The following is a 57,401-nucleotide window of genomic DNA, read 5'->3' on the forward strand; positions in this document are numbered from 1 at the left end:
GTTTTTGTTAGCCGCTCGTTTTGGCGACTTCATTAGGTTACCATGTCGCAACCCTCGTTGTCAACAGCTTTTTTCAAAAACTTTTAATCGTTTATGTGAAGCTCATCAACATGTCAGTATTCCTTGCGACGAAGAATAATATACCATCATTTTCGCTCTTGTACAATAGTTTTACCGAAAAAAAGATAACTTTTATTTAGCTGTTTTTCAAGGGTTTACAGCATGTACAAGATACAGCGCTCAAATCACTTTTTAATACAAGATATAGTAAGATGATAACCCTTGAATCACACCCTAATTATGATACTCGTTTTCCGAATTCCTATTCCTACTTCCTCATAAAACCAAAAAGCCAGCACAGTGCTGGCTTTTTGATCTTAACTATTTCTCAGAATGACGCATTTGCGGGAATAATAGTACGTCACGAATAGATGGTGAGTTTGTTAACAGCATCACTAGACGATCGATTCCGATTCCTAGTCCACCTGTAGGAGGCATACCGTATTCAAGTGCTTCTACAAAGTCTTCATCCATCATATGCGCTTCATCATTACCTTCAGCGCGTTCTTTTAATTGTTCTTCGAAACGCTCACGCTGATCAATCGGGTCGTTTAGCTCAGAGAATGCATTCGCATGCTCACGGCCAACGATAAATAGTTCAAATCGATCAGTAAAGCGAGGATCTTCAGGATTCTTCTTCGCTAAAGGTGAGATTGCAACTGGGTGACCGTACACGAATGTAGGTTGAATCAGTTTTTCTTCTACAAAGTGCTCAAAGAATTCATTTACAACATGACCGTAAGACATGTTCTCTTTTACAGGTACATTATGTTCTTTAGCTAGAGCGCGCGCTTCTTCATCAGTCATTTCTGGCCAGAAGTCTACGCCAGCTGCTTCTTTTATCGCATCGACCATGTGTACTCTTTTCCAACGCGGCTTAAGATCTACTTCATAATCTCCATAAGTTACAGTTGTTGTGCCTAAGACATCTTCTGCGATGTGTGCGACTAAATTCTCCGTTAATTCCATGATATCAAGGTAATCTGCATATGCTTCATACAGCTCGATCATCGTAAATTCAGGATTATGACGAGTTGATACTCCTTCATTACGGAATACACGGCCGATTTCATACACTTTCTCTAGTCCACCCACGATAAGGCGCTTAAGGTGAAGCTCGATTGCGATTCGCATGTAAAGCTCCATATCAAGTGCATTATGATGCGTGATGAATGGTCGAGCTGAAGCTCCTCCAGGGATTGAATGCATAGTTGGTGTTTCTACTTCTAGATAACCATTGTCGTCTAAATAACGGCGCATAGAACGAATGATTTTAGAACGAGAAATAAACGTATCTTTTACTTCCGGGTTCATGATCAGATCTACATAACGTTGACGGTAGCGCTGTTCAACATCTTTTAGTCCATGAAACTTATCAGGCAGTGGACGCAGGGATTTTGTTAGTAACTGAAAGTCCTTCGCTTTAATAGAAAGTTCTCCTACTTTCGTTTTAAAGACAAGTCCTGTTACGCCTACCCAGTCACCGATATCAATCGTATTGAATAGTTCGTATTGCTCATCACCAACAGCATCCAATCTTACATAGATCTGAATCTTTCCAGACAAGTCTTGAATGTGAGCAAATCCAGCTTTCCCTTTTCCGCGTTTTGTCATGATACGACCCGCTAGAGTTACTGAGATCTCTTCATTATCAAGTTCTTCTTTTTCTTTTTCTCCGTATTCAGAAACAAGATCCGCTGCAGTATGTGTACGGTCGAACTTTGTACCGAAAGGATCTACTCCTTTTTCAGTTAATGCAGCTAATTTTTCTCTTCTAACACGAAGCAAGTCATTTAATTCTACTTCTTGGCTCATGGGAACACTCCTAGCTTTTAGCAGTTTTGAATATCAAGTATGGTATAAGATAAATCTTCGCCGAAAGGAACAGTAACAGTAAATGTCGCGTGTACAGTTTTTCCAATCGCAGCTTTCGCAATGAGAGACTGAACAGAAATCATATTTTCGCGGGGATCAGCTTCAAAAGGATGTACGATCGTATAGGTGTACCGTTCTTTGTAAACTGTATCTTCTATAGTAATGGTTGAGCCGGGTTCTACATTGTAACCCGGTTCCCTAACCATTGGCCATGTGACAGATTGAGCTAAAATATCTATTATCTCAGACACCCGCTTATGAATGAATTCTTTTTCTGACGTGTTTCGGCATTCCTTTTTACGTTTTGATAGGTATTGTAGTTCTTTTTCTAGATTCCTAGTGCCTTCTTGGGTGAGTTTGAGCATAGCCATAAGCTATTCCTCCTCCATTATAATAAAAAACACCGGATGCTGAATCTGTTGTATTTAAGCAAACAACAGCCAGTCATCTGATGATCTGGCTGTATGTTGCTAGTGTTAGCTGATTTTTTGTATTTCTTCTAATTGATCTACATAACCAAACAATAGTTTACTCATTTCTTCACGAGTAGTCATCTGGTTGATCTCATTTCGAACAGAACCCGTTTGAGGCAGGCCTTTAAGATACCAAGCTGCATGCTTTCTCATCTCTCTCGCAGCAACATCTTCACCTTTAAGGTCGATTAAACGATCCATATGAAGCATGCAGATGTTCATCTTTTCACGAGCAGTAGGTTCAGGTGCGATGATTCCGTTCTCTAAATATTGAACGGTGCGATAAAGCATCCACGGGTTACCAAGTGCAGCTCTTCCGATCATAACTCCGTCTACTCCATATTGATCCATGCGGTCTTTCGCTTCTTGAGGGGAAGAGATATCACCATTACCGATAACCGGAATAGATACATTCTTCTTCACTTCACCGATGATGTCCCAATCCGCTACTCCTTCATACATCTGAACACGCGTACGGCCATGTACAGCAACAGCGGCTCCTCCGGCACGTTCAACTGCTTGAGCATTTTTAACAGCATAGATATGATCTTCATCCCAACCGATACGCATTTTAACAGTTACCGGTTTTTGAACAGCATCAACCGTAGCCGCTACCATCTCATAAATCTTGTCTGGGTCCAGCAACCACTTTGCTCCCGCATCACATTTTGTGATTTTCGGAACCGGGCATCCCATATTGATATCTATAATGTCTGCGTTCGTATTTTTATCTACGTATTTAGCCGCAGCAACTAAAGATTCACGTTCTCCTCCAAAGATCTGCAGGCTAAGTGGTTTTTCACGTTCATCTACATAAAGCATCTTTAAAGATCTTTCGTTCTCATGGAGAATCCCTTTGTCACTTACCATTTCTGCGCAAACGAGCCCGGCACCGAACTCTTTTGCGATCAAACGGAAAGCAGGATTACACACACCAGCCATCGGTGCTAGAACTACTGGATTCTTCAAAGTAATATCTCCGATTTTCAAGTTAACGATCACCTCGTTCCTTTTACTGTCTTTATATATCGATTACTTATTGTAATTCTTCTACGTTAATGCTGAATTGATCTGCTATTCTTTTAAGCAAATCTCCTTTAGGCTTTCGGCTGCCCCTTTCCACCTCACCAAGAACCGAAACTGAGATTCCGATGTCTTTAGCAAGCTGTTCTTGGGTATAACCTTTTAACTTTCTGAACGCACGGATGCGTCTTCCCAGTCGGTCTTCTTCCATATGCGTACACCTTCTTTATCTCTTTGTTCGCAAAGGACTTGATGTAACGAAATTGAATTCTCCGGGTAAATATCATCTGGAGCAATTTCACTTAGAGGTATGAGAACAAACGCCCTTTCAAGCATACGTGGATGCGGAATGGTTAACTCTTCCGTCTGTATACTTACACTATTATACAATAAAATGTCAAGGTCTATTGTTCGCGGTCCCCATTTTTGAACCCTTTTCCGGTTTAGTTTCGTCTCTACGTCTTGCAGTTTACTCAAAAGTGCCTGTGGAGAAAGGGAGGTTTTGAGTTTTAATGCTAAATTTAAGAATAATGGCTGATCAGTCACACCTACTGGATCTGTCTCGTAGATCGAAGAAACAGATTCAATACTTATGCCGGCAAACTCTTCTAATAGAGAAATGGCTTGTTTCAGCAACCCTTCTCTATCTCCCATATTGGAACCGACAGATAGATAAGCAATGTTGTTACCGACCATCTATACACGTCCCCTTGTGATCTCAACGGCTACCGATTCATAATGCCCAGGAATCGGAGGATCTGGTTTGATCACTCTGACCATCACTTCGTCAACCATAGTAAACTTTCCAAGTATAGAAGCAGAGATCGCTTCCGCCAATGTTTCTAAAAGCTTGACCGACTCACCTTCTACGATTTCTTTAACAGCTCCGTACACTTCTCCATAGTTGACTGTATTGTCTAGTTCATCGGACAGTCCCGCTTGAGAAAGGTCCATTGATAATACTACGTCCACATTAAAACGCTGTCCAAGCTTTTGCTCTTCGTTAAACACACCGTGATAGCCATAAAACTTCATACCGTTCACATACATTTTATCCATGAGACACCGCTCCTTTTTTGAGCATGATGTCCATCATCTTTGTCATTCTGCTCATTTCTTTTACATCATGAACACGAACGATCGAACAACCACGTTCAATACCGAGACAAACTGTCGCACCTGTTCCTTCCACGCGCTCTTCCACTGGCAGATCGAGGGCCTTGCCGATCATCGATTTACGTGAAGTTCCTAATAAAACAGGATAGCCCATCTGAACAATTTCATTCAGTCTTCTAATCGTTTCAAGGTTTTGTTCGAACGTTTTCACAAAACCAACACCTGGATCTAGGATGATATTGTCAGGATTAACGCCTGCCTTCACCGTAATCGCAATACTATGCTCTAAATCTGCAATTACATCCGGCATGAATTCTTGGTAGTTCGTATCAAAACGATTATGCATGAGGACGACTGGAACATTCGTCTCGGCCATCACACCTGGCATATCCGGATCAAATTTGGCTCCCCACACATCGTTGATGATATGAGCACCTGCTTTTATCGCTTGATAGGCAGTTTCTGCTTTATACGTATCAATCGACAACGGAACGTTCACTTCTTTTCTTAATGCTTCTATCACAGGAATCACACGTTCCAACTCTTGTTCGAGCGGAACTTTATCTGCACCCGGCCGAGTAGATTCTCCACCGATATCAATCATATCAGCGCCGTCTTTCACCATCTGCTTCGCGTGATGGATTGCCTGTTCGATTCGGTTGTGATGCCCGCCATCCGAAAATGAATCCGGAGTTACATTAAGAATACCCATCACATATGTTTTTTTTGAAAAATCAAGTACGTACTCACCGCAGTTCATTTTTTGCTGCTTTAGCATCATTTCGTGCATGGAGGATCTATCCTTTCAAAAAACATCAAATACTTCTATATTGTTTCTTCGTATGTTTCATGTAGAGTTCCCTAAACTTCTGATACATTTCACCTTCAGCTCCAGAGAACGTTGTATCTTGAAAATGACTGACTGGAACGAGCTCTTGTATCGAGTTTGTCAGGAATACTTCATCGGCTTCCGTTAAGGTCTCTATATTATAATTCCCCGTTTCTAGAGGAATGTTCAACAGTTTAGAAGCGTGCATGACCCATTTTCTTGTAATCCCCTCTAAAATCCCAGTGGACGTGTGAGGGGTAAAGAGCATGTTATCTTTGTACCAAAAAAGGTTCGATACTGTCCCTTCACTGATATAGCCTTCTCGAGTCAGGAAAATGCCTTCTTGATTCATGTTAGAAAGCTCTCTTTTGCCCAAGATACTGTTTAAATAATGATGAGACTTCAGCCGCTTTTCACCTTCTGGCGTATTCCGTTTCGTCTTGAGTTGAACCAACTCTTTTTCGGCTACTGCATTAGTTTTCATGAGAGGCTTTGTATACAGAATAACAACAGGTTTCATATATGGCTCCGTCTGCAATCCGATATCACCCACGCCAGCTGATACGTTCAGTCTAAAATAAGCGTCATCCATCTTATTTTTAGCTAGAAGCGTACTCACCATCTCAATAACAGTGTCTGAATCTATAACAAGATCAATATTTAATTCGTTCAACGCTTCACGCAACCGGTTCAAGTGTTCGTCGATTAAAAAAGGAAAACCATCATAGGTTCTGAATGTTTCAAACGCCCCTAAGCCATACATGAAGCCATGATCATACGGTGAGATCATAGCATCATCTTTGGAAACCAATTTTCCGTTTAAATAGATGTACATGAAACTTCCTTGCCTTTATAGTAATCAATAAAATTTCTAAGCAATTTCTTTCCGTCTTCCGTTAGTATGGACTCCGGATGATATTGAACGCCTTCGATCGGCAGCTCTTTATGGCGAATCCCCATGATTTCTCCTTCACTTGTCCAAGAAGAAATCTCAAAGCAATCAGGCAGTGTTTCTCTTTTTACGATCAATGAATGATAGCGTGTTGCCGGGAACTCTTGCGGAAGCCCGTTATATACCGTTTTTCCATCATGAAGGACAGGGGACACCTTACCGTGCATCAATCGCTCTGCACGCACCACATCTCCGCCGAATACTTGCGCGATCGACTGATGACCTAAGCAAACTCCGAAAATGGGAATCTTCCCTGCAAATTGGGAGATCGCTTCTAGGGAGATACCTGCTTCATTCGGAGAACATGGTCCCGGAGAAATCATTAAGAAATCCGGATTCAATTGCTCGATCTCCTGAATCGTTATCTCATCGTTTCGTTTTACGACAAGCTCCTCACCCATCTCACCTAAATACTGAACGAGGTTGTACGTAAAAGAATCGTAGTTATCAATCATTAAAATCATCTCGTCTCTTCTCCTCTCATGTGCTGTCTTATACCAATATTGACCCGAGCTCACTCTGCTCTTTGGCACGCCACAGCGCCTCTGCTTTTTTTAAACTCTCCTTGTACTCACTTTCAGGTATGGAGTCAATAACGATACCCGCACCCGCTTGAACGTGTGCAGTTTCATTTTGACATACCATCGTCCGAATTGCGATATTCATTTCCGTATCGCCGTTAAAACCAATCCATCCAATACTTCCAGTGTATACACCTCTTCGAACGGGTTCTAATTCTTCAATGATCTCCATCGTTCTCACTTTTGGAGCACCCGTGATCGTACCACCTGGGAATGTCGCTTTGATGCAATCAAACGCATCAAATTCTGGCCGTAATGTGCCCACTACATTCGAGACAATATGCATCACGTGTGAATACCTTTCGATCACCATGAACTCATCGACATTTACGCTGCCATAAACCGAAACTTTTCCAAGATCGTTTCGTTCAAGATCGACGAGCATCACATGTTCAGCTCGTTCTTTTTCATTTTGGATCAGCGTATTTGCAAGCTCGATATCCTCTTCCTCTGTTCTGCCACGCGGCCGTGTTCCCGCTATCGGACGCGTGCTGATCAGGTCACCCTTTTTCTTTACTAAAAGTTCAGGTGAAGCACTAACTAGCTGGAAGTCTGGTGTTTCTAAGTAACTCATATATGGAGATGGGTTGATTCTTCTCAATTCTTCATAAATGTTTAAAGGAGTTGTTCGTAGAGCCTTTGACTGACGAACAGAAAGATTCACTTGGAACACATCGCCATCAGAAATATATCGTTTAATCTTTTTAACCGCGTCTACAAAAACATCTTCTGTCATTGAAACGTGTTTAAAATCTTCAATTGAATAGTTCTGAATTTCTTCATCACTGTCTGAAGCTGAAGATAACGGGGTTTCCCACATTTCTCTATATGCACGAAGCTTGTCTATGCTGTAAGAATCATCCTTGTTCTCAGTTAAGGTTACAATCCATAACATACTCGATTCATGTTCATAAACGAACACATCTCTAAACAGCAAGAAGTATAAATCCGGAAGACCTAGATCATCTTCTGATGTAACGGGCAGTTTTTCAAACTCGCGCGTCAGATCATAACTTAAGTAACCGATTGCTCCTCCAGTAAAGTCAGGCAACCCTTCAACTCGCTCCACATCAAAACCTTTGAACCAGTTCTGAAACTGCTCATATATAGGCCCTTTTAAAACAGTCGAGCCTTCATCTGTTTTTATTGTTAATACATCTTGTTTTCCAGTGACTTCGGCAAACGGAGAAAGTCCGATAATGCTATACTTTCCTGTTCTCCCGCTCTCCAGCAAAACGTGGCGAGGTTCAGTTGCCGCTAATGATTTATATTTGTAAAACCACTCTTCTTTAGATAGAGGTATACATGAATGCATGACATGCCATTTTTTGTTCATCCCCATATGGTCACTCTCCCAAAAATCTTCTGCTTACATTGTACATGAGGTGTTTCACTTTGGCACACCTTTCTCCCAATTTCCTGCATTTACATGGGTATTATCTCCACTTCGAAAGTCTTTAGGAATGATGACCTTGTGCAGTAAGGAAAAAATGAGAATTGTTTTAGAAAAAGCTCTGTAAGAGAGTAAACCAACTAATGGAGCAATGTTGAGGACTTAAACACCAAATTTCTTAGCCCTATACCCCAAACATAATAAAAAAGCCCCCCAAAAAGGGAGGCTCATTTAAGGAATTAGTCTTCAAATTGGTATAGCGGCGTACTTAAGTAACGTTCCCCGTTACTTGGGATGATGGCTAATACCTTTTTGCCTTTTCCAAGCTTTTTAGCGACTTTTAACGCTGCTGATATGGCTGCACCCGAAGAGATACCGCCTAAAAGCCCTTCTTCACGCGCTGCTTTTCTCGCCCATTCGAAAGCTTCATCGTTTGAGATGGTTAGCACTTCATCATAGATGTCTGTTTTTAGAATATCCGGCACAAAACCTGCACCGATTCCTTGAATCTTGTGCGGTCCTGGTTTACCGCCAGATAATACAGGAGAATCAGTTGGTTCTACCGCATAGATCTTGATGTCTGGGTATTTCTCTTTTAAAACCTGACCTGCACCTGTAATTGTTCCACCCGTGCCGATTCCAGAAACGAACGCATCGAGTCCGTCTGGGAATTGTGAGACGATCTCTTGACCAGTCGTGTTTCGATGAATAGCAGGGTTCGCTTCATTCTTAAACTGTTGTGGCATGAAGTAGCCTTTTTCTTTCGCTAGTTCTTCTGCTTTTCTAATCGCTCCGCCCATTCCCTCTGGTCCAGGAGTCAGTACAAGATCCGCTCCATAAGCTCTCAAAAGGTTTCTTCTTTCTAAACTCATCGTTTCAGGCATGACAAGAACTGTTTTGTATCCTTTTGCTGCAGCAACCATCGCTAAACCAATTCCTGTGTTGCCACTAGTAGGTTCAACAATCGTATCTTCTGGTTTCAATTTTCCGCTTTTCTCTGCATCTTCAATCATCGCTAATGCGATACGGTCTTTCACACTGCTTCCCGGGTTCATGAACTCTAACTTTAGGTAAACATCTGCCATATCCTCTGATGTGATGCGATTCAATTTCACTACAGGTGTTTGACCGATCAGATCTGTTATCGATTGTGCCACTCTTGCCATTTGCCATCACTCCTAAAACCGAGTATTTTTATTGGATTAATTGTAGCAACCCTGGAAATACTCTGTCAATTTTATTGCATACGTAGATCGTCTATTACCATGGTACGCAGATATTTTTATTTCATGTATAAAACAAAACCCGGAGAAAAGTCCGGGTTTACGCTTTTGCTTGATCAAGCAAGGTTTGAAGTTCTTCTTTTGTAAAGATATAAGTGGCGTTACAGAATTGACAGTTCGTTTCTGCTTGGCCATCTTCTTCTATAATATCTGAGATTTCTTGTTCACCCAGACTTACGATCGCCTGTCCAAAGCGCTCATGTGAGCACGTGCACTGAAAACGTACCGGGGATTTCTCAAGGATTTGGACTTGATCTTCTCCTAAAAGCTCAAATAAGATTTCTTCTGGTGTCATTCCTTTTTCGATCAATCGAGAAATCGGAGGAATCGCGTTGATTCTTTCTTCAAGTAAATCAACGATTGCATCCGAAGCATTCGGCATCACTTGTACGATAAAACCGCCTGACGCCTTGATCGAATTATCCGGATTCACGAGAACACCAACACCTACTGCAGAAGGTACTTGTTCTGAAGAAGCAAAGTAATACGTGAAGTCCTCTCCTAGTTCACCTGAAACCATCGGCACTTGTCCTGTGAATTTTTCGCGCATTCCGATATCTTTTAGAACTGATAAGTATCCTTCTTTTCCTACCGCTCTTGCTACATCCAGCTTTCCTTTGCTGTTCAGTTCAAAGTGAGTATGCGGATTCGTTACATAACCACGTGTCTCACCTTTTGTATTGCTGTCTACGATGATTACTCCGATTGGTCCGCCGCCTTCAACCTTCACCGTTATGCTGTTGTTCTCACCCTTTAACATCATACCCATCATGGTCGATGCAGTCATCGCTCTTCCTAAAGCAGCCGAAGCTGTCGGCCATGTGTCATGTCTTCTCTGTCCTTCACTTACCATCTCAGTAGAAGAGATTGCATAAGCGCGGATCTGCCCGTCATACGCAAGGGCCTTTATTAAATAATCATTCATTAAAACTCACCCTTTAACCATTCTTATTTTTATCGTATATCATTAATAAACCTTTTAATGTTAAAAATGGATCAACATGATCGATCACGTTGCTTTCCGCTGCAATTAAGTTTGCAAGTCCTCCGGTCGCAATTACTTTCGGTTCAACCTCAGACTGTTCTTTCATTCTTTTTACAATACCCTCTACTTGTCCTACATATCCATATAGAATACCTGCTTGCATAGCGTTAACCGTGTTCTTCCCGATCACACCTTCAGGCTTAGCGATCTCTATACGCGGCAACTTTGCCGCTTTCGTATAAAGAGCTTCTGTAGAGATATTTATTCCAGGCGCGATCGCTCCACCCATATACTGTTTGTTTTCATTGATATAACAATACGTAGTAGCTGTCCCGAAATCAACGATGATCAGTGGTGCATCATATTCATGAATAGCAGCAACTGCGTTAACAATCCGATCGGCTCCAACTTCTCTTGGGTTTTCATACTTAATATTAAGACCCGTTTTAATTCCAGGTCCCACCACTAATGGACGCTGGTTAAAATATTTCACACACATGCGTTCTAAGGCAAACATGATTGGTGGTACGACTGAAGATATAATGATTCCTTCAATCTGTTCTTTATGGATATTAACGTGACGGAACAGATCGAGTATCAGCATGCCATACTCATCCTCTGTTTTTTCACGTGATGTATGAATTCTCCAATGATGCTTCAGTTCATCATTCTCGTAGAGTCCTAAAACAATATTCGTATTTCCGACATCAAACACAAAAATCATGGAATTTGTCCCCGCTTCTTATCTTAAGTTTCTATAATAGTTATAACACAAAACGTATAGGAGTAAAGCAAGGCGGCTTATTGGGAATTTTTCGCTTATTCAACGGGTTGTTGAAAGTGGTTGATTTCCGTTACAGGTACTCGCTTTCCGCGGGGCAGGCGGTGAGCCACATTCGTACGTTTCACGTATAAGTGTCTCACCCGCCCACCTGTCCCGCAGGAGTCTCGCACCCTACACTCCAATCAACCTGCCAGTGGAGGAAAAGAACAAAATAATTCAAAATACCCGTTATCTCCCAGTAGTCTCAAAACTTCCACTCCTATAAGCTTGTCAATGAAGATAAAGAACAAAACAAACGAAAATCATAAGAGCTAAACCTTTTTTAAAATGCTGTTTTTCTATAGTGTTGTTGCTTTTTGATGTTTTAATATTATCTCTTCATTGACAAGTTGATTGTAGAGTAAGGTTGACGACTCCTACGGGACGAGCGGTCAGGTGGAGACTCCTAATGGCGCAAAGCGGCAGGAGGCTCACCGTTCGCCCCGTGGAAAGCGTGCAACCTGGAGCGGAAATCAACTACTTTCACAATCAATACAAAAAAGGACACCTCATCACTGAGGCGTCCTTTTAGAAATTAATCTTGTTTTGGCTCTTCATCTTTTTTGTTAAGTGTCACTTTAACATCATCAGATGGGTTAGAAATCGTTTTTCTGTCAGGTAGTTTACCTGTTTTAACGAGTTCTTTGATTTGTTCTTCATCAAGCGTTTCTACAGTTAGCAATGTTTGCGCGATGATTTCTAACTTAGAATTGTGCTCAGTAAGGATCTGACGGCAACGCTCGTAAGATTCTTTAATGATACGCTGAACTTCTAAATCAATTTCATGCGCGATTGCATCACTATAGTTTTGCTCGTTATTGAAGTCTCTTCCTAAGAAGACTTGACCGCCTTGTGATGAACCGAACTGCATCGGCCCTAGGCGTTCACTCATACCAAACTCTGTTACCATGCGGCGAGCGATTCCAGTCGCACGCTGGAAGTCATTATGAGCTCCTGTACTAACTTCCTTGAACGTGATCTCTTCAGCCACACGGCCTCCAAGAAGTCCAACGATCTTATCTTCTAATTCAGGTTTTGTCATAAAGTAACGATCTTCTTTCGGAAGCATTACTGTGTAACCACCTGCTTGACCACGAGGGACAACGGTAACTTTATGAACAGTGTCTGCTCCTTCAAGAACTAAACCGATAACAGTGTGACCCGCTTCATGATAAGCAACAATGTTCTTTTCTTTTTCAGAAATCACACGGCTCTTTTTCGCAGGTCCTGCAATAACACGGTCGATCGCTTCATCAACGTCATCCATATCGATCTTCTTCTTATTCGTACGAGCCGCTACTAAAGCAGCTTCATTCAATAAGTTTTCTAGATCTGCACCAGAGAAACCTGGAGTGCGCATCGCGATCGTTTTCAAGTTAACATCTTCTGCAAGCGGCTTGTTGCGCGCATGCACTTGAAGTACTTCTTCACGTCCTTTTACATCTGGGCGGTTAACCGGAATCTGACGGTCAAAACGTCCCGGACGAAGAAGGGCTGGATCTAGAATATCAGCACGGTTGGTAGCTGCGATAATGATAATTCCTTCATTAGCACCGAAACCATCCATTTCAACTAGCAATTGGTTAAGTGTCTGCTCACGCTCGTCATGACCTCCGCCAAGACCAGCTCCACGCTGACGACCTACCGCATCAATCTCATCGATAAAGATGATACAAGGTGCGTTTTTCTTAGCATTTTCAAACAAGTCACGAACACGTGATGCACCGACACCGACGAACATCTCAACGAAATCAGAACCTGAGATCGAGAAGAACGGAACGCCAGCTTCTCCAGCTACTGCACGTGCAAGAAGTGTTTTACCAGTACCCGGAGGTCCTACTAAAAGAACACCTTTTGGAATACGCGCACCTAAAGCAGAGAATTTACGCGGATCTTTTAAGAATTCTACAACTTCAACTAGCTCTTGTTTTTCTTCATCTGCACCAGCTACGTCTTTAAACGTAACCTTTTTCTTTTCTTCGTTGTAAAGTTTTGCTTTACTCTTACCAAAGTTCATTACTCGGCTTCCGCCGCCTTGTGCTTGGTTAAGCAAGAAGAAGAATAAGATAAAGATAATGACAAACGGAATTATTGAGGTGAAGAACGTCACCCAGCCACTCGTCTGTTCTTGCTGTTTAAATTCTACGTTTGATGAATCAGCAAGCTTTTCAATCTCAGCCAGTGTGTTGCCAGTCAGCGGAGCATTCGTTTGGAATACTTCTCCTTCTTTAGCTCCTTCAAGCTGGCCGCGGACAACATATACGCCACCCTCAGGCTGGTAAACGATGCTTTCCACTTTGCCTGATTCGATGTACTTAGTCAGCTGATCATAACGAATTTCTTTGACTTCGTTGTTGTTGCCGTTAAAAAAGCTGACAACCCCAACCACAACTAAAAAGATTAATAAATAAAATATAGTATTACGGAAGATGCGATTCATTCCTTACCTCCTTAGGCGAACAATCAAATCTTATGCGGTTTTTTAGTCTTTCTTTTCGTAGATCTCTGGCTTTAAAACGCCAATGTAAGGCAAGTTACGGTATCTCTCGATGTAGTCCAACCCATAACCAACAACAAAAGCATCAGGAACGATGAAGCCAGCAAGATCTGGAGCGATATCAACCTTACGTCCTGTAGGCTTATCCAGTAAAGTTACGATCTTAACCGATTTCGCTTTACGCGCCTTAAACAGTTGAACGAGATAACTGAGCGTTAAACCACTGTCAATAATATCTTCTACAATGATAACGTCTCGACCTTCTAAGGAAGTATCTAAATCTTTAACAATTTTAACTTGACCAGAAGAAACGGTAGATGCACCATAGCTGGACACTGCCATTAAATCGATCTCAAGATGGATATCCATACGTTTGATCAAGTCTGCCATAAAAGGTAGAGCACCCTTTAAAACCCCGACCACCAATGGAAAGCGTTCCTTATATTCCACAGAAAGCTCTTTTCCAAGTTCTTTAATCTTGTTTTGAATAGCTTCTTCGGAAATAAGTGTTTCTAAAATTTCATCATGCATGTTCAACAAGCCTCCTAGACGTCATGGCGATTTTTTATGAAAGCGTAGGATAACCCAAAGTTCTGATGGATTTATTTGATGACGTCTAATGTGTTTTAGCTCCGGAAGCCAAATAATCTTACCGTTTGCATCAACAACAACCGGCCAAACGTTTCTTTCTTCCTGCGGCACTTTAGCATCAATAAATATATCTTTTAATTTCCGAGAACCGACGCCGGCAATCGCCATCCGGTCACCTGGTTTTCGGGTGCGAACTCGTAACGGGAGATCTACCTCTTTCATTGAAAACACAAAAACATCTTTTCCTCTTTGTAGAGCGGGTTCACAATCTGTTATTTCAGCAGTTATACGTCCATTCGGCAGTTCTACATAACCGGGCAGCTCTAGTGAAAAGTCATATGACTCTTCCTCATTTTTGACGACGATATGCTCAAAACTTAACAAACATCTGTCATAAGTTCGGCTGACAACTAAACCTGACGGAAAATGCAACATTCCGGATGGATGCTCACTTCCGAGCAAACTAAGAAAGTTTTCCTTATGTACAGAGGAAAGAGATGAAGGATTAATTTTATACAGATAGTTCAATATTAGTGTAATCCCTCTTTTTTGTAAAGGAATAGGCATCTTGTTAAAAGCGGATACAGATAACTCTATTTTCCCCTCTGTTTGCCTGATTAAAACCTTTTCTAACTCTATTTCAGCCAGTTTCAATATATACGCTTCATCTTCTGAAATAGTTTCACTTAAATACTGAAATCTTTCATGCACGTTAGGGTTTTCTTGTTTTAAAAAAGGCAGAATTTTTTTTCTGAAACGATTTCGAACATATTTGTCACTTTCATTGCTCGAATCATAAACAGGAAACAGGTTTTCTACTTTACAATAATGCTCGATTTGGTCTTTTGTTATTCCTAAAAAAGGACGAATTATTTTACCGGTAGCAAACGGCCGTTTCACAGGAATCCCTGCTGCACTAAAACCTTCGCTGCCCCTCGTCATTCTCATGAGCATCGTTTCCACTTGGTCATCACCATGGTGCGCCAATGCAAGCGCTTCTGCATGATGTTCTGTCATCACTTTTTCAAAAAAGTTGTACCGACAGATTCTAGCGGCGTTTTGTAAGGACAGGCTATGTTCTTTTTGAAACCTTGCAACATCCGCACTGTCACTTTCAAAAATGATATCTCGTTCGTCACAAAAACTTTTAACAAACGCAACTTCTGATGCCGACTCGTCGCCCCTTAAGCGATGGTCGAACGAAGCTGCAACGATCTTGATTTTGTAATACGAAGACCTTCTCCATAAAAAATGAAGCAATGCCAAAGAATCTGGTCCTCCGGAAACACCGATCACAACAGTTTGGGCGGCTGAAAGAAGCTGGTGTCTTTTAATAAAATTCTCCACTTCCTGCAACGTAAACCGCTCCTTCATTTCCGTTTTTTAATAAGGCTTGTTTTCGTTGGACTTGTTAACCCAAAAGAATAGGCTGAATATAAATATTCTTCTCTGTTAGGTCGTTCATTTGGTCTCTTTAAAAACAAGTCGATTGAAGTGCAAGGTGTGAGACTCCTGGGGGATCAGCGGGACAGGTGAGACTCTGAACAGCGCAATAGCGCTAAGAGGCTCAACGCACGCCCCCCGGAAAGCGAGCAACCTGTAACGGAAAGCAACCACTTCCAAGAGCAACGAAGTTCTACGAAAATGCCTTTTAAAATCATAACAAAGAATTGCAGGAACGAACACTATTTACATCGTTTGACCGAGCATGTAAAAAAAGTACACAACAAAAACAAACGTGAATACTAAAAATGTTTCTACGATAAAGCTGCTTTTCTTTTTCTTTTGCGCTTGTCTTGATGCAGGTTTTTGCGTCGAATTCCTATGCGCTTGAGGAGTTTTCGCTTTATCGTTAGCGTTCAACAAAAGTACAAGCTCGTTTCTCATCTCTTCTGCATATCGGTATTTTCCGTTCCATGCTTTTTGTAAGATAGGTGCATACGGTTTAAGCATTGGACTGCCTGCAATTTTGGCTTGAAACTGTTTATCAGCATCTCCATTTTTCGTAAATCGGGAAGGATAAGCTAAATTCACCATCACCATGCCAGCTGAAAATAAATCATACGATGGCTCGGCTTTTCTCGTTCCTTTCCCCCAATATCCTCGATCATAGAATTCGGTATATTCTTTGATCGATCTGTCCATTACCGTTGTTCCTCCGACATCGATCCAGCGAATTCGGTAAGGAGGGCCCGTCACAAGAAGGTTGTCTGGCTTTAAGTCACCGAACGCCCATCCCGCTTGATGAAGCGTATGCAGATCCGTAAGCAGCTGTACGAGAAGGATTCCAGCCCATTCCGGAGATTTTGTCTTCATAAAGTCAAAGAGCGTCTCTCCTTTTAAATATTCCATCGCATAAAAAGGGTATGTGGTACTTTGCGTTACCCAGTCATCCACATCGATTAAAGAAGGTCCAAGGACTTTCCCCTGGACCTTAGAAAAACGCTTCAGTACATTTACTTCAGATGTGATCGACATCTGATCATGTCCGATCTTAAGAGCAACCACTCCTCGATCTGAATCAGCTAAATAGACGGCACCTGTTGCTCCATAACCTAAACGGCGCCGAATCCGATATCTGGAGTGATTCCACTTACCGCGTATTTCTTCACCAGCAACTAAGTTACATACCGGACTCGTTCGAATATCCTGGGGCATCATCGGACAAGAATCTCCTTTTTGACGATCGTTTACGACCAAAAGCCGCTATAGCTTCTTTTATAGCTGGACCTGTCGGTGTGATCCCGCCAAGTGATATCTTTGAAAATGTTTTACCGATCGATTCTAGTTTAGAAGACCAACTTAAAAGTTCTTCTGCCTCTGTTCTCTTGCCCGGAAAAACATAGAGTGCAAACTCGTTATCTCCAATTCTCGAGTTCAACGAGATAGACAGATCAAGCAGAGACTCTTGAACCGTTAACATCTTGTCTTCCATGGATCCTGAAGCATCAATCAAAACTAAGATCTCAAGGTTCATGGTCTCTCCCATCTCATCGACAACTTCAATAACTTCTCCTCGTTTGTCTGGAGGGAGGTCTTCCATCGAAGACTGACTTCCAAGTATCTGTTGCAGCTCTGCATTTACAACACCTTTTATCGTTTGAGCCATCGCTTTTTGAGTCACCATCTTAACCGTATGTGCGAGTTGTTTCGTATAAACAACCTGACTGATTCCACCGCCTGCCATGGCGATCTCTTCCACTTCTTTTAGACCTTGTCTATGATACTCAGGTGCATTCTCATTCAGTACGCCAATTACATTCACAGCTATTCCTTGTTCGTTAGCAAGTGCCGCCATTGCGATCGGATCTTCACCTTGGTTCGAGCACCCATCTGTAATAAGCAAAATTTGACGCAGCGTTCCTTTGTTTCGCATAACGCTAACCCCTCTCAAGTACGAATTTTAACTATTACCATCTTCGTCAAGAAAGCGGTGGTTTATACGCAGAGAACCCCGCGAAACATAATCACTAAAGGAAGTCGGATTGTGAATACTGTCTACTTTTACATAAATACTGTCCAGTCTTCCCCATTTACTGTCCACTTGTTGAATTTTACTGTCCACTTTTGCCAAAATACTGTCCACTTACAACAGCAAGGGACTACAAACAAAAAAGACCGTTCTTTTTCACATAAAAGAACGGCCTCTTATTCTCATAAACTATTGAGCTTTCTTCCGATTGATCGCGACTTTCGGATATTGAGGAACAGTTGCCCACTTTGGAATGTTCTTTTCAATCTTCGTCACAGCGACCGTCATGTCATCCTCGATCCCGTTATTCCCTGAACGAATCACTTCTTCCATGATGATATCTGCTATCTCTTGCGGGTCTTCGGTGTCGATCTCTCTGATCTTACGCTTTAGCCAAGCATCGATATTCTCGATATGACGGGGAGCTTCGTAGATTCCGTCACTCATCATAATGAGTATATCTCCCGCTTTTAGCTGTTCATCGACAACGTCTACATCAAAATCTCGAATGATGCCCATCGGAAGGTTGCTTGCTTCGACTGTCTTGATCTGGTCTCCTCGTTTAATAAAACTTGGTGTCGAACCGATCTTTAAGAACTTAGCAGATGCATCTTGCAGATCGATCATCGCAAGGTCTAGTGTTGAGAAGATTTCATCTGTCGTACGTAAGGAGAGCACAGAGTTAACTGACTTAATAGCCACTTCTTCTTCAATACCAGACTGAAGAATTTTTTGCAGAAGCTGCAGCGTTTCATTGCTTTCGATGAACGCTCGTTCTCCGTTACCCATTCCATCTGCAATGGCAACAGCAAATTTTCCAGCACCGATCTCTATCGTCGAATGGCTATCCCCCGAAAGCCATGCCCCGCCTTTAGCTGCTGAAGCAATTCCTGTCTCAACCACATATTCTCGCGCTGAATGAAAGGATAGATGACAGAAGCCAGTCGGATAGTTCGCGCAATCTTCATGCGTCACGAGAATCGTCTCTTCCAAAATGTCAGATAAGATCGGTGCGATCAGCTTCTCAGCGATTCCCGAACCATTGCAAGAAGGAATCGTCATTTCAATATCGACATTAGATGTTTCAAGACTGTAAATATCCACGTGACCTATATCAATTCCAGCTTGAGCAAGAGAGTCTTTGATCTGCTCTTCTTGAATTTGATGGTTTGCTTGTTCACGTTGGATCTCTTTTGCAAAATCACCCATCACTTGTGAAACACCCATCAGTTGATCTGCGACTAACCGACGGCTTTCTTGAACTTGTATCTTCAATTTTTGAGAAGCTCGATATTGCGTTAGTTCTTTTTTCATTAAGTCGGTTATCTTTTCTGGCTTGATACAATGCTTTTCCCATTCTCGCTTTAATTTTCGATCCTTAATATCACTATAATCTTCTTGTTCCACCATGAGCCTTGTCATAAGGTCGTAAGTCGTTGTGAAATTCTGCGCCCAGCATTGTTCCTTCTTAAAACAAGTCTGGCACGTTTTCTCTGTAATATTACTTAAGAAAAGATCCACCTCGCGCGTACTATCCTCCTCATTTAAAGAAGAACCGACAGATTGGAACGAATGTGAGAGCGCTTGGAAAAGGCTTGAGAATCGTTCAACGCGACTCGCGGTAACATCGCGAATCTTCTTCAAATATTGCTGTTGGTGCATGGAATGTTCTCTTGTACCTGGTACATATTTTGAAATATTGCTGATTGCCGTCTTCGGTGTTAACAAGAAGAGCAGAACAGCAAATCCTGATTCCATCAATGTAGATGTAATCTCAGATCTTCCTTCACCATACAAACCGATCATGACGGTTCCGATTATAAGCCCGAGACTTACACCGAATCGTTTCCCCTCTTTCAAAAGTCCGCCGAGAAGACCAGAAAATGCTAGTAAACTCATCTGAGACAAGCTTGCTACTTGTGCGAGGCTCAGGATAAGACCTGTCACGACACCAACAGTAGAACCGATCGCTGCTCCTCCTACAAAGGCGAACAGCAACACTAAGTAACGCGAAACAACATGTTCTACGGCAACGTCATTGATCTGCCAGCCGATCGTCCCAGTCATGACAGAAGCAAGAAGGATCATCAAGCAGACAATCTCTTCATTTTTTAATGATTGTGGAATCTTTTTATTCGTTAATAGCGGTATGCTTTGAAGAAAGATTAACGTAAGGACTAAGCTTAAGCCTCCTTCAACTAACGCAAGCATCGTATCGACCCGCTCTAATCCTCCTTCACCAAACATGGAGAACACGGTTCGCGTGATTAGTGAAGAACCGAAAACCAATAGGGGAAGACTTTGCATCCGATTCTTTATGAATAGATCTGCTCCTTTTTGAAGGCTTGCATAGACGAGTAATGCACTAATAAAAAACAAAGCGTTCATCGGTTGGTGTGACATCGCTCCTGCCAAAATGGCAAAGACAGCAATGCCTGTCCGCTCTTTTCTCAAAACGAACACACTAGCCGCAAAAGGTAAAGCAAATGGAGACATCTCAGCTAGAATCATAGCTCGTCCTAACAAAAAACCAATTCCAAACAACAGCATTCTCCAGTTAAAAATGCTCTGGTTCAAAATCTGAAGCCATCTCTTACTCGTCTTCGTTACCGCCTGCTGGCTCTTTTCTACCCATACCATTCCTCTAATCGGTTCGAGTACTTCTTGTTCCACCTTTTGCCACATCCCATACACCACCCGTTTCCAATTTGTGTAACCATTATAAACAGGTTTAGAACAAAGATTTTGTCAAAAGAGCAGTTAAGGTTTTAAAAACTTATCGACGGACTTCTCCACTATTTCACGAAAGAAGAGCAAAAGCGGACAACATTTTTACAAAAAGAGAAAAGGAAGTTTCATTTTTGAAGTTATTAAGGAGAATTATGAAGAAAAAAATAAAAGGATAGATGTTTAAAAAGTTATTGAAGGGAAGCAAATAAACAAAATAAAAAAGAGCACCCGCTAGCGGATGCTCTTGTACGTTTGTATGTAGATGTCAAAATTAAAAATGGTAGCGGCGGAGGGAGTCGAACCCACGACCTCACGGGTATGAACCGTACGCTCTAGCCAGCTGAGCTACACCGCCATTTGTAAAAGACACAAGTAGTATATTACATCTATACGACCACTCTGTCAACGGTTCTTTGAAAATTTGTCGAAAAAGTTTTTTGGCTTGGTATTTAAAGAACTGATTAGTTACGCTTTGTTGATGAGGTAGTTGACTTCCGCTCCAGGCTGCTCGCTTTCCGCGGGGCAGGCGGTGAGCCACATTTGTACGTTTCACTCTTAAGTGTCTCACCTGCCCGCCTGTCCCGCAGGAGTCTCGCACCTTACACTCCAGTCAACTTTCAAAGATGACAAGATATTTTTAGCAACAGATTTCCGAAAAAACTTTTGTTCTTTAGCAATGCAAAATAAACGACAGTAACTTGATTCTAAAGAATGATAAAAATAAAAAAGCACTCTATTCTTGAAGAATAGAGTGCTAGCCATATATATAGATGAATGAGCATTAAAAATGCAACAATTATCCTCTTCGGCCGCCGCGGCCACCTCTTTTTGATTCAGTACTACGCTTTAAAGTAGTGAGTCGATCTTCACTATCTTTAAGGAATTTGTTCATCTTATCCTCAAAAGACAATGCCGTTGAATGGTTGTTACCGCCTCGGTTAGGACCTTTGCGAGATTTGTTAAATCCGCCTCTTGCAGGAGCTGGTCTACTAGCAGATGCAACATTTTCTTTTGCTTTCTTGATAGATAAACCGATCTTCCCGTCCTTTTCGACGCTCATAACCTTAACTTCGACTTGATCACCAACTTTAAGAAATTCGTTGATGTCCTTTACGTAATTATCCGCAACTTCGCTAATATGCACGAGTCCTGTTGTACCCCCTGGCAGCTCTACAAACGCTCCAAAATGAGTAATCCCAGTAACTTTACCTTGCAACTTGCTGCCTACTTCAATTGACATGCAAAAAATGCTCCTCCTTAAAAAATCTCCTAAGATATCATTACTTATTATACAATCGAAAAAATCTGCGTGTCAATCTACGCTTAATGCTTTATTCTGGAAGTTTAAAGATTGTTTCACCAGGTTTTGACATAAAAAAGTCGCGTCTGGCGATTTCTCCAATGTATTCTTCGTCTTTTAGTTTATTCACTTCATCTTTAAGTTGTGACTTTTCTTCCAAAAGAGCTTTGTATTCGTCACTTAACTCTTGTTGTTCCATCTGTTTTTCATTTAAAAGGGAGAGCTGTTCTGCAATACCCGTAATAATTAAAAAAGCAAAAAAGGAAAATACGATAAAAGCCCCCGTTAAGCGCCTGTATAAACCACGCTTACGCTTAGCGATCACTTGCTCATGACGCTCTTTATTCTGGATGTATTGTGAGTGAATCTCTGTTATTTTTTTCTGGCGCATTTGTTCGCTGTTCCCCTCCTTTACTTCTTTTTTCCCTTCCAATTGCTGACTTTATTCTTCGCAGAAATTAAAAACCCTGCAAATTTTAAATATTTCTCTTTTAAATTATACCATTTTTGCTTTGGTATGAAACGCCATATGAGTCTTCCAACCCACTTAAAAGGAGAAAAAAGAATCATGAATAGTACCATAATAATTTTTCGCAAGATGTTAAGTACATATAAAAGAATTGCGGATATGAGCATAATTAACCATTTTATCGGCATAACGATTAAAGAGTTAAGCAAACGGTATAAAAAACGAAAAAGTGATGCAACCGCTGAGACCATCCACTCAAGTATCTTTTTATAGATTCGTTCAAAGAGCGCTCGGTACGCCGCATATCCACAAATAAGAGCAATAAAAATATAAAATCGAATCTCCGCGTGGTTCACGTGCAGAAGAACGTAAAAGACCAGCAAAGCCTGTACCAGCCAAAACATCAGATCGTTAAAAAAATGAAGCCAATGCCACTTTCGTTTTTCATGAATGAATCGGCTGTACGTATCGACAGACATCCCGATCCAGATTCCCATGAAAACCATAGAAAGCATAGTTTCAAACTGTACAGTTAAGGTCATTTGAACAGTTTGCCGAAGAAGCCTTTAGTCTTTTCGCCTGTCTGCTGGTCCAGGTAAACGAGGTCGAATACTTTGCCTTCAATATTTACAACACCTGACTCCACATCAAGATTCTTCATCTTCAAGTTTGTCCCGCGGATCGCTAAAAAGCCCATCGTTGTTTCAAGCAAAAACTCTTCATTATCAAAGCTTTCAACTTGCTTAACACCCGTGATCTCTAAATTCTTTCTTCCTATCATTCTTACATCGTGATTTGGTGTGCTCACTTTTTGATTATATCCATTCAGATCATATCGTTGGTCCATACATTCCCCTCCTCTATTCCATACAAATGTATGAGACAAGAGTAGAGAATAGAACAAGCTGTATGGATTGCTTTGCTGAAAAACAACCCCTTCAATTCTGCTTGTTAAATGACAATGATTCGTAAGTGATCCAAATTTTTCGCAAAAAAAGAAAAGAACCTGAAAAAATCAGGTTCTTTACTCAGTCGTTTCGATGCGGTTTTCTTCGAGGACAGTATACATGTTATCCGCGTCCTCTTTTTTTGTCGTATCTTTGAGCTCGTTAATCTTAACTTTTACGAGCTTTTGACCAAAACGGATCGCAAGCTCGTCCCCTACTTTTACATCAGAGGAAGCCTTCGCCTGCAAACCGTTAATGGAGATACGACCTTGATCTGAAATCTCTTTCGCCACGGTTCTCCGTTTGATCAGGCGCGAGACTTTCAGAAATTTATCTAAGCGCATGCTTACTTAACAGCTTCTTTCAGCTTGTTTCCTGCTTTAAATGCCGGAACAGTCGCTGCTGGAATTTGAATTTCTTTACCTGTTTGAGGGTTGCGGCCAGTACGGCTAGAACGCTCACGAGTTTCGAAAGTTCCAAATCCAACAAACTGTACTTTGTCTCCGTCTTTTAGAGCAGAAGTAATTTCATCGATTACGCCATTAACGACTGTTTCTACGTCTTTCTTAGTAAGTCCTGACTTTTCTGAGATATTTGTTACCAATTCATTTTTGTTCATTTTAATTACCTCCTAAGGTTTCTATCAAAGATTTCGCTAGAAACCCCTTATAGTTAAGGGTTTCATGATATTTCTCGAGAAAATATTCTCTATTTTTCACTATAATCCTTCTTTGTTGAAAAAAAAATTATTTTGCCTCGTTCCAAAAACGGTCCATTTCCTCTAAAGTAACGTCCTCAAACGAAAGATCACGCTCCTTAAGTGCCTGCTCGATGTAGTTAAAGCGCTTCTTAAACTTACGGTTTGTTTCATTTAGAGCTTCTTCAGGATCAATCTTATAAAAGCGTGCTAAGTTTACGACCGAAAACAACAGATCACCTAATTCTTTTTGTCGTTCGTCACCTTCCGCTTCTTGAAACTCTTTTAATTCTTCTAAGATCTTATCGACTACCGGCTCTACCTCTTTCCAGTCAAAACCGAATTTCGCTGCCTTTTTTTGAAAAAGAAACGCTTTTTGAATAGCTGGAATGCCCTTTGGCACACCGTCTAGTAAGGACTCACGATCTTCTTTCCCTGCTTCTTGTGATTTTATAGCATCCCAATTGGCAACAACTTCGTCTGCATCATCAAGAGAAACATCGCTGAACACATGCGGATGGCGACGAATCATTTTCTCGGTTAACGCCTCAATCACGTCTTCTAAAGCAAAGAAGCCTTCATCCTCACCAATTTGTGCGTGAAGCAGAACTTGAAGCAACACATCGCCTAACTCTTCAGCAAGAGCATCATCGTCTTCTTCGTCAATCGCCTCTAATACTTCATAAGCTTCTTCGATCAAATACTTCTTTAACGTAACATGTGTTTGCTTTTGATCCCACGGACAGCCTCCAGGGCCGCGCAGTCGAGCTATGACACTTTTTAAAAAAGCAAAGTCTCTGTACAGCAGTTCTTCTTCTTTTACTGGAGGAACATAGACAGCTGTTAAGTTATTTAATGTTACAGATTGATCTAGCTCGTATAGAGGGACGCGTTTGATAGACTCCTCTGCACTGCCTGCTGCGGTGACGACAGTTACTTCATAATCATCTGGATACTTATCCATCAGAGTGAGCTTCACTTCAGAAGCGATAAAGTTATCGTATACTTGCACGATAACAAGATGATGTCTAATCTGAACCTCATCTTTTCTTAAAGAGGTCCCATCAAGAATCTGGCACCCCTCGATCGGGTCGATCTTAAGCGACGTATACATTTCGTCAAGGAAACTCTTTCCGCCTGCTACCGAAACCTCGATCCCTTTACTTTCACTTTGATGAAGCAGAATCTGAACAGCTTGCTCTGCAACTAACGGGTGACCCGGCACAGCATAAAGGACATGGCCCTCTTCTTCTGCCTTATGGAATAAAGTTTCAGCAATTTCTTCATACACCGGTTCGAACTGATCGTGTTTTTCGTAGATTTCATCAAACGCTACAAAGTGTTTTCCTTGTTTCATTAATTCTTCGACTGCAGGGTGATGAATGGTACGTACATAAACTTTTTCAGCTGATTCTAACATGCGATAGATGCCAAGTGTCATCTGGTCTAGATCTCCTGCACCTAAACCGATAATCGTAATCTTCTTCGTCATCATGGTCTCCTTTTTTTAAGACGTTTAAACACTTTTTGAATAAAACCAATAGAATGAAAGACTGAATTCCATTCACTTTGAGAAAATAGTTTGAACATAAAGATACATAGGATGTAAATTACTGCACCAATAAATGAAGCACTAATACTACTCAGCATCGCTTGAAACCGAGTGTCAGCCAAGAATAAATAGTTCTCAGCCATATACATCCATGTCCATACACCTGCACCCATCAAGCTTAAAGATATCAATAGTTTGAGTGGTGTTGTTATTCTGCTTCCGTTTAAAAACTTCGTAACGAACTGAAGCTTCAACAGTTGGGCAATCGCTGCAACCATAGTAGCCGATACAGTAGATACTGCCGCCCCCTCCATGCCGAAAGAAGGAATAAGAAGCAAGTTACCCGCAATCTTTATCAATACTGCTATAAGAACGGTGTAGGCCGCAAATCTTCCTTGACCGATCCCTTGTAAAAGTCCTGTTGTCGTATAGATGATCGATACAAAAATAATCGATATACAAAGGATAGCTAGAGCTAATGATCCATTATCATTTTTAAACAGCATAACATTGAGGGGTTTCATAATACAGATCAGCCCTACTGCAGCCGCTCCACCAAAAACGACTGAAATTTTTACAGCGAGTTTTGCAAGAGATCGAATCTCTTTTTGTTTCTTTTCTGAAACGAGAGATGCCATCTCCGGTACGACAGCAAGTGCTACAGATGCCGCTGCTACTGTTCCTAATTGAAGAAGAGGCTGTCCACGATCAAAAACTCCTTTTAGAAGTTTCGCGTCATAAGCATCCATACCGCTTTCTATCCAGACATTAATGAAAAGAAAGGCATCAACAAGCTGCATTAAAGCTAAAATCAGCGCGCTTAATGACAAATAGATGCTCGTCTTCAACAGCTCTGCGGCATATAGGAACCTGAATCTTGCTCTAGTACTAAAAGTACCCGCAGCTCTTTTTTTCCAAAAGTATAAAAGAAACAACCCTGACGCGAGTGCGCCAATGACTGATCCTGAGAGAGCTGCTGCTCCTGTTTCGTAACTCGAATACTCTTTTAATACGAAATAATAAGATAAAAGTAAGATGCCTGAAACTCTAATGGTCTGTTCGATCAACTGCGAAACAGCAGTCAGTTGCATATCGCCAAGCCCTTGATATGCCCCCCTAAAAAATGCGGAAAGTGGAATGAACAGAAATAGAACGGAGATTACCTTGATCGGCAGCTCAAGATGCCGATCTCCCATCCATTCTGCCATAAACGGTGCCGCGAAAAACAAGAATACGAACGACAATAAACCTAACATCACAGAAGTCCATGCTGCTGTTTTGATTAAATGATCATCGTTGTTCTTCTCTGAAATGATCATTTTTGATAAAGCCATTGGAAATCCTGTAAACGCAATAGCAACCGCAATCGCATAAAACGGATAAGCTTGCTGAAACACATAAAAACCAAAATCACCGGTCATGTTCTGATAAGGGATCCGATAAACGACGCTAAGTAATTTTACGATAATGGCAGCTGCAGTAAGCAGCAAAGCCCCTTCCCATACGGAATATTTCTTTGATTTCATGAAGTACCTCAAAATTTATAGCATTTATATTTCCCGGGACGACAATTGTCGACACATTCTGTTTTGGATGAACATAATTTCAAGGTATTATACCATAGTCCGTGTATATCGCCTTGCGATATGAGATTCACCACAGGTACGTAAAGAGGGCACATCATTAGGAAGGCAACTCGTTCCAACAGCGCAAAAAAAAGAAAGAGCAGAATCGCTCTTTCTTATTGCTCCATCTGTCTTGCTAAAAATCCAGCTGCAGTTTCAGCAAGTTTTTGCTCTAGTTCTGTAAGCTTCTTGCCTTCTTTTCCAATCATAACGACTGCTCCGATCGGGTCTCCACCTGCGATGATCGGCGCGATAACATGGGATGTGTTTTCTTTGATCCCATCGATTAGTTCAGCATCAGCTCCGTTGGATTCAACCAAAGTTTTTCTGTCACTCATGGATGCTTCCACTACTTTACCGATGCTTTTATTATGATAATCTTTCTTGGATCCGCCAGCTACCGCAATGTATGTATCACGGTCAGCAATTAACACGACATGACCTGTACTGTCTGCAAGGCTCTCTGCATATTCTTTTGCAAAATCACCAAGCTCATTGATTGGAGAATATTTTTTTAAGATAACCTCTCCATCTCTGTCTACAAAAATCTCAAGCGGGTCTCCCTCACGAATCCGAAGTGTTCTGCGGATTTCCTTTGGGATAACAACGCGCCCGAGGTCATCAATACGTCGAACGATACCAGTTGCTTTCATATAAATAAATGCCCTCTCTTTCGGAAGATGATGAATCATTGATGCAACAACAAAATGGTTCCTTCACTGAAAGAATGTTCCATTTTCTAGGTTTATTATTTGTTACATCTCCTGTTCTATTCACGAATGAGAGGGTTATTATTTTTTAAGGTGTATTTGTTGTCTTTTCTTTCCTTGCATGCTTCATTTCTTTTAGGAAAAGATCAATCTGCTTCAACAGATCCAAGTCCTTCACCCGTTTGCGGTTAATGATAACTTTCATCAGGTTACCCTGCATCCCGAGATTTACATGTCGCCCTATCTTATTGGCGATCTCGAACATCTTTCCTCCATCAACCAATGAAGTCGTCTTTTCATTAAGAATCATGTTGACTGTATCCTGCTTCTGTTCGATCGACTTGATGCCTTCTCGTTTAGCACGGAGTTTAATGCCCGCCACTAAGAGCAGACATTCTACTTCTACAGGATAATCGCCGAAACGGTCGATAAATTCCTCTTGCAAGTCGGAAATATCTTTTAAAGCTTTCGCAGCACGTACGTGTTTGTACATCTCGATCTTTTGCTTTTCGTCACCGATATAATTAGTTGGAATATAAGCATCCACCTCAATATTGAGATCAACATCTTCTTCCACTTCTTTCGGCTTGTTGCCTTTTCTTTCTTGAATCGCTTCTTCAAGCATCTGGGAGTACAGATCGAAACCTACCGAATCGATGAATCCATGTTGCTGTGCACCTAGAAGATTACCAGCACCACGAATAGAAAGATCACGCATCGCGATTTTAAAACCTGATCCTAACTCGGTAAATTCTTTGATCGCCTGCAGACGTTTTTCAGCGACTTCTGTTAACACTTTATCCCGTTGATAGGTAAAGTACGCATAAGCAACACGATTAGAACGCCCTACACGTCCTCTTAACTGATAGAGCTGTGAGAGACCCATCTTATCCGCATCGTACACGATTAATGTATTTACGTTAGGAATGTCTACACCTGTTTCAATGATTGTTGTAGATACTAACACATCATAGTTTCCTTCTAGGAACTCTAACATGACACTCTCCAGCTCATTCTCAGACATCTGACCGTGAGCATAAGCAACACGGCAATCAGGAACAAGCATAGAGATTTGCTCTGCCATTCGTTCGATCGAATCTACACGGTTGTATAAGAAATACACTTGACCACCGCGACCCATCTCTCGCTCGATCGCTTCTCGAACAAGAGAACCATTATAGTCCATCACATACGTCTGAACCGGGAAACGATTCTCAGGCGGTGTTTCAATGACAGATAGATCCCGAACACCTAGCATCGACATGTGGAGTGTACGCGGTATAGGTGTTGCCGTTAACGTAAGCACATCCACGTTTGATTTTAGCGTTTTAATCTTTTCTTTATGTGTAACTCCAAAACGCTGCTCCTCGTCAATGATGAGCAGGCCTAGATCTTTATATTGAACATCTTTAGAAAGCAGGCGGTGTGTGCCGATCGCTATATCGACCGTGCCTGCTTTTAATCCTTTAAGCACTTCATTCTGCTCTTTTTTAGATCGAAAACGACTTAAACTGCCAATGGTGATCGGAAACTCGGAAAAACGCTCACGAAACGTTTCAAAGTGTTGCTGAGCTAAAATCGTAGTAGGAACAAGGAACGCCACTTGCTTGCCGTCCATGATGGCTTTAAACGCAGCACGGATGGCCACTTCCGTTTTTCCGTAACCTACATCTCCACAAAGCAGCCGATCCATCGGACGGATGCTTTCCATGTCTTTTTTGATCTCTTCGATAGCACGAAGCTGATCGTCCGTTTCTTGATAAGGAAAGCTTCCCTCAAACTCACTCTGTTCTGCACCATCTTCAGCAAAAGCATATCCTCTACTTGCTTCACGCTCTGCATAAAGCTTGATCAGATCATCTGCAATATCTTGAACAGAAGACTTAACCCTGCTCTTCACTTTCTTCCAATCACTACCGCCTAGAGAATAGATCTTAGGTTCTTTGCCTTCAGATCCTACATATTTTTGAACTTGATCGATCTGCTCAACCGGTACATAAAGGTTATCATTGCCGGAATATTTAATATGCAGGTAATCTTTATGAACCCCTTTGATCTCAAGCGTTTCAATCCCTAAATACTTACCGATCCCGTGATTCACGTGAACGACGTAATCGCCTACTTTTAATTCTGAGTAACTCTTGATCCGCTCTGCATTCGTCATCTTCTGTTTTCTTGCAGGACGCTTCGCCTTTTTCGTAAATACTTCTTCTTCTGTGATAACAACAAGCTTTTGCTTTACAGATTCAAATCCACTTCCAAGATCTCCAAGTAAGATCTGACTCGTCTTCGGCTGAATGTTTTGATCTGGCCCCATGATACCTGCATCCATCTCATAATCCGCAAGTACGCGTTCAAGCCGGTTTGCCCGCTCTTTGTTCATCGCGATAAAAACGATCGCAAATCCGAGCTTCTTCCACCGGTCCATCTCACCTTTTAAAACGTTCATCTGACCGTGGAAATTCTGCATGCTCTTACATTCTACGTTCAAAATATTTTGAGGCTGTGTGTGAGGCACATGTCTTAAAAACAGCGATAGATAAATAATAGGAAATGCTTTTTTATCACCTAGCAAGCCATTCGTATCTGGCGAGATCGTAAGGTCCTGAACAAGCTCCCCATGCTCAAGAAGTGCCGTCTGCCATTCTGCTTCTTCTTTATCCAGCTGCTGACTTGTTTCTTGTATTCGGCCGATCTCATCCATAACCACTAAACTATCAGGGGATATGTATTGCAAGAGGCTTGCAGGTTCATCGTAAAAGAGCGATGCGTATTTATACATGCTTTGAAACTGCTGCTTCTCACGCAATCTTCCTGTTTCATAGCTAATATTTTCAACGAGTGTTTCTTTAAGTGCATCATCTTTAATATTTTTTAAAGTAGATGCCAGCTTCGCATCAATGCGGTCTGCTGCGTTGTTATAATGTTCATCAAAAAGAATAAGTTCTTCAGCTGGTGCAATAGAAATCGTTTTTACCTTATCCTGCGAACGCTGTGTTTCTGCTTCAAAATATCGAATAGAATCGATCTCTGTATCAAAGAGCTCGATCCGAACAGGATTTTTTTCTGTAAGCGGGTAAATATCGATGATCCCCCCGCGAACGCTAAACTCACCAGGTGTTTGGACCATCGATGACCGTTCATAACCCATCGCAACTAGTTTTTTTAATATTTCATCCGAATCGATATCTTCCCCTATCTGAAAAGAAAGACCTGCTTTTTCCCATACCTCAACTGGTGGCAAGTATCGCCTTAACCCTGCAACAGGTGTAATGATGACACCTTTAAAAGATCGACTCAGTTGATTTAAAGCCTCGATTCTTTGGCTTTTTAATTCAGGACTCGATATGGCCATCTCAGATGAGATCAGATCATTTACAGGATATAAATAAACTTCATCTTCAGATAAAAGAGAAGTTAGATCTTCATATAGTTTTTGGGCTTGAAACAGATTATGGGTCACGATGAGTTGAGGTTTTCCTGTATTTTCGTGAAGACTGCTGATGAGCATCGTCCTGGCAGAGCCTGAAAGACCAGCGACGAGTTGCTCTTTCAGCCCCCCATTAATGCCATCCATTATCGATTTCAAGTCTTCTCCCTGACTAAAATATTTCTTCAATCCAAGCATTTCTTACTCCCCCTCTCACAAAGAGCTAGTCATTGGTTCTATTGATTTGAAAGTGGTTGATCTCCGTTCCAGGATGCTCGCTTTCCGGGGGGCGTGCGGTGAGCCTCTTAGCGCTATGTGCTATTAAGTGTCTCGCCTGTCACGCTGATCCCCCAGGAGTCTCGCACCTTGCACTCCAATCAACTTTGCTATGATGAAGCACAATCTAAAGCATAGAATCTATTTTGTATCAGCATTTTAAACAGAAAAAGGCTTTGGCCCGCTTAGATAGGCTGTGGCCAAAGCATTACTTATTGAATAAAGGATTTCAGCGTATGATACTCCGGATTACGTTCTAGCGTATCCTGACAATCCTCACATGTCGTTGTTACTTCTATATCTCCATTCTCTTTATAGGAGAGTAATTCCTGCCGTTCTTCGTTACTTAATGTTTCAAATCCAAGCTGTGCCGCATTAACAGTATGATGGTCTATTGAGCCAACATGTGTTTTACAATGCCTGCACCGGTAATGAATAGCCATGCACAGTCCCCTTTCGGTTAGCATTATACTAACCATTATGAGCGGAACATGTGTAATCTATTCTTTAGCCGTTAAACTTATTCATAACTTTATCAAACGATGTGTCTAGAAAAGCTTCACAAGCTTTCACAGATCGGTCGATACCCTGTTCGATATCTACGAGTTCCTCATTAGAAAAACGGTTTAATACAAAATCAGGAACTGGCTGTTGATTCGTCGGGCGTCCGATACCAAATCGGATCCTTTTGAATTCTTGGGTGCCAAGGTGAGCGATCATAGATTTAATACCGTTATGCCCACCCGCACTTCCCTTTGTACGAAGTCTTAATTTTCCTGGTACAGTATCAAGGTCATCGTACACGACGATCATGTCTTCTAAAGGGATCTGAAAATAATCCATGAAAGGCCCTATACATTCTCCAGATAAATTCATATACGTTAGTGGTTTTAACAAGAATACTTTTTCTCCTCCAACCACACCGGTTCCGTAAATTCCTTTAAATTTGGTTTGCTGCATGGGGATATTTAAGGAGTCTGATAATGTATCGATCACTTCAAAACCTATATTATGCCGGGTGCCATCAAAACGAGATCCTGGATTCCCGAGCCCAATAAACAATTTCACTCTATGTTCACCTTACCTTCAATTGTCTTATAAACATTATACACAATTGGGATAACAGAATAAAAACGCAGCGGCCGCTGCGTTTTTATATTCATTTATTCTATTCGACTTACTTTTCTTCTTCTTGACTGTCATCAGCAACAGATTCAGAGGATTCTGGAGCATCTCCTTCAGCATCCGCTTCTTCTGTTTCTTCATCCGTTTCTTCGTCCTGAAGTTTTGGAGGTGTTACACTCGCAATCACTTCGTCTTCTTCATGAAGAATTTCGTATTTCTTACCTGAAGGCAAATCCTTAACAGATAAGGAGTCACCAATATTTAAATCGTCTACAGAAGCTTCCAATTGTTCTGGGAAATCAGCAGGTAGTGCTTTAACATTTACAGTTGCAAGCACACGCTGAAGAACTCCGCCTTCTTTAACACCAACAGATTCACCTGTTAAAACAACCGGCACCTCTGCTTCTGTTTCTTTATTTAAGTCAATTGCTAGGAAGTCTACGTGCGTAACAGAATTTTTCAAAGGATGAACTTGCATATCCTGTACCATGACAGAATAATTCTTTCCATCTACTTTTAATTTAAGTACGCCATTCTTACCAACTTCTCTGTAAGCTTTAATAAATTCTGGCTCATCAACAGATAGAGCTACAGCTTTAGTCCCATAACCATATAAGTTTGCTGGGAAATGCCCTTTACTTCTTAATTCCGTTAAAATCGAACGTTTGTCTGTATTTCTTTTTTCGACTGTTAGATTCGTTGCCATAATGAGATCCACCTTTCCTATTTCGAGTCTCTTTAAAGCATTACCCGAACTGAAAGATTTTAAAACGTGAAGTTAGAAATCGATTTAGCAAGCACTTCTTAAGCGAAAGTTGATTAGTGTTTTACTGGTTGCTCTTGAAAGTCGTTGATTTCCGTTTCAGGATGCTCGCTTTCCGGGGGGCGTGCGGTGAGCCTCTTAGCGCTATGCGCTGTTAAGAGTCTCACCTGTCCCGCTGATCCCCCAGGAGTCTCGCACCTTCCACTTCAATCAACTTTTCAAAGATGAGAGTGAAAAAATCTCATATGCAACGATCTCTATAGAAGAGCTTTATAAGATCTTAATCAAACAATTTAGATACAGATAGTTGCTCGTGAACGCGAATGATTGCTTCTCCTAATAAAGGAGCTACAGAAAGCTGTGTTACTTTATCGATCTTCTTCTCTTCAGGAAGAACGATCGTGTTTGTAACAACTAGCTCTTTAATAGAAGAGTTTTGGATACGATCCATTGCAGGGCCTGAAAGAACAGGGTGCGTACAGCATGCATAAACTTCTTTCGCGCCGTTTTCTACAAGTGCATTAGCTGCTAGAGTGATCGTTCCAGCTGTATCGATAATATCATCGATTAAGATCGCTGTTTTCCCTTCAATGTTACCTACGATATTCATAACTTCAGATACGTTCGGGCGAGGGCGACGCTTATCAATGATAGCGATTGGTGCTTTTAAGCGATCTGCCATCTTTCTCGCTCTAGTAACTCCGCCATGATCAGGCGATACAATAACGATATCATCTAATTCTTTGTTTGCAAAATAATTTGCTAAGATCGGCACGCCAAGTAATTGATCAACCGGGATGTCGAAGAAGCCTTGAATTTGAGTCGCATGAAGATCGATTGCAATAACACGTGTTGCACCAGCCGTTTCAAGCAGGTTAGCTACAAGTTTAGCTGTGATCGGCTCACGGGCACGAGCTTTACGGTCTTGGCGTGCATAACCATAGTAAGGCATTACTACGTTAATTGTTTTTGCAGATGCACGCTTTAAAGCATCAATCATGATTAACAGTTCCATCAAGTGTTGGTTAACCGGGTCACTCGTTGATTGAATAACGTAAACTTCACAACCACGAATACTTTCCTCAATGTTAATCTGAATTTCCCCGTCACTAAACTTGGTTACTGAACTTTCTCCAAGCTCAATTCCAATGTGCTGAGCAATCTCCTTTGATAATTCCTTGTTAGAATTTAACGTAAAAACTTTCAATGTAGGATCTACATACGTACTCATTGATGGCTCCATCCTTCCCCACTCTTAAAATTATTGGTTTTGCTTTTCGTTTAACTTTTGGACGTAGTTTTCTTTTACAGTTTGACGCGATCTTGCAATGGATAATGACTCTGCAGGAACATCGTTTGTGATTGTTGAGCCTGCTGCAACATAAGCATTTTTGCCAACGGTAACTGGAGCAACTAAGTTAGAGTTACAACCAATAAACGCCCCATCTTCTACTTTTGTTAAGAACTTATTCTTACCATCGTAATTCACTGTGATAGATCCGCAGCCTAAGTTTACATCTTTTCCGATCTCAGCATCACCGATATAGCTAAGATGAGATGCTTTACTTCCTGTACTCATCACAGATTTTTTTATTTCTACAAAGTTTCCGATCTTTACTTTGTTCTCTAGTACGGACTTCGGACGGATGTGAGCAAATGGACCGATAGCTGTCAGATCTCCAACTTCACTATCGTGAATAACAGATTGACGAATCGTGTTTCCATTTCCAATAACACTATCTTTGATCTCTGATTGAGGTCCGATAATGTTTTCTTCGCCTATTTTCGTTTGTCCTAAGATTACAGTCCCAGGATAGATGACCGTATCACTACCGATTACCGCGTCATCTGAAATATAGGTTTGATCAGGGTCGATCAACGTAACACCATTTCTCATGTGGCGTTCGTTGATTCGTTTCTTCATATAACGTTCAGCTTGCGATAATGCCACTCGATCATTTACACCAAGTGTTTCATTGAAATCTGATGTTTGATAAGCAGCTACTACTTCGCCTGCATTTTTTAAGATCTCTATAACATCTGGCAAATAATATTCACCTTGTACATTTTCGTTGTTCACTTGTTTAAGCGCATCAAATAACGCTTTATTATCAAAGCAGTAAGTTCCTGTATTGATCTCAGTTACTTTACGCTCTTCTTCTGAAGCATCTTTGTGCTCGACATTGCGTTCTACAGTTCCTTCGCTGTTACGGATAATACGTCCGTATCCAGTAGGGTCTTCCGCCTTAGCTGTTAGAATCGTTGCTTTTGCACCAAGAGACTCATGTTCAGCAATCAGCTTTTCCATTGTTTCCGAAGTAATAAGAGGTGTATCACCACAAACAACAAGTGTGATTCCTTCTTTGTTTGCTAGGGCGTCTTCCGCCTGCATAACAGCATGTGCTGTACCAAGCTGCTCTTCTTGAAGCACGTACTGAACGTCAGAGCCTAGTTGATCCTGAACTTTTTCAGCACCATGTCCGACAACAGCCACCAACTGTTTCATTTGAAGAGAGTTGATCTGATCAACAACATGTTGAACCATCGGTTTCCCACAAACAGGATGTAACACTTTATATAACTTGGATTTCATCCTTGTTCCTTGACCCGCAGCAAGAATGACCGCATAGCGATTTGTCATTGTGAACCTCCATCCATTTTCCTATATCTTTAATAATTCTTAACATACCATTACGAATATATCTTAAACCCGTATTCATTTCAAGAAGTGACGCGGGATTGTCAATGGTTTGATAAATTTTATTTAAAAAAGAGGTGATTTTTATGAATGTAAGGGGTATATATAGGAAGGTTCTTTCTTATGAGGAAAAAAAGAGCAAATAAAAAGAACCTAATCATTCTGACCAGGCTCTAAATTCTTATTGAGATATTAAGAAGCTCCTGCTTCTTCTAAAGCAGACTCCATCTCTCCCATACGGTGATATTCTGTTAACACCGCGTTTTGGATCTTCTCACGTGTACTAGACGTGATCGGATGCGCGATATCACGGAACTCTCCATCTGGTGTTCGTTTGCTTGGCATAGCTACGAACATTCCATTATTGCCATCAATTACCCTAATATCATGAATGACAAATTCATGATCGATTGTAATGGAGGCAATCGCTTTCATACGGCCTTCTGTATTTACACGGCGTAATCTTACGTCAGTCACTTCCACTTACAAACACCACCTTTTTCCAAAATAAGAACGTAATACTACAATTCTGCAGCTTTTTACAAAATCCTTCTTGGAATAATAAAAATTTTTAAAAAATTTGCGATGCCCCATCTAGTCTAGTGTTTTGAAGTTCATATAGAGTATTTTATTACCTTTTAAATGATGTTAATTAGGTTACAGCGAAAATGGCTTGTAGAAATAGAAGCAAGATCCCTTTTTGCTCAATGATCACCAATTTAGAGTTCAATGATTATTTTTTGAATGAAAAGAACCCATTCCCAGAGTGAAATGGGCAGGAAAAAATTTTAAGAGAAAAAAATAGATAAATTTCAGCTATTTTAAATAGTTCAAAATCGACACTACCTATATCTAATAGGGTATTTAGCAAGGTGATTCAAGAAATTTTTAACTTAATTCTAGAAATTTTGAAGATAATACAGCGAAATTTTCATATATTCCGGCGAGTTTCCAGATTTAGACAACTAAAAGGCATCCCTATACCCTCAAGCCATTAAAGAGCGGAGGTCTCCTAGTTGCTACATAAAGGGACCTATTAAAAAAGGTAAAAAAATAAGCCCCAGAGGGACTTATTTTGTAAGTGCGATTACTTCGATTTCTACTTTTGCATCTTTAGGGAGACGCGCAACTTCTACGCAAGATCGTGCTGGCTTATGCTCGCTAAAGTATTGACCATATACTTCATTAATATCTGCAAACTCGTTCATGTCGCTAATAAAAACCGTTGCTTTCACGACTTGATCAAGAGAAGATCCCGCTTCTTTCAAGACCGCTTTTAGATTTTGAAAAACCTGATGAGTTTGTTCTTTTACCTCTCCATCGATCATGACGCCTTCTTTCGTAAGAGGAATCTGACCTGAACTGAAAAACAACTGGTCGATTACAATTCCTTGAGAATATGGGCCGATTGCTGCTGGTGCTTCTTCTGTATGAATTTTTTTCATCACGCTTGACCTCCGTTTAGAAAATAATTACCTTTTTCTACTTCGATACGGTTTTCCTTTTCGTTCACTTGTGCAAGTCGTGCAATGGATACATAATCATCTACAAGTCGTTCTGAAACCTCTTGCGCCTCAACGAGAACACCGATACCTTCAATGTGCGCCTGAAACTCTTCGATCAAGCTGATCATACCTTTGATCGTTCCGCCCGCTTTCATAAAATCGTCGATGATGAGTACACGTGAGCCCTGTTTGATGCTTCTTCTCGCCAGAGCCATCGTCTGGATGCGTTTTGTTGAACCCGAAACATAGTTGATACTTACGGTAGATCCTTCTGTTACCCTGCTGTTGCTTCGAACAACGACTACAGGAACGTTCAAATGTGTCGCTACTGCGTAAGCAAGTGGAATCCCTTTTGTCGCAATCGTCATGACGACATCTATTTTTCGTGAAGAGAATGCAGATGCGAACAGCCTGCCGATCTGGTTCACCAATCTTGGGTTTCCGATGATATCTGTTACGTACAAATATCCTCCAGGTAAGATACGGCTCGGATCTTCGAGCAACTCAACGAGTTCTTTAACTGTTTCTTCAGCTTCTGCTTGGTCTATACCTGGAATATATTTAACACCGCCGGCCGCACCAGGGACCGTTTGAACATGTCCTAAACCGTGTTGCTCAAAGTGTTCTTTAATAATAGCAAGATCTTCACTTATAGATGATTTAGCCGATTCGTACCGTTCTACGAAATAAGACAAAGGGATGAGTTGGTGGGGATGGTGAAGAAGGTAACCTGTTAAATCTACCATTCTTCCGCTTCTTTTTAATTTCATATTATCCTCCAAAACCGAATGTTTGAAGATAATATACCATTTTTATACGGATTTTATCAATCATTCCCCTAATAAACGAACAGCATAAACTTCATGACAGAAACCTCTTAAACCGTTGTACACTCTTTGGAGGCGAGATTCATGCTGAAACAGCCCAAATACAGTCGGTCCGCTTCCACTCATAAGAACAGCGTCTGCCCCGAGTCGCATCATCTGTTCTTTAATATGTTTGACTTCCGGATACATCTTGAGCGTAACCGATTCTAGAACATTTCCTAACAGGCTACAGATTTTATCATAATCTTTCTCTTCAATGGCTTTAACCATCCCTTCCACATCAGGATGCTTGATTCCTTGAAGTTTTAAGTTACGATACACTTCACCTGTTGAGACTCCGATCGGCGGCTTAGCTAAGAGCACCCAACATGGCGGTGGCGAGGAGATGTGATGAATCTTTTCACCTCTGCCCGTCGCTAATGCAGTTCCTCCGTACACGCAAAAAGAAACATCTGAACCTATCTTCGCACCAAGCTCAGCCATTTCATCTAGTGACAGACCTAGTCCCCAAAGTTCATTGAGCCCTTTTAAAGTAGCCGCTGCATCACTGCTTCCACCAGCTAAGCCAGCTGCAACAGGGATGTGCTTTGATATATGTATATAGACACCTTTTGAAATGTTAAATGTTTTCTTTAAAAGCAATGCTGCCTGAAACGCAAGATTGCGTTCATCGAGTGGAACAAACCCACCTGAACTTTCAATTTTAATTTCATCTGCCTCTAATAAAGTGAGTTCGATCCGGTCAGCTAGATCTACCGTTGTCATTACCATAGCCACTTCATGAAATCCGTCTTCTCTTTTACGCAAAGCATCAAGAGAGAGATTAATTTTTGCTGGAGCTTTAATGGATACTTTATTAATTGTCATCATTATCCCTGCCTACCATCTTGCACAATTTTGATATTTTTAATAGTAACACAGTATGTGGAATGAAATATAGAAAAAATCAAACCATCTCTGTAGAGGAAAACCGGAGACACAATGGCCTCCGGTTATAACTACCGCATATTTATCTGTTTTCGTTGTTATAGCGTTGTTCAGCAATCTCTAAAGCGCGTTTAACCATGTTTCCTGCGTCTTTAGAGCGGATTCCGCCCCAGCCTTCGCGCTGGACCGTATCGTAAAAACCAAGTTCTTTTGCGATTTCTGTCTTTAATCCTTCAGACATCATTCCGTTTTTTCTTCGTCCCATAAGAAAACCCCTTTCATATGCGATACATCATAGTATCTCCAAAAGGGGTTTTATCTTACGTGATGATGCTGATTATATGTATTTATTATGCCGATCACAACCAGCAAGTAAAAAAAATAGCAGTAAAGATTCTTACTGCCCGATTGCTGCTTGTGTATCTTCTAAGAATGTAAGTTCTACTGTCTCTGTGAGTACATCCGCGTAACTATAAGAAACACGTTCAAAAGCGTTGGTGTCCTGATCTAATTTGATAATAAAAACTGCCGGGTATGTTTCTTCCAGTGTTCCAAGTCGTTCGATTGTTTTGCGTCGACCGCCGTTCGCACGTAAAGAAAGTCTTCTACCCACGTTGGACTCTAAAGAGCGTCTAATGTCCACTATTGTTTTACCCATTTTAGGCTCCACCTCACTTAGACAAATTATAACACAAATCGTGTTTTTTTGTCAAATTAAAATTTTTATTATAGCAAGCAAAGCATTTTCATGTCAATGACCAAATATCCTTTTTTTGCTTTTTTTAGTATGCCAAATTTCCTGTACATTATGTATAAAATGAGTATTTCTTACAAATAATTGTTTAATTCGGGCACTTTTGATATAAATTTCTTTTATTTATCTTTTCAAAAAAAACGACAGAAAGCGCGTTGCAGCCAAGCATCTTTCACGTTCGCTTCAGTTGGATTTTCAACGCAAAAAAACTCCGAAATGTTTCGGAGTTTGACGGTTCATGGCTTTCCTTTTATCGGCATCCCTGTTCTAAGGAATCCCTTTGTTTCGACACCGCCTAATCCTTCTTTGCCTGTTAAGGTGTTCCGGAGGACATCCATGACGTTTACACGGTCCATAAAAGAAGTCAAACTGATCTTAGAGACAATATAGACTGGATCGAGCGCATGGATATTAATACGAGCGGGTGAGCTGGCAAAATTAGAGCCTACCTTTATTAAGGATTCAAAATGAGACTGACAAGCACCCGCAAAGATCATTAAATGGTCTAGGTGCGTATATTTTCTTCTCACTTCACGAACGGTTCTAACGAAATATTTCGTATGACGATAGGCATTTACATCAGATACATCGCCTTTTGACTTCATATACGCATCATGCCCCGTAATGACCAGGATGTCAGGCCTTACCTCATCTACGAGCGCAGGGACTTTCTCAGGCATCTCTGATTCCTTCATATGAATGCCATACACAGGCACCCCAAGCTTTTTATAAAGCTCCAAGCATTTATTTAAGTATAAAGGGTCTCCGTCAATATGAAGTACTCTACCAGGAAGCTCAAAGTAGGATTGATCATATTGATATCCGTTCGTCGATAAATACTCTCTCTTTTGCCTTAATAAATAGTAGTCCTGTCTGAATAGTTTTAATGAAGACTCTTCTTTTTCTTTTTCAACTTGCCTATGTTCAGACATATGCTTGTCATCAACGACAAATAAGTCATCGACAGGAGCATCTGCCCATAGTCTGAGCTCTTCTCCAGCGAGTTCAGCAATCGTTCGATCCTCACTGAATCCTACAACTCGAAATAGTAAATCTCGTTTGTAAGAGTTTCGGCTTACAATTGATCCAATCTCTAGTTTCATTTTACTCCCCCTATTCGGAGTAACAAGCTCCATAGCTCCCTCTGTTCCTTTTATAAGGTTATGTGAGAGACTGGGGAAAAATGAGGTTTATTTTACAAGAGGTAAAAGAGCATCTGCCAATTTTCCAAATTCCTCAATAGAAAGGGTTTCTCCTCTACGCTTCGGATCAATATCGATCGATTCTAGGATCGTTTGCAGCTCTTCTTTCTTATCTTTTGGAACGAGCTGGCTTGTTAGGTTGTTCCAAAGCGTCTTTCTTCTTTGTGCAAAAGATGATCTTACAACATGAAAGAAGAAATCTTCATCCTTTACGGAAACTGCTGGTTCTTTTCGAAGCGTCAGCTTAATGACAGATGAATCAACATTTGGAGCTGGTACAAAAACGGTCTTAGGTACCTTGATCATCGTCTCAGCTGTTGCGTAATATTGGATGGCGATAGATAACGAGTTATAGTCCTTCGTGCCAGGCGAAGCTGCAAGACGGTCTGCAACCTCTTTTTGGATCATACATACGATTCCTCGAATCGGAAGTTTGTCTTGAAGAAGCTTCATAATGATCGGTGTTGTAACGTAATAAGGCAAGTTCGCGACAACCATCAAATCTTGTCCTTCTTCAAAGTGTTCATTAATGACAGCATGTATATCCGCTTTTAAGACATCACTATGGATGACATCTACATGTGGATAGGGCGCTAATGTTTCTTCTAATATAGGTAGAAGGCGTTGATCAATTTCAAATGCTACCGCTTTTTTTGATGATCTCGCAATAAACTCCGTTAATGCTCCGATTCCAGGACCGATTTCAATGACCCCTGAATCCTCTGTTAAGTCTGCCGCATTTACGATATTGTTTAAGATATTACGATCGATCAGGAAATTTTGACCTAGACTCTTTTTAAACGTAAAGCCATGCTTCTCCAATATGGCTTTCGTCGATTGCGGAGTCGATATATCTTTTCTCATATGTTTTTATTCCTCCTCATTGCTATAAAGCGCCTTTAACGCCTGCTCAAATTCCTCTGGTGTGACTCTGAACATATTAAGACGTTTATGTAATTGTTTTGCATTCATATAACCCAACCGCAGCTCTCGTCCTATCACTTCACGTCTATGTTTGGAATCAGGACCGCCCGTTAAACCTGCAGCCATCAGATCTTCCCATGAGATCATCTCATCTTCCACTTCTAAGAGTTCTTCTCTAACATGTTCGAGCGCTTCCACTATGGCTTCTCGTGATGCATGCTCCACACCGACACCTTTGTCGCCCTTGGCAATCGCGTCAGCCTTTTCTAAGTAAGCGTGTTTACAGCCCGGCACATACTCCGAAATGATTTCACGAATTCTCTTACCTGGAAAATCCGGATCGGTAAAAACAATGATTCCTCGAGTCTCATGTGCTCTTTTGATGCGATTCAATGTATCTATGCTAATTTCTGAACCATTTGTTTCTATTGTATCTGCTAATACAGATCGTTTTATGGCAAGCGTATCGCTTTTTCCTTCGACTACAATAATTTCTTTAATCTTTTTCATGATTTCCTCCAAAACGGTGAAACCTTTTTAGGTATTGCAACGTCTAATGTATTGAACGACAAAACATCTTTTACTAGTATACCCCAGGCGTCAAGAAAGTCTAGGTCTCTACAGTATTGAGGGTGTTTGTTTTCTGGTTGTCCCGCGCACAAAAAAAGCACAGGGATTTTTTCCCCATGCTCTTAATATTAATTAATGATGCGAATTTTAACTGATTTTCTTCCCCAAGACTCTGCTCGTGACTGTGAAGAAAAGAATACGTCAATCTTATTACCCTTAATTGCTCCCCCAGTATCTGAAGCAATGGCATATCCATATCCTTCAACATACACTTTTGAGCCAAGCGGAATCACACTAGGATCGACTGCGATAACTTTCGCATTTGGATTAGATTTTAAATTAAATCCAGTAGCCGTAATTCCTGAGCAACCAGCACAATTGGCTGTATAAGCTGTACTTGTTACCGTTATTTCTCGCCCGCCAGAACTGCTTGATGCGGATGCGGATTGGCTACGAGATACAACAGGCTGTGGCTTTGGCTGTGCCTTCGTCCCAACAGCAACAATTTTATCCGAGCTATCTGATAACGTTTTTTCGCTGATCAGTTTTCTGGAAATCTCTTTGCCATTTTCCATAACAACTTCAAAGCGCTTTTCACGTTTTCCTTTTTTTCCATCTTGCACGACACGCTCTTTACCTTTCGTTAACCCGCTATCTTTTCGGTTAACAACAGCAAACGGTGTTTCTTCTTCCACTACATCGGTGACCTTTTCTACTCGGATGACTTCAACCTGCGTTTTGCCAGTAATTTCATCTGATTTTGCAGGTGTTACTCGATCAATTTCACCTAAAGATACCTTTTGTTGCTTCAAAAGGTCAGCGACGGTAGTCGAAGTGGTCCAAACTTGCTGAGCTTTTCCGCCTACAACAAGCTTAACCGGGAATGCTGATTCAATTTGGATCGTTCCTTGATCCTTAATATCAGCAGTCAGATTTGGCTTAATAGAATCATGCTCTTTTAACGTTAGCTGCTGTTCTTGAACGAATTGTTCAACAGTCTTCGCTGTCGTCCATATCGTTTTTTCCTTGCCGTTCACGGTAAGGTTGATCTCTTTTGCTTGTAAATAATCAATCTTCATGTTGTCAGTCACCTTGGCATCAAGACCCGGTTTAACTGAATCATGTTGAGTTATGTTTATGTTTTGTTCGCTTAATAGTTCTCTAACTGTGTTAGCATGCGTCTTCACTTCTGTTTTCTTTCCGTCTTGGATTAGCGTTACGTCAGCTTTCGTAGTTTCATAACCTACGAAGCCACAAGTTACGGCTAAGACGAAAAGAGCAACGATCGAAAGATATACTTTCTTGTTCGTGAAACGTGAGAACAAAGCTGTAATATTCCTATTCATTCATTTTCCTCCCCTACAAGGACTGCATTATAAATATCTTTTTTCTCTCTGTCAAATCACCCTCCTTTTCGCCATGAATTGACCCAAGGCCATTATGAGCGGAAAAGAAGAAAAAAATAAAGGAAAACCGTTTGACAAATTTCCTTTACCTTTTGTCAATTCTTGAAAGATTAACGCGATATTTCTTATGCTTTGATAGTTTCCGACAACATCCCCTATCGGTTCATGTTAAAAATTCGGAACGCGTTGTCGGATGTTTTCTCTATGATGTCTTCAAGTGGAAGATCTTTTAATTCAGAAAGTGTTTCTGCGACATACTTTACATAAGATGGTTCATTTCTTTTCCCTCTTAACGGATGAGGGCTTAAATAAGGACAATCTGTTTCAATCAAGAGCCGGTCCATCGGAATTTCAACAGCGACTTCCTTAACCTTTTTTGCGTTCTTGAACGTTACTGGTCCACCAAAGCTTATGTAAAAATTCATATCCATGCATTGACGTGCAACCTCTATGCTTCCGCTATAGCAGTGCATGATACCGCCAACTTCATGGGCTTCTTCCTCTTTCAATATGTCTACAACATCTTGCGTTGCTTCACGGTTATGAATAACAATCGGAAGCTTCACTTTTTTAGCAAGTCGAATCTGGCGTCGGAATACCTCTTTTTGAACATCTGCAGGCGACTTGTCCCAATGGTAATCCAATCCCATTTCGCCAAGGGCGACAACTTTTGGGTGTGCTGCTAGTTCTTCAATCCAATCCAGATCTTCATCCGTCATGTCGATCGCATCTACTGGATGCCAACCTACACAAGCATAGATAAAGTCGTATTGCTCTGCCAGTTGCATCGCACCTTCAATGGTTTCACGATCAAAACCGACAACAACAATATGTGTTACACCTTCATCTAACGCTCGCTGAATTACTGCTTCGCGATCTTCTTCAAACTGTGTAGCATTTAAATGTGCGTGTGTGTCAAACATAGTGTACATCCTTTCAACTTTACAAATCTTATCACATTTTCCATTCATTCGGGTAACAGTAGCATTACAAGTTAGTTACAACGTAGGTTAAAAGTCCTATCTTTGACAGTGAAATTACAGGAAATGACTGCCAAATGGACTAAAAATGACAAAAAAGCGGGGAAATGCTCCCCGCTTTTTGTGTTTATTTTACTTTTGAACCGTTTGGAAGTAACGGGTCAACAGTAGCTAGTGTTAACTGACCATCAGAAGATCCCGCCAGGATCATTCCTTGAGAAAGTTCGCCACGTAATTTAACTGGTTTCAAGTTTGTTACGCAGATCACTTTTTGTCCCACAAGGTCTTCTGGCTTGTAGTGCTGTGCAATGCCAGACACTACTTGACGCTTTTCATAGCCTAGATCTAATTGAAGCTTTAATAATTTATCTGCTTTCTTTACAGGTTCTGCTTCAATTACAGTTGCTACACGAAGATCCACTTTCATAAAATCATCGATTGAGATTTCTGGTTTCTCGTCAGCAGCTGGTATTTCCTCTTTCTTCGGTTCTTCTGCTACAGGAGCAGATGAGCCCCCCATAGAATTTTTAATAAATTCTACTTCTACCTCTGTCTCTAAACGAGGGAAGATCGGATCACCCTTCTCAACCTTCGTTTTCGCAGGGATTGCACCGAACTCTTTTAGAGAATCCCATTCTGTAAGACTCTTGTCAGTAAGACCTAACTGACTCCAGATCTTCGCTGGCGTTTCTGTCATGAATGGCTGGATCAACACAGAAACAATACGGATAGACTCTGCTAAATGATACATAACACTTCCGAGTTCAGCTTTTTTAGCCTCATCTTTCGCTAATACCCATGGTTGAGTCTCATCAATATATTTGTTCGTACGGCTGACTAGCTGCCAAATCGTTGAAAGCGCGATGGAGAACTCGAGTTTTTCCATTGCTTCTTCTGTTTTTCTAACTGTTTCTAACGCAAACTCTTGAAGTGTTCCGTCAAACTCAGTTACTTTTCCTTCATATGAAGGGATCTCTCCATCAAAGTATTTACCGATCATCGCAATCGTACGGTTTAGCAAGTTGCCTAGATCGTTTGCAAGATCAGCATTTACTCGATCTACGAAGCTCTCTGGAGTAAACACCCCGTCTGAACCAAATGGAACTTCACGAAGCAAGTAGTAGCGAAGTGGATCTAATCCGTATCGGTCGATCAGAACATTAGGGTCCACTACATTTCCTTTGGACTTAGACATCTTGCCATCTTTCATAAGTAGCCATCCGTGTGCAATAACTTGCTTCGGTAAAGGCAGATCTAACGCCATCAGCATGATTGGCCAATAGATCGTGTGGAAACGAACGATTTCTTTACTCATCAAGTGAACATCAGCCGGCCAATACTGTTTGAATTTCTCTTCGTTATCACTGCCATATCCTAGTGCCGTAATATAGTTAGACAGCGCATCGATCCACACATAGATCACATGCTTCGGATTTCCTGGAACTTTTACTCCCCAATCAAAAGAAGTACGTGATACAGCCAGATCTTCTAACCCAGGCTTGATAAAGTTGTTGATCATCTCACGCTTACGGGACTCTGGGAAAATAAATGAAGGATTTTCTTCATAATAAGCTAATAAGCGATCTGCATATTTACTCATGCGGAAGAAGTAACTTTCTTCTTTAACTTTCTTTACTTCACGACCGCAATCTGGACATTTTCCATCTTCAAGCTGACGCTCTGTAAAGAAGGATTCACAATCCGTACAATACCATCCTTCATATTCACTTAAATAGATATCATCTTGATCAAGAAGCTGCTGAAAAATCTTTTCGACAGATTTCTTATGTCTGTCCTCTGTTGTACGGATGTAATCATCATAAGAGATGTCCATCTTTTTCCAAAGCGCCTTAATATCATCAACAATGCCGTCTACGTATTTTAGAGGATGAAGGCCTTGTTCGTTTGCTTTCTTTTGAATCTTTTCACCATGCTCATCCGTTCCTGTTAGATACATAACGTCAAAACCTTTAAGACGCTTGTATCGAGCCATCGCATCTCCAGCTGTTGTTGTGTATGCATGACCAATATGAAGTTTGCCACTTGGATAATAAATAGGTGTAGTAATATAGAATGTTGGTTTCGCCATTCTCGCCGCCTCCTCAAAATAATAACCTTATAGTAAAGAAAACTTGGCTGACGCCAAATCTTTCGCGTCAGCCTTAGTTACGCTTGTACTATTTAAACTTGTGCACCGTCTAAAAACATCGTGCTAACAAGTTACACTTTCTGATAGTGGAAAAAAAAGTCCCTCCATTTATAGGGACTACTTGTTCTTTAATTTAGGAAAAATATAACTGTAACGGGAAATGTATCTTTTTACAATATTATAAGAAACTGTTTGCATTAGGACATAAAAGTAAAAAAGTAAGCGAAAGATTTCTATGTAAATACTTTCATTATTCTCTTTTCTTCCTTCAAAATATACCTAATGCATGGAAAGCGTGTCAAGGCATACTAGCTGATGGACGAAAAGGAAAATTGGATAGTATTTTTTCGTTGTTAGTTTTGTCGAAATTTGACGTATTATTTTAGCAATATTTCCAGTAAATTTTTTTCATCTTTTACACATTCTTGAATTTTTTATGACAATATATGAATATATCTTCCAATTCAGGGTTTTGGAAGTATGATAATATGGGTATAGTCTAGTAAATTCAATGGTAAAAGATAATAAAATGTTTAAGTCAAAACTATTGACGACAATTGGAAATCTTGGTAAGATGTTCTCGTAGGATTTTGTCGAATTCTGACGATTTAAATAGATAGGGAAATCTTTTATATATTTGAGAGGAGAGATTTTATTATGAAATCTACAGGAATTGTACGTAAGGTGGACGAACTAGGACGTGTCGTTATTCCAATCGAATTACGCCGTACTTTAGGAATTGCAGAGAAGGACGCTTTAGAAATTTATGTTGATGACGACCGCATCATCCTTAAGAAATACAAGCCAAACATGACTTGCGCAGTAACTGGTGAAGTTTCAGATGATAACTACACAGTTGCAGGCGGAAAGATCATCCTTAGCCGTGAAGGTGCTAAAGAAGTAATGGACGAGCTTCAAAAGCAACTTCAAACATCAAAATAAGCCTAAAAAACAAGAGCCTTCGCTTTAGAAGGCTCTTTTCCTTTGTTTAAGTTTAATCTTCGTTGCTCTTGAAAGTGATTGATTTCCGTTTCAGGTGCTCGCTTTCCGCGGGGCAGGCGGTGAGCCACATTCTTAACGTTTCACGTTTAAGTGTCTCACCTGCCCACCTGTCCCGCAGGAGTCTCGCACCTTGCACTTCAATCAACTTTTCAATGAAGAAATAAAAGATATAAAACAACAACCTTAAAAAAGATAAAGCATTCTTAGGCTGTTATTGATGATTGTAAGCTCAGCTTTTTATGACCCTCTTCCTTATCGCCTACAACCCGTGATATTCTTGGTAGACTTCACGCTTTGGTACGTTTCGGTCTACTGCTGCTAATTTTATGGCTTCTTTTGGTTTTTCGCCTTTTTCTACGTAGTGTTCGACGTGGTCTTTTACGGATAAGGGTTCCCACCATTGTTCTTCGTCTTCTGCTTCGAACTCTTTATTGCCGCTGCCTTCTACTACTAAACAGAACTCTCCCCGGATTTCTGTGTCTCCTTGGTTGAAGAACTCTGATACTTCTTGTAAGGTTCCACGAGTGATCTCTTCGTATTTTTTTGTAAGTTCACGAACGACAGCGATGTTTCGATTTTCTAGTACGACGCTCATGGCTTGGAGTGTTTCTTTTAGACGGTGTGGTGCTTCATAGAAAAGAAGGGTAGATGGAAATCGTTTCAGATTTTCAAGTTCTAGCTTTTTTTCTTTTTTTCCACGTGGTAGAAAACCGTAGAACGTAAATAATTCAGTATTTAGTCCTGATGCCACAAGGGCAGGCAGTGCTGCGTTTGCTCCTGGCAACGGGATAACGGGTATGCGCTCTTCTACGCACTGAACGACTAGTTCATAACCAGGGTCTGAAACTCCAGGCATTCCTGCATCTGTAACAAGCGCGATCTGTTTTCCTTTCTTTAATTCTTCTAACAACTTCTTCCCGCTCTGCTGTTTATTATGATCATGATAGCTTGTTAGAGGTGTGCTGATTTCAAAATGGTTGCATAGTTTTTTTGTTTGTCTTGTATCCTCTGCTGCGATCACATCGGATTCTTTTAATATACGAATCGCTCGATATGTCATGTCTTCCAGGTTGCCGATCGGTGTTGGAACTAAGTACAGCATGCCGCTATCTGTATCATTCTTGTAGCTCTTTTGCTGCCACATACGAAACACTTCCCTCTTTTATCAATCGTTCTTTTTGAGCACGGCTAAGCTTCTTTACAGCAAACTCCATGCGCATCGCTTCTTGTTTAGTAGAAAAGACCGCTTGAAAGACAAGCTTTAAAGGCCCTCTTCCTCTTGTATACTTTGCGCCTTTTCCTTCTTCATGTTTTTTGAGACGCTTTTCTATATCATTTGTATAGCCTGTGTAATAGCTTCCGTCTTTACATTCCAGAATATATATATAGTGCTTGTTATTTTCCATCTTCGCCATAGAACATCTTTTTTAGTTGCTCGGTGTATTGGCCGTCTTCCCCATAGACCGTTACAGGAGGCAGAATGTGCAGATCGGGTTTACCGTTCTTCATTCCTTCTATTAAAAGCATGTTAGCTTCACTGCCTGCTTTCGGATAGATGAGCTGCAGCTTCTTTGGTTCAAGTTTATATTGTCTCATATAAGCTAAAATTTCCATGAGCCTGTTCGGCCGGTGAACCATAGCAACTTTTCCGCCTTGTTTTACGAGTTGGCTACTTACCCGGATAACATCTTCTAGCGAACAATGTATTTCGTGACGCGCGATAGCCAGGTGTTCATTCTGATTAAAATCTTCTTCATGTGCAGATGCAAAGTACGGTGGATTACAGGTGAGGGCATCGAACGAACCATAACCATATGTAGCTGGAGCGTCTTTAATATCTGCCAAGTCCATTTGAATTTGTTCCTCTAAATGGTTTAACGCTACACTCCTAGTCGCCATACTGTGCAATCTTTCCTGAATTTCTACTCCAGTAATCTGTGCTTTTGACCGCTTGCTTAACAAAAGAGCAACTGCACCGTTACCACTACACAGATCAATAATCTTACCCTTTTGAATCGGAACCCATGCGAAACGACTTAATAAAACAGCATCTAGTGAAAAAGAAAAAACAGAGGGACTTTGTATGATTTTTAAATCTTCGTGTACTAAAAAATCAATCCGTTCATCTTGTATTAGATCACTCACAGTCTTCCCTCTCTTTCTTCTATATAATAGGTAGAGTTTTTAATGTTTTTTGATTTACAGCTGTGAAAACTGAACGAATACCCTATGAATGTCCATCTTTTAATGATATAGGTACAGTTTCGGGTCCATATACTAATCACTTTTATATACTTAGGGGGGTATTCAGCTCATCCAATCCAAAAGTTTTTAACTTCAATCCAGAAATTTAGGCTGTTTATCCACGAGATTTGGCTCTCATTCCAAAAGTTTTTATCGTTTATCCACGAGTCTACAATCGTCGACAAATTCCGCAAGCTACTCCCCCTCGTATACCCCGATATGAATAATGTTCACCTTTCAGGAGTTCGCTGCCTGCCGCACAATTGCAGCCAGACTAACTTACGCACAAACACTGCCATATAAAAAGAAGCCTTCCCATTTGGAAAGGCGTTTATTTCTTATTTAAAAATGAAAGACAAAACAAACAATCTCCCTCTGAACGTACACTGCCATAATGAAGGTTGCAAATGTGGAATCCTTCTTGGTAGAGCCGCGCCAGGTTATCATAACCTTCACCTATATCAGTGGGTTCCTTCTTGGCTTTAGAGGCTACAGACTTTTTAACAGAACTCCGTTTCTGATCGGCATTCAGCTTGTTTCGCAGATTTTCATTTTCCATCACGAGATGGTGGTTTTCTTCAATTAGTGCAGCCAAATGAGTCTTGAAATCTTCCAGTTGCTTTGACAGCACCGTGATTTGCTCTTCCATCTGTACTACGCGGGAAAATATTGTTTTCTTTTCCACGAATTCCACCTCTTTTACTCTGTGGCCTGACTGAATAATTCCTCTCTCTTACCAGCAGCAAGCTCGTCCAAAGTGAACTCTGTCGTTCTTTCCATTGCAGGAATGTTCACTTGAATGACCTTTTCTAGCAAGTTCAAGCCGACAACGCGACCAACACCATGAGGGGTCATAATCTCTTCACCAACATCAGGCATTTCTTCTTTAGCTTCTTCATAATAGTCGTTCTCATACTTCAAACAACACATCAAACGGCCGCAAAGGCCTGAAATTTTAGCAGGATTCAAAGAAAGGTTCTGATCTTTTGCCATTTTAATCGATACTGGTTCAAAATCTCCAAGGAACGTTGAACAGCAAAGCATTCGGCCACACGGACCTATTCCGCCAAGCATCTTCGCCTCGTCCCTAACACCGATCTGCCTGAGTTCGATTCTAGTACGGAAGATAGAAGCCAGGTCTTTAACCAACTCCCGGAAATCGATTCTTCCGTCTGCTGTGAAATAAAAGATAATCTTGTTACGATCAAACGTATATTCAACATCGACAAGCTTCATATCCAGCTTATGCTCGATGATTTTTTCCTCACAACTTTGAAACGCTTCCTTAGCGGCTGCTTTATTTTCTTCTACAGACAAAATGTCCTTCTGTGTCGCGAGCCGAACGACTTTTTTTAAAGGAAGAACAACATCATTCTCCCCGACTAGTTTCTTATCGATAACTACCTTGCCATATTCTATTCCACGCGCTGTTTCCACAATGACAAACGCGTCTTTTTTCACTTCAAGGTCGCCGGGGTCGAAATAATATACTTTACCCGCTTTTTTAAAGCGGATTCCCACTACCTCATACAAGGTTTTATCCCTCCCGTAATCGTAAAACCAACTGCTCCATCACCATCAAGGGGCTGACGTTGCTCCTGAGTCTAGCTTGAGCAGTCAGTATCGCTTGCAGGGCTTCACCCGTCTTTTTTTGCGAAGTGTGAAGAGCCTGCTGCTCTAATGCTTGAAGCTGATCGAAAAACACAACGTTTTCCGAGTTTGATAAATGTATAGATAAAAGATCTCGATACCAGATCAAAAGTAAGTTTAAAGCTAAACGTAACTGATCTTTTTCTTTAAAAAAACTTAAATACTGATCTTGCAGTACAACAAGACAGTAATCAGGCCGGAGCCTCAAGTCCTCCGTTAATTGTATCACTTTGGCTCTTGCTTGTGCAAACCACTCTTCCCTACAAATTTCGAGTGCTTCCGCATAATCCGAAGTCAGAGAGGACGCTAACATGGCTACCGGTTTTGGAATATCGTCTTGTAGTAATTTTTCTAAAATCCCTTGTGGGGGAAGGGGTGAAAAGGTTAATGTCTGTGCTCGCGAACGGATCGTATCAAGCAGACGATGGACCTGTTCTGTTAAAAGAAGTGCGATCGTATCGTTTCCTGGCTCTTCTAAAAACTTTAAGAGGCTGTTCGCCGCCTGAACGGTCATCTTATCAGCATGCTCAATAATGTATACCTTTTTCGAAGACTCCATCCCACTGTATGCAAACTCTTTTTGAAGTCCTCTTATCTGGTCGATCTTAATGTTTTGGCCATCTGGTGCGATGATATGCACATCAGGGTGGTTGCCAGATGTGATCCTCTTGCAGTTCGGACAGCTTTCACAAGGGTTTCCATCCTCACAATTTCTGCAAAGAAACGTTTTAGCAAGAACCGTTGCAGTCGCCATTTTCCCTGTTCCATGAGCCCCTTCAAAAATATATGCATGAGCAAGGCGCTGTTTTCGTATACTGTTTTTTAATAATTTCACAACACGAGGCTGTGTTTTGCTGCACTCTTCCCAGCTCACCATATCGTACTCACCTACTACGTATATAAATTAACTAACAAACCTTTAATTTCTCCGATTCGATCAAGCAGAGTGATCGAATCCTTCTCTTGACTGAGAACGGCTTCTGTTAGCTGTATCAAATGTTCATCTACTTCTTTTACAAGTTTAAGGGTGCGTGATCTGCCTTGTTCGTTCCAGCTTTTGTTCTGCTTAAGCTGCATACCGAAATCAACGGCTTCTTTTACGAAGCGTTGAACCAAGTTTTTATATAGCTGCAGATCCCGTACCGTTTGTGATTGTAGCAGTCTCTTGCCTTGATTTTCTATATCACCTAACAGTCTTATTAACTGTTCAGAATGTAATTTCTCACTTTGTTTGGATACCGCTTCACCAAATGAAAGAGACGGCTTTTTCCCGATCTTTCCATCGTTTTGTTTCGTATCCAGAATGGGTCTTATATCTTGGCCAATTTTCATAATAACCCCTCAATATATTTAAAATTGCTGAAAGCTTTCAACGGGTAGAACAAAAACAGTCGCCCCGCCTACTTCAACTTCGACCGGGTATGGAACATACGCATCTGCATTGCCGCCCATCGGTGAAACAGGTGCCACCATCTGATTACGGCTCTTGCAGTTTTCCCGGATAATCTCCATAACATCATCGATTTGAGCATCTTCCACACCAATCATAAACGTTGTGTTCCCTGCTTTCAAAAATCCTCCTGTAGTTGCGAGTTTTGTAGCACGGTAGTTTTTATCAACAAGCGCATCTTGCAGTCGGTTGCTGTCTTTATCTTGAACAACGGCTATAATCATTTTCATGGCGAATGCCCCTCTCTACTTTTTCTTATGATTCGATAAAAGTTGATCTAAATCCTTTACGATTTCTTCAAACACTGCATCAGGGCTCTGTTCACCATTAATTCGAACGATTCGATCAGCTTGTCTTGAAAAGATTTCAGCAAATCCTTCTCTCACTCGCTCATGATAAGAAAGATCTTTTTGCTCGATTCTGTCTAAGTTCTCTGTTCCATAGCGAGCTTTCATTCGCTCTTTTCCAACTTGCGGTGATACATCTACAAAATAACTGCGGTGGGGAACAAGTCCACTCGTTGCAATGTTATTAACTTGAAGCACTCGTTCTTCTCCAACTCCAAGTCCAAATCCTTGGTAAGCGAGCGATGCGTCCACAAATCGATCACACAGTACGACTTTTCCTTCCTCTAATGCAGGAATGATTTTTTCATGTACATGCTGTGCACGCGAAGCCGCATAAAGCAGAACCTCTGTTAGATCATGCATTTCTTTATGCTCTGGATCTAAGACAAGCGCTCGTATTTTATCGCTGATACTTGTACCGCCTGGTTCACGCGTTTGGATAAAATCCACCTGATGCTTTCGTAAATACTCAGCAACCTTCTCGATCTGTGTTGTTTTTCCTGACCCGTCCGGCCCTTCTAATGTTATAAATAAACCTTTCACAATTACTGCCCCTTACCTATGATCAAAAACATATATCACGTGGTCCTTGGTAATTCCTTGGAACCGAGCACCCTTCTTTTTTAATGAAGAATACTCTTCTATATGTATCGAAGTAATTTGTTCTCCTTTTGCAACAAGCGGAATTCCTGGAGGATAAGGAATAACAGCTTCTGCTGCAACCTTTCCTTCTGAATCCTTTATCGACTGAGGTCTTGCTTGTAACCCTCTCATTTCTCTATAAGAAAGTGATAATCTGCTTACTGGCGACAGCCCTTTTAGAGATTGATTCGTTCGTTGTCTCGTATCATAACGAGCGAGCTGATCTGATATCTTTTTAATTACCTTTTGCAAGTCCTTCGTATCTTTTAGCGGACCTAGCGGCAATACAAACAAGACATTTCTGTCATCTGCCAACTCTGTAAACAATCCTTCTTTTTCAAATAATTCCTGAAGCTCATATCCTGATATTTCCCTATCTGACTGAACGGTAATCTTTAATGGATCAATCTGATAACGACCTAGAGCTTTCATAACCTTAAGATGAGGAAGAGATTCGATATACATTCTTAGTTCTTCAGATTGAGACAAAATACGTTTGATCTCAACGCTGCTCAAATTTTCAAGATATAGTCGGCTAAGATCGAGTGAAGCCATGATCAGATAGGATGGAGAGCTAGACTGTACCAACTGCAGTGCATGTTTTAATCGGTGAATATCCACTCGTTCGCTGTTTACATGTAAAAAAGCGCCCATTGTCAGTGCAGGGAGAGTCTTATGCGCAGATTGCACAACCATATCTGCCCCTTTATGTATCGAGCTGATCGGCATATCCTTTAATCCGAAATGTGCTCCATGAGCTTCATCGACTAATACAACACCACCCAAACTATGTATAAAATCAGCAATTTCTTGAATGTCTTGCTGCATTCCATAATAAGTAGGGTTAGTTAGAATGATACCTTTCACATGTGGATGGTTCTCAACCGCTTGTTTGATGGTGAGTAGATCCACACCTAATGGATATCCTCCCTCTTCATCCATTTCGGTATGAAGAAAAACTGGAGTAACACCAGCCAGCTCTAATCCATTCAGCACAGACTTATGACAGTTCCGTTGTGCAAGTACGATATCATCATCTTTAAACGATGCAAGGATCATGGCGTGATTGCCACAAGTGCTTCCATTTACTAAAAAAAAGCTTTGCTTCACTTTGTAGTAGGAAGCCAACAGCTCTTGTGCCTCTAAGATCACACCTTCAGGGTGATGCAGGTCATCAAGTCCTGAAAGCTCAGTAACATCAAACGGTAAAACAGATTGAAAGTGGGCTCTAGCCTTCTCTTCAAAAATGTGTCCGTTCTTATGTCCTGGTACGTGAAAAGACCATTTATTTGTACGACTATGATTAATTAAAGCTTCGTAAAGCGGTGCATATTTCATCACATAATTCCTTTATTTTTCAAACATTTTTTGCTTTGATTGCTATCTTTATTCTATCACAGTTTCCCTTCCTACGAATTTACAGCAACAAAAAAACAGGCTGACGAACAGCCTGTTTTCTTATGAAGACGCATTTACTAACTTTAATTTTCTTAGTTGTGATAAGTAATGTTTATAATATTCGTCATTGGTTTTCGCGGTCAGAATTTTATGCTCACATTCTTGGCAAATAAACTGATGAAGAATGTGTAATCCTCGATCTTTCTTCTCTTCACATACCATACAAATTTCCCCGTACTGTCGTGTCGCTTTCATTCTTCCACCTCCATAATTGCCATTGTAGCCAGAAATATTTATTCATATACGTTTATTCAGATTATTTTGGATACTCTATAAAATGTATGAGACTCTGGGCTTTGTTGTGTCTGTCTTCATTCAATTCATGAAAATAAACCAAGTTCGCGCCTTCATGGTCCATTAATCCCCCCTGTGACGCGGTTTAAAACTATTTGATGTGCTGGATAGGCAAATAATTTGCTTTTCGGGAGGTTTTGAGGGGTTTGGCGGGTTTTGGGCAGGTTATAGTGTGTGGTAACGGGTAGCCGTCCTAGCTGGTAAAGGATGTTTGTCGCAAATCGGATTAAAATGTTTATCTACGGAATTATGATGAAGTTTTACGGATATATTCAGAATTACCTCGTATAAAAAGCAGATTACCTCGTAATTGTGTGCGGTGGAGTTGATAGGGAGAGCTAATTAGGGGTTTTGTGTGTGGCATCTGAGGTGTTTTAGTGAGTTTTTGGCTTGGATGATGGTTGTCGGAGCTGCTTGAGGGGCTTTTGGATGGTTTTTGGAGCTTTTTCTTAAGAATATCGGGAGGTGGAAGATGGCTCTTGGCCATCTTCTTCGTATTTTGAGGGTTGTGAGGGGGTTCGAAGCGTTAAGTGCACGTCCCGCGAATACCACGATGGGTATCTACTGGCTCTAATTAAGTCTAAATAAGAAAAATTAAGTCAAAATGAGAGCGAATTAAGTCGGAACGGACCTCTATTAAGTCTAAAAGCAAAAATAAAGGCCGTTCGCTAAATCTCGACAACCGCTCTCAGCCTGATCCAAGCGCTATACCCCCGAGCTCGAGCCTTCCATCCCCAGCCTCCATAATCAGAAGTTTGGCAATCGCCAAACCACCTTTCTTCTTTTCTATCTTTT

The 57,401-nt window shown here is 41.0% G+C and carries 58 protein-coding genes and 1 tRNA gene; 1 reads left to right on the forward strand and 58 read right to left on the reverse strand.

Annotated elements, in window-relative coordinates; genetic code table 11:
• Positions 1–381 precede the first annotated feature (381 nt).
• The 47 genes from lysS to metG all read right to left on the reverse strand — a co-directional run bounded on the left by lysS (position 382) and on the right by metG (position 47,459).
• Positions 382–1,875, reverse strand: a complete 1,494-nt coding sequence (gene lysS, locus IHV09_RS21225; RefSeq protein ID WP_197265414.1) for a lysine--tRNA ligase — start codon at positions 1,873–1,875, stop codon at positions 382–384.
• Positions 1,876–1,892: 17 nt separating this feature from the next.
• Entirely contained in the window at positions 1,893–2,306 is a 414-nt protein-coding gene (locus IHV09_RS21230) for a GreA/GreB family elongation factor (RefSeq protein WP_197265415.1), read from the reverse strand.
• Between the two features lie 105 nt (positions 2,307–2,411).
• Positions 2,412–3,398 (reverse strand): tRNA dihydrouridine synthase DusB, encoded by a 987-nt coding sequence (gene dusB, locus IHV09_RS21235; protein WP_255520121.1) that lies wholly within the window; start codon positions 3,396–3,398, stop codon positions 2,412–2,414.
• A gap of 46 nt (positions 3,399–3,444) precedes the next feature.
• On the reverse strand, positions 3,445–3,642 hold the full coding sequence (locus IHV09_RS21240; RefSeq protein ID WP_197134406.1) for a helix-turn-helix domain-containing protein: 198 nt from the start codon (positions 3,640–3,642) through the stop codon (positions 3,445–3,447).
• On the reverse strand, positions 3,594–4,127 hold the full coding sequence (gene folK / locus IHV09_RS21245; RefSeq protein ID WP_197265416.1) for a 2-amino-4-hydroxy-6-hydroxymethyldihydropteridine diphosphokinase: 534 nt from the start codon (positions 4,125–4,127) through the stop codon (positions 3,594–3,596). The genes IHV09_RS21240 and folK overlap by 49 nt, the downstream gene beginning before the upstream one ends.
• Positions 4,128–4,490: a dihydroneopterin aldolase gene (folB, locus tag IHV09_RS21250; RefSeq protein ID WP_197265417.1), complete on the reverse strand. Its 363-nt coding sequence runs from the start codon at positions 4,488–4,490 to the stop codon at positions 4,128–4,130.
• Positions 4,483–5,328, reverse strand: a complete 846-nt coding sequence (folP, locus tag IHV09_RS21255; RefSeq protein ID WP_370569017.1) for a dihydropteroate synthase — start codon at positions 5,326–5,328, stop codon at positions 4,483–4,485. Before folP ends, folB begins: the two co-directional genes overlap by 8 nt.
• 34 nt (positions 5,329–5,362) lie before the next feature.
• Positions 5,363–6,211 carry an aminodeoxychorismate lyase gene (pabC, locus tag IHV09_RS21260; protein ID WP_197265419.1) on the reverse strand — a complete coding sequence of 283 codons (849 nt, stop codon included), beginning with the start codon at positions 6,209–6,211 and terminating at the stop codon, positions 5,363–5,365.
• A complete protein-coding gene (gene pabA / locus IHV09_RS21265; RefSeq protein WP_197192206.1) occupies positions 6,196–6,792 on the reverse strand; it encodes an aminodeoxychorismate/anthranilate synthase component II in 597 nt (198 codons plus the stop codon). The genes pabC and pabA overlap by 16 nt, the downstream gene beginning before the upstream one ends.
• Before the next feature lie 28 nt (positions 6,793–6,820).
• Positions 6,821–8,245, reverse strand: a complete 1,425-nt coding sequence (locus tag IHV09_RS21270; RefSeq protein WP_197265430.1) for an anthranilate synthase component I family protein — start codon at positions 8,243–8,245, stop codon at positions 6,821–6,823.
• Positions 8,246–8,541: 296 nt separating this feature from the next.
• Positions 8,542–9,468: a cysteine synthase A gene (cysK, locus tag IHV09_RS21275; protein WP_137792152.1), complete on the reverse strand. Its 927-nt coding sequence runs from the start codon at positions 9,466–9,468 to the stop codon at positions 8,542–8,544.
• Positions 9,469–9,625: 157 nt separating this feature from the next.
• Entirely contained in the window at positions 9,626–10,510 is an 885-nt protein-coding gene (gene hslO, locus IHV09_RS21280; RefSeq protein WP_197192205.1) for an Hsp33 family molecular chaperone HslO, read from the reverse strand.
• Between the two features lie 13 nt (positions 10,511–10,523).
• The gene (locus IHV09_RS21285; RefSeq protein ID WP_197134426.1) at positions 10,524–11,294 is read right to left on the reverse strand and encodes a type III pantothenate kinase; all 771 of its coding nucleotides are present in this window, start codon (positions 11,292–11,294) and stop codon (positions 10,524–10,526) included.
• Between the two features lie 634 nt (positions 11,295–11,928).
• On the reverse strand, positions 11,929–13,833 hold the full coding sequence (ftsH, locus tag IHV09_RS21290) for an ATP-dependent zinc metalloprotease FtsH (RefSeq protein ID WP_197134428.1): 1,905 nt from the start codon (positions 13,831–13,833) through the stop codon (positions 11,929–11,931).
• 42 nt (positions 13,834–13,875) lie between these two features.
• Positions 13,876–14,421, reverse strand: a complete 546-nt coding sequence (gene hpt, locus IHV09_RS21295; RefSeq protein WP_137792156.1) for a hypoxanthine phosphoribosyltransferase — start codon at positions 14,419–14,421, stop codon at positions 13,876–13,878.
• A 21-nt stretch (positions 14,422–14,442) separates the two neighbouring features.
• Entirely contained in the window at positions 14,443–15,828 is a 1,386-nt protein-coding gene (gene tilS / locus IHV09_RS21300; protein ID WP_370569018.1) for a tRNA lysidine(34) synthetase TilS, read from the reverse strand.
• A 342-nt stretch (positions 15,829–16,170) separates the two neighbouring features.
• The gene (locus IHV09_RS21305; RefSeq protein ID WP_197134445.1) at positions 16,171–17,142 is read right to left on the reverse strand and encodes a serine/threonine protein kinase; all 972 of its coding nucleotides are present in this window, start codon (positions 17,140–17,142) and stop codon (positions 16,171–16,173) included.
• A complete protein-coding gene (locus IHV09_RS21310; RefSeq protein ID WP_197134447.1) occupies positions 17,105–17,857 on the reverse strand; it encodes a vWA domain-containing protein in 753 nt (250 codons plus the stop codon). Before IHV09_RS21310 ends, IHV09_RS21305 begins: the two co-directional genes overlap by 38 nt.
• Positions 17,858–18,142: 285 nt before the next feature.
• The gene (gene spoIIE, locus IHV09_RS21315; RefSeq protein ID WP_197134449.1) at positions 18,143–20,638 is read right to left on the reverse strand and encodes a stage II sporulation protein E; all 2,496 of its coding nucleotides are present in this window, start codon (positions 20,636–20,638) and stop codon (positions 18,143–18,145) included.
• A gap of 323 nt (positions 20,639–20,961) precedes the next feature.
• Positions 20,962–21,038: transfer RNA gene (locus tag IHV09_RS21320), tRNA-Met, on the reverse strand.
• Positions 21,039–21,479: 441 nt separating this feature from the next.
• Positions 21,480–21,923 carry a S1 domain-containing RNA-binding protein gene (locus IHV09_RS21325; RefSeq protein WP_066390538.1) on the reverse strand — a complete coding sequence of 148 codons (444 nt, stop codon included), beginning with the start codon at positions 21,921–21,923 and terminating at the stop codon, positions 21,480–21,482.
• Positions 21,924–22,014: 91 nt separating this feature from the next.
• Positions 22,015–22,374 carry an FtsB family cell division protein gene (locus IHV09_RS21330; protein WP_197134451.1) on the reverse strand — a complete coding sequence of 120 codons (360 nt, stop codon included), beginning with the start codon at positions 22,372–22,374 and terminating at the stop codon, positions 22,015–22,017.
• Positions 22,375–22,394: 20 nt separating this feature from the next.
• Entirely contained in the window at positions 22,395–22,994 is a 600-nt protein-coding gene (gene yabQ / locus IHV09_RS21335) for a spore cortex biosynthesis protein YabQ (RefSeq protein ID WP_197134453.1), read from the reverse strand.
• A complete protein-coding gene (gene yabP, locus IHV09_RS21340) occupies positions 22,991–23,299 on the reverse strand; it encodes a sporulation protein YabP (RefSeq protein WP_066390532.1) in 309 nt (102 codons plus the stop codon). The genes yabQ and yabP overlap by 4 nt, the downstream gene beginning before the upstream one ends.
• A 177-nt stretch (positions 23,300–23,476) precedes the next feature.
• Positions 23,477–23,743, reverse strand: coding sequence for an RNA-binding S4 domain-containing protein (locus tag IHV09_RS21345; protein WP_066390530.1), 267 nt, complete (start codon positions 23,741–23,743; stop codon positions 23,477–23,479).
• 2 nt (positions 23,744–23,745) lie between these two features.
• The gene (locus IHV09_RS21350; protein WP_066238167.1) at positions 23,746–24,018 is read right to left on the reverse strand and encodes an HU family DNA-binding protein; all 273 of its coding nucleotides are present in this window, start codon (positions 24,016–24,018) and stop codon (positions 23,746–23,748) included.
• A gap of 127 nt (positions 24,019–24,145) precedes the next feature.
• Positions 24,146–25,588, reverse strand: coding sequence for a nucleoside triphosphate pyrophosphohydrolase (mazG, locus tag IHV09_RS21355; protein ID WP_197265421.1), 1,443 nt, complete (start codon positions 25,586–25,588; stop codon positions 24,146–24,148).
• Positions 25,588–27,174 (reverse strand): putative polysaccharide biosynthesis protein, encoded by a 1,587-nt coding sequence (locus IHV09_RS21360; protein WP_197265422.1) that lies wholly within the window; start codon positions 27,172–27,174, stop codon positions 25,588–25,590. Before IHV09_RS21360 ends, mazG begins: the two co-directional genes overlap by 1 nt.
• A 215-nt stretch (positions 27,175–27,389) precedes the next feature.
• A complete protein-coding gene (gene spoVT, locus IHV09_RS21365) occupies positions 27,390–27,926 on the reverse strand; it encodes a stage V sporulation protein T (protein ID WP_197134462.1) in 537 nt (178 codons plus the stop codon).
• A 145-nt stretch (positions 27,927–28,071) separates the two neighbouring features.
• On the reverse strand, positions 28,072–31,611 hold the full coding sequence (gene mfd, locus IHV09_RS21370) for a transcription-repair coupling factor (protein ID WP_197134464.1): 3,540 nt from the start codon (positions 31,609–31,611) through the stop codon (positions 28,072–28,074).
• 290 nt (positions 31,612–31,901) lie between these two features.
• The gene (locus IHV09_RS21375) at positions 31,902–32,132 is read right to left on the reverse strand and encodes an anti-sigma-F factor Fin family protein (protein ID WP_191755355.1); all 231 of its coding nucleotides are present in this window, start codon (positions 32,130–32,132) and stop codon (positions 31,902–31,904) included.
• A gap of 64 nt (positions 32,133–32,196) precedes the next feature.
• Complete coding sequence (pth, locus tag IHV09_RS21380) at positions 32,197–32,757, reverse strand: aminoacyl-tRNA hydrolase (protein WP_197265423.1); 561 nt, start codon at positions 32,755–32,757, stop codon at positions 32,197–32,199.
• Positions 32,758–32,866: 109 nt separating this feature from the next.
• Entirely contained in the window at positions 32,867–33,520 is a 654-nt protein-coding gene (locus IHV09_RS21385; protein WP_197192201.1) for a 50S ribosomal protein L25/general stress protein Ctc, read from the reverse strand.
• 337 nt (positions 33,521–33,857) lie between these two features.
• The gene (locus tag IHV09_RS21390) at positions 33,858–34,808 is read right to left on the reverse strand and encodes a ribose-phosphate diphosphokinase (RefSeq protein ID WP_066390512.1); all 951 of its coding nucleotides are present in this window, start codon (positions 34,806–34,808) and stop codon (positions 33,858–33,860) included.
• 30 nt (positions 34,809–34,838) lie between these two features.
• Entirely contained in the window at positions 34,839–36,218 is a 1,380-nt protein-coding gene (gene glmU, locus IHV09_RS21395) for a bifunctional UDP-N-acetylglucosamine diphosphorylase/glucosamine-1-phosphate N-acetyltransferase GlmU (RefSeq protein ID WP_197192200.1), read from the reverse strand.
• A 249-nt stretch (positions 36,219–36,467) separates the two neighbouring features.
• Positions 36,468–36,758, reverse strand: a complete 291-nt coding sequence (spoVG, locus tag IHV09_RS21400) for a septation regulator SpoVG (protein ID WP_066238133.1) — start codon at positions 36,756–36,758, stop codon at positions 36,468–36,470.
• A gap of 587 nt (positions 36,759–37,345) precedes the next feature.
• Positions 37,346–37,720, reverse strand: coding sequence for a RidA family protein (locus IHV09_RS21405; RefSeq protein WP_197265424.1), 375 nt, complete (start codon positions 37,718–37,720; stop codon positions 37,346–37,348).
• On the reverse strand, positions 37,720–38,550 hold the full coding sequence (gene purR, locus IHV09_RS21410) for a pur operon repressor (protein WP_144704810.1): 831 nt from the start codon (positions 38,548–38,550) through the stop codon (positions 37,720–37,722). Before purR ends, IHV09_RS21405 begins: the two co-directional genes overlap by 1 nt.
• A 60-nt stretch (positions 38,551–38,610) precedes the next feature.
• Positions 38,611–39,474: a 4-(cytidine 5'-diphospho)-2-C-methyl-D-erythritol kinase gene (ispE, locus tag IHV09_RS21415; RefSeq protein ID WP_197134536.1), complete on the reverse strand. Its 864-nt coding sequence runs from the start codon at positions 39,472–39,474 to the stop codon at positions 38,611–38,613.
• Between the two features lie 142 nt (positions 39,475–39,616).
• Positions 39,617–39,799, reverse strand: a complete 183-nt coding sequence (locus IHV09_RS21420; RefSeq protein WP_197134475.1) for a small, acid-soluble spore protein, alpha/beta type — start codon at positions 39,797–39,799, stop codon at positions 39,617–39,619.
• A gap of 132 nt (positions 39,800–39,931) precedes the next feature.
• Positions 39,932–40,192: a biofilm formation stimulator Veg gene (gene veg / locus IHV09_RS21425; RefSeq protein ID WP_066238125.1), complete on the reverse strand. Its 261-nt coding sequence runs from the start codon at positions 40,190–40,192 to the stop codon at positions 39,932–39,934.
• Between the two features lie 332 nt (positions 40,193–40,524).
• Positions 40,525–41,391 (reverse strand): sporulation peptidase YabG, encoded by an 867-nt coding sequence (yabG, locus tag IHV09_RS21430; RefSeq protein WP_197134478.1) that lies wholly within the window; start codon positions 41,389–41,391, stop codon positions 40,525–40,527.
• Positions 41,392–41,478: 87 nt separating this feature from the next.
• Positions 41,479–42,354: a 16S rRNA (adenine(1518)-N(6)/adenine(1519)-N(6))-dimethyltransferase RsmA gene (gene rsmA, locus IHV09_RS21435; RefSeq protein ID WP_197134482.1), complete on the reverse strand. Its 876-nt coding sequence runs from the start codon at positions 42,352–42,354 to the stop codon at positions 41,479–41,481.
• 6 nt (positions 42,355–42,360) lie between these two features.
• Positions 42,361–42,924, reverse strand: coding sequence for a ribonuclease M5 (gene rnmV, locus IHV09_RS21440; protein ID WP_197134485.1), 564 nt, complete (start codon positions 42,922–42,924; stop codon positions 42,361–42,363).
• Positions 42,925–43,112: 188 nt separating this feature from the next.
• Complete coding sequence (locus tag IHV09_RS22705) at positions 43,113–44,330, reverse strand: G5 and 3D domain-containing protein (protein WP_197196040.1); 1,218 nt, start codon at positions 44,328–44,330, stop codon at positions 43,113–43,115.
• Between the two features lie 215 nt (positions 44,331–44,545).
• Positions 44,546–45,313 (reverse strand): TatD family hydrolase, encoded by a 768-nt coding sequence (locus tag IHV09_RS21450; protein ID WP_197192196.1) that lies wholly within the window; start codon positions 45,311–45,313, stop codon positions 44,546–44,548.
• Between the two features lie 184 nt (positions 45,314–45,497).
• Positions 45,498–47,459, reverse strand: coding sequence for a methionine--tRNA ligase (gene metG, locus IHV09_RS21455; protein WP_197265425.1), 1,962 nt, complete (start codon positions 47,457–47,459; stop codon positions 45,498–45,500).
• A gap of 717 nt (positions 47,460–48,176) precedes the next feature.
• On the opposite strand from metG, the gene IHV09_RS21460 reads away from it, so the two are divergent.
• The gene (locus tag IHV09_RS21460; protein ID WP_066285380.1) at positions 48,177–48,461 is read left to right on the forward strand and encodes an AbrB/MazE/SpoVT family DNA-binding domain-containing protein; all 285 of its coding nucleotides are present in this window, start codon (positions 48,177–48,179) and stop codon (positions 48,459–48,461) included.
• Positions 48,462–48,780: 319 nt separating this feature from the next.
• Here IHV09_RS21460 and rsmI read toward each other — a convergent pair whose 3' ends face one another.
• The 11 genes from rsmI to IHV09_RS21515 all read right to left on the reverse strand — a co-directional run bounded on the left by rsmI (position 48,781) and on the right by IHV09_RS21515 (position 56,507).
• Complete coding sequence (gene rsmI / locus IHV09_RS21465) at positions 48,781–49,665, reverse strand: 16S rRNA (cytidine(1402)-2'-O)-methyltransferase (RefSeq protein ID WP_197265426.1); 885 nt, start codon at positions 49,663–49,665, stop codon at positions 48,781–48,783.
• Positions 49,637–49,927 carry a GIY-YIG nuclease family protein gene (locus IHV09_RS21470; protein WP_197134538.1) on the reverse strand — a complete coding sequence of 97 codons (291 nt, stop codon included), beginning with the start codon at positions 49,925–49,927 and terminating at the stop codon, positions 49,637–49,639. Before IHV09_RS21470 ends, rsmI begins: the two co-directional genes overlap by 29 nt.
• Complete coding sequence (locus IHV09_RS21475) at positions 49,917–50,666, reverse strand: tRNA1(Val) (adenine(37)-N6)-methyltransferase (RefSeq protein WP_197134509.1); 750 nt, start codon at positions 50,664–50,666, stop codon at positions 49,917–49,919. The genes IHV09_RS21470 and IHV09_RS21475 overlap by 11 nt, the downstream gene beginning before the upstream one ends.
• Before the next feature lie 430 nt (positions 50,667–51,096).
• Positions 51,097–51,450, reverse strand: coding sequence for a DNA replication initiation control protein YabA (gene yabA, locus IHV09_RS21480; protein ID WP_144704788.1), 354 nt, complete (start codon positions 51,448–51,450; stop codon positions 51,097–51,099).
• Positions 51,451–51,464: 14 nt separating this feature from the next.
• A complete protein-coding gene (locus IHV09_RS21485; RefSeq protein WP_197134515.1) occupies positions 51,465–52,298 on the reverse strand; it encodes a PSP1 domain-containing protein in 834 nt (277 codons plus the stop codon).
• A 4-nt stretch (positions 52,299–52,302) separates the two neighbouring features.
• Positions 52,303–53,292 (reverse strand): DNA polymerase III subunit delta', encoded by a 990-nt coding sequence (holB, locus tag IHV09_RS21490; protein ID WP_197265427.1) that lies wholly within the window; start codon positions 53,290–53,292, stop codon positions 52,303–52,305.
• A 14-nt stretch (positions 53,293–53,306) separates the two neighbouring features.
• The gene (locus IHV09_RS21495; RefSeq protein ID WP_197265428.1) at positions 53,307–53,747 is read right to left on the reverse strand and encodes a YaaR family protein; all 441 of its coding nucleotides are present in this window, start codon (positions 53,745–53,747) and stop codon (positions 53,307–53,309) included.
• A gap of 18 nt (positions 53,748–53,765) precedes the next feature.
• Positions 53,766–54,095 (reverse strand): cyclic-di-AMP receptor, encoded by a 330-nt coding sequence (locus IHV09_RS21500; RefSeq protein ID WP_066390471.1) that lies wholly within the window; start codon positions 54,093–54,095, stop codon positions 53,766–53,768.
• Positions 54,096–54,110: 15 nt separating this feature from the next.
• Positions 54,111–54,755 carry a dTMP kinase gene (gene tmk / locus IHV09_RS21505; RefSeq protein ID WP_197192193.1) on the reverse strand — a complete coding sequence of 215 codons (645 nt, stop codon included), beginning with the start codon at positions 54,753–54,755 and terminating at the stop codon, positions 54,111–54,113.
• 12 nt (positions 54,756–54,767) lie between these two features.
• Positions 54,768–56,192: an aminotransferase class I/II-fold pyridoxal phosphate-dependent enzyme gene (locus IHV09_RS21510; protein WP_197265429.1), complete on the reverse strand. Its 1,425-nt coding sequence runs from the start codon at positions 56,190–56,192 to the stop codon at positions 54,768–54,770.
• A 120-nt stretch (positions 56,193–56,312) separates the two neighbouring features.
• Positions 56,313–56,507, reverse strand: a complete 195-nt coding sequence (locus IHV09_RS21515; RefSeq protein WP_066390463.1) for a sigma factor G inhibitor Gin — start codon at positions 56,505–56,507, stop codon at positions 56,313–56,315.
• Between the last annotated feature and the right edge of the window lie 894 nt (positions 56,508–57,401).

The organism is Fictibacillus sp. 23RED33 (assembly GCF_015903925.1).
In the GTDB taxonomy this organism is placed as follows: domain Bacteria; phylum Bacillota; class Bacilli; order Bacillales; family Fictibacillaceae; genus Fictibacillus; species Fictibacillus phosphorivorans.

Bases quoted from the DNA above. Each gene is read 5' to 3' on its own strand.
- lysS (WP_197265414.1), bottom strand. From the start codon at position 1,875: ATGAGCCAAGAAGTAGAATTAAATGACTTGCTTCGTGTTAGAAGAGAA.
- IHV09_RS21230 (WP_197265415.1), bottom strand. From the start codon at position 2,306: ATGGCTATGCTCAAACTCACCCAAGAAGGCACTAGGAATCTAGAAAAA.
- IHV09_RS21240 (WP_197134406.1), bottom strand. From the start codon at position 3,642: ATGGAAGAAGACCGACTGGGAAGACGCATCCGTGCGTTCAGAAAGTTA.
- folK (WP_197265416.1), bottom strand. From the start codon at position 4,127: ATGGTCGGTAACAACATTGCTTATCTATCTGTCGGTTCCAATATGGGA.
- folB (WP_197265417.1), bottom strand. From the start codon at position 4,490: ATGGATAAAATGTATGTGAACGGTATGAAGTTTTATGGCTATCACGGT.
- folP (WP_370569017.1), bottom strand. From the start codon at position 5,328: ATGATGCTAAAGCAGCAAAAAATGAACTGCGGTGAGTACGTACTTGAT.
- pabC (WP_197265419.1), bottom strand. From the start codon at position 6,211: ATGTACATCTATTTAAACGGAAAATTGGTTTCCAAAGATGATGCTATG.
- pabA (WP_197192206.1), bottom strand. From the start codon at position 6,792: ATGATTTTAATGATTGATAACTACGATTCTTTTACGTACAACCTCGTT.
- IHV09_RS21270 (WP_197265430.1), bottom strand. From the start codon at position 8,245: ATGAACAAAAAATGGCATGTCATGCATTCATGTATACCTCTATCTAAA.
- cysK (WP_137792152.1), bottom strand. From the start codon at position 9,468: ATGGCAAGAGTGGCACAATCGATAACAGATCTGATCGGTCAAACACCT.
- hslO (WP_197192205.1), bottom strand. From the start codon at position 10,510: ATGAATGATTATTTAATAAAGGCCCTTGCGTATGACGGGCAGATCCGC.
- IHV09_RS21285 (WP_197134426.1), bottom strand. From the start codon at position 11,294: ATGATTTTTGTGTTTGATGTCGGAAATACGAATATTGTTTTAGGACTC.
- ftsH (WP_197134428.1), bottom strand. From the start codon at position 13,833: ATGAATCGCATCTTCCGTAATACTATATTTTATTTATTAATCTTTTTA.
- hpt (WP_137792156.1), bottom strand. From the start codon at position 14,421: ATGCATGATGAAATTTTAGAAACACTTATTTCCGAAGAAGCTATTCAA.
- IHV09_RS21305 (WP_197134445.1), bottom strand. From the start codon at position 17,142: ATGATGCCCCAGGATATTCGAACGAGTCCGGTATGTAACTTAGTTGCT.
- IHV09_RS21310 (WP_197134447.1), bottom strand. From the start codon at position 17,857: ATGCGAAACAAAGGAACGCTGCGTCAAATTTTGCTTATTACAGATGGG.
- spoIIE (WP_197134449.1), bottom strand. From the start codon at position 20,638: ATGTGGCAAAAGGTGGAACAAGAAGTACTCGAACCGATTAGAGGAATG.
- IHV09_RS21325 (WP_066390538.1), bottom strand. From the start codon at position 21,923: ATGTCAATTGAAGTAGGCAGCAAGTTGCAAGGTAAAGTTACTGGGATT.
- IHV09_RS21330 (WP_197134451.1), bottom strand. From the start codon at position 22,374: ATGCGCCAGAAAAAAATAACAGAGATTCACTCACAATACATCCAGAAT.
- yabQ (WP_197134453.1), bottom strand. From the start codon at position 22,994: ATGACCTTAACTGTACAGTTTGAAACTATGCTTTCTATGGTTTTCATG.
- yabP (WP_066390532.1), bottom strand. From the start codon at position 23,299: ATGGACCAACGATATGATCTGAATGGATATAATCAAAAAGTGAGCACA.
- IHV09_RS21345 (WP_066390530.1), bottom strand. From the start codon at position 23,743: ATGCGCTTAGATAAATTTCTGAAAGTCTCGCGCCTGATCAAACGGAGA.
- IHV09_RS21350 (WP_066238167.1), bottom strand. From the start codon at position 24,018: ATGAACAAAAATGAATTGGTAACAAATATCTCAGAAAAGTCAGGACTT.
- mazG (WP_197265421.1), bottom strand. From the start codon at position 25,588: ATGACGAAGAAGATTACGATTATCGGTTTAGGTGCAGGAGATCTAGAC.
- IHV09_RS21360 (WP_197265422.1), bottom strand. From the start codon at position 27,174: ATGAAATCAAAGAAATATTCCGTATGGGAAGGGGCTTTGCTGCTTACT.
- spoVT (WP_197134462.1), bottom strand. From the start codon at position 27,926: ATGAAAGCAACTGGTATCGTTCGACGTATTGATGACCTCGGGCGCGTT.
- mfd (WP_197134464.1), bottom strand. From the start codon at position 31,611: ATGCTTGGATTGAAGAAATATTTTAGTCAGGGAGAAGACTTGAAATCG.
- IHV09_RS21375 (WP_191755355.1), bottom strand. From the start codon at position 32,132: ATGGCTATTCATTACCGGTGCAGGCATTGTAAAACACATGTTGGCTCA.
- IHV09_RS21385 (WP_197192201.1), bottom strand. From the start codon at position 33,520: ATGGCAACGAATCTAACAGTCGAAAAAAGAAATACAGACAAACGTTCG.
- IHV09_RS21390 (WP_066390512.1), bottom strand. From the start codon at position 34,808: ATGAGTACGTATGTAGATCCTACATTGAAAGTTTTTACGTTAAATTCT.
- glmU (WP_197192200.1), bottom strand. From the start codon at position 36,218: ATGACAAATCGCTATGCGGTCATTCTTGCTGCGGGTCAAGGAACAAGG.
- IHV09_RS21405 (WP_197265424.1), bottom strand. From the start codon at position 37,720: ATGAAAAAAATTCATACAGAAGAAGCACCAGCAGCAATCGGCCCATAT.
- purR (WP_144704810.1), bottom strand. From the start codon at position 38,550: ATGAAATTAAAAAGAAGCGGAAGAATGGTAGATTTAACAGGTTACCTT.
- ispE (WP_197134536.1), bottom strand. From the start codon at position 39,474: ATGACAATTAATAAAGTATCCATTAAAGCTCCAGCAAAAATTAATCTC.
- IHV09_RS21420 (WP_197134475.1), bottom strand. From the start codon at position 39,799: ATGGGACGAAGAAAAAACGGAATGATGTCTGAAGGATTAAAGACAGAA.
- veg (WP_066238125.1), bottom strand. From the start codon at position 40,192: ATGGGTAAAACAATAGTGGACATTAGACGCTCTTTAGAGTCCAACGTG.
- yabG (WP_197134478.1), bottom strand. From the start codon at position 41,391: ATGAAACTAGAGATTGGATCAATTGTAAGCCGAAACTCTTACAAACGA.
- rsmA (WP_197134482.1), bottom strand. From the start codon at position 42,354: ATGAGAAAAGATATATCGACTCCGCAATCGACGAAAGCCATATTGGAG.
- rnmV (WP_197134485.1), bottom strand. From the start codon at position 42,924: ATGAAAAAGATTAAAGAAATTATTGTAGTCGAAGGAAAAAGCGATACG.
- IHV09_RS22705 (WP_197196040.1), bottom strand. From the start codon at position 44,330: ATGAATAGGAATATTACAGCTTTGTTCTCACGTTTCACGAACAAGAAA.
- IHV09_RS21450 (WP_197192196.1), bottom strand. From the start codon at position 45,313: ATGTTTGACACACACGCACATTTAAATGCTACACAGTTTGAAGAAGAT.
- metG (WP_197265425.1), bottom strand. From the start codon at position 47,459: ATGGCGAAACCAACATTCTATATTACTACACCTATTTATTATCCAAGT.
- IHV09_RS21460 (WP_066285380.1), top strand. From the start codon at position 48,177: ATGAAATCTACAGGAATTGTACGTAAGGTGGACGAACTAGGACGTGTC.
- rsmI (WP_197265426.1), bottom strand. From the start codon at position 49,665: ATGTGGCAGCAAAAGAGCTACAAGAATGATACAGATAGCGGCATGCTG.
- IHV09_RS21470 (WP_197134538.1), bottom strand. From the start codon at position 49,927: ATGGAAAATAACAAGCACTATATATATATTCTGGAATGTAAAGACGGA.
- holB (WP_197265427.1), bottom strand. From the start codon at position 53,292: ATGGTGAGCTGGGAAGAGTGCAGCAAAACACAGCCTCGTGTTGTGAAA.
- IHV09_RS21495 (WP_197265428.1), bottom strand. From the start codon at position 53,747: ATGAAAATTGGCCAAGATATAAGACCCATTCTGGATACGAAACAAAAC.
- IHV09_RS21500 (WP_066390471.1), bottom strand. From the start codon at position 54,095: ATGAAAATGATTATAGCCGTTGTTCAAGATAAAGACAGCAACCGACTG.
- IHV09_RS21510 (WP_197265429.1), bottom strand. From the start codon at position 56,192: ATGAAATATGCACCGCTTTACGAAGCTTTAATTAATCATAGTCGTACA.
- IHV09_RS21515 (WP_066390463.1), bottom strand. From the start codon at position 56,507: ATGAAAGCGACACGACAGTACGGGGAAATTTGTATGGTATGTGAAGAG.